58 protein-coding genes (1 of these 58 cut by a window edge) are annotated in these 56,823 nt (G+C 48.4%); 39 read left to right on the top strand and 19 right to left on the bottom strand.

Annotated features, from left to right (window positions below; translation table 11 throughout):
• The first annotated feature begins 63 nt into the window (after positions 1-63).
• From DEU29_RS05755 to DEU29_RS05745, 3 genes are read left to right on the top strand one after another with little or no spacing between them, the layout of a single operon-like run.
• Entirely contained in the window at positions 64-1,302 is a 1,239-nt protein-coding gene (locus tag DEU29_RS05755) for a lipoprotein-releasing ABC transporter permease subunit (RefSeq protein WP_133539302.1), read from the top strand.
• Entirely contained in the window at positions 1,295-1,996 is a 702-nt protein-coding gene (gene lolD / locus DEU29_RS05750) for a lipoprotein-releasing ABC transporter ATP-binding protein LolD (RefSeq protein ID WP_133539301.1), read from the top strand. Before DEU29_RS05755 ends, lolD begins: the two co-directional genes overlap by 8 nt.
• Positions 1,990-3,231: a lipoprotein-releasing ABC transporter permease subunit gene (locus DEU29_RS05745; RefSeq protein ID WP_133539300.1), complete on the top strand. Its 1,242-nt coding sequence runs from the start codon at positions 1,990-1,992 to the stop codon at positions 3,229-3,231. The genes lolD and DEU29_RS05745 overlap by 7 nt, the downstream gene beginning before the upstream one ends.
• Here DEU29_RS05745 and DEU29_RS05740 read toward each other — a convergent pair.
• The gene (locus DEU29_RS05740; RefSeq protein WP_133539299.1) at positions 3,228-3,743 is read right to left on the bottom strand and encodes a DUF2062 domain-containing protein; all 516 of its coding nucleotides are present in this window, start codon (positions 3,741-3,743) and stop codon (positions 3,228-3,230) included. The genes DEU29_RS05745 and DEU29_RS05740 overlap by 4 nt on opposite strands.
• A gap of 83 nt (positions 3,744-3,826) precedes the next feature.
• On the opposite strand from DEU29_RS05740, the gene DEU29_RS05735 reads away from it, so the two are divergent.
• Genes DEU29_RS05735 through kdsB form a run of 5 tightly spaced genes read left to right on the top strand, consistent with a single transcriptional unit; the run spans position 3,827 to position 9,823 of the window.
• Positions 3,827-6,067 carry a DNA internalization-related competence protein ComEC/Rec2 gene (locus tag DEU29_RS05735; protein WP_166635887.1) on the top strand — a complete coding sequence of 747 codons (2,241 nt, stop codon included), beginning with the start codon at positions 3,827-3,829 and terminating at the stop codon, positions 6,065-6,067.
• 58 nt (positions 6,068-6,125) lie between these two features.
• A complete protein-coding gene (msbA, locus tag DEU29_RS05730) occupies positions 6,126-7,871 on the top strand; it encodes a lipid A export permease/ATP-binding protein MsbA (protein ID WP_133539297.1) in 1,746 nt (581 codons plus the stop codon).
• 3 nt (positions 7,872-7,874) lie between these two features.
• On the top strand, positions 7,875-8,852 hold the full coding sequence (gene lpxK / locus DEU29_RS05725) for a tetraacyldisaccharide 4'-kinase (RefSeq protein WP_133539296.1): 978 nt from the start codon (positions 7,875-7,877) through the stop codon (positions 8,850-8,852).
• A gap of 9 nt (positions 8,853-8,861) precedes the next feature.
• On the top strand, positions 8,862-9,059 hold the full coding sequence (locus DEU29_RS05720) for a Trm112 family protein (protein ID WP_133539295.1): 198 nt from the start codon (positions 8,862-8,864) through the stop codon (positions 9,057-9,059).
• A complete protein-coding gene (kdsB, locus tag DEU29_RS05715; protein ID WP_133539294.1) occupies positions 9,056-9,823 on the top strand; it encodes a 3-deoxy-manno-octulosonate cytidylyltransferase in 768 nt (255 codons plus the stop codon). Before DEU29_RS05720 ends, kdsB begins: the two co-directional genes overlap by 4 nt.
• On the opposite strand, the gene DEU29_RS05710 is transcribed toward kdsB, so the two are convergent.
• Together DEU29_RS05710 and gltA are read right to left on the bottom strand one after the other, a co-directional pair.
• Entirely contained in the window at positions 9,820-11,166 is a 1,347-nt protein-coding gene (locus DEU29_RS05710) for a KamA family radical SAM protein (protein ID WP_133539293.1), read from the bottom strand. The two genes, kdsB and DEU29_RS05710, sit on opposite strands and share 4 nt — an antisense overlap.
• 352 nt (positions 11,167-11,518) lie before the next feature.
• Positions 11,519-12,799 carry a citrate synthase gene (gene gltA, locus DEU29_RS05705; RefSeq protein WP_133539292.1) on the bottom strand — a complete coding sequence of 427 codons (1,281 nt, stop codon included), beginning with the start codon at positions 12,797-12,799 and terminating at the stop codon, positions 11,519-11,521.
• A 364-nt stretch (positions 12,800-13,163) separates the two neighbouring features.
• Here gltA and sdhC point away from each other — a divergent pair, with 364 nt between their 5' ends.
• From sdhC to dps, 9 genes are all read left to right on the top strand, one after another.
• On the top strand, positions 13,164-13,538 hold the full coding sequence (gene sdhC, locus DEU29_RS05700) for a succinate dehydrogenase, cytochrome b556 subunit (RefSeq protein WP_133539291.1): 375 nt from the start codon (positions 13,164-13,166) through the stop codon (positions 13,536-13,538).
• The gene (gene sdhD, locus DEU29_RS05695; protein ID WP_133539290.1) at positions 13,532-13,879 is read left to right on the top strand and encodes a succinate dehydrogenase, hydrophobic membrane anchor protein; all 348 of its coding nucleotides are present in this window, start codon (positions 13,532-13,534) and stop codon (positions 13,877-13,879) included. The genes sdhC and sdhD overlap by 7 nt, the downstream gene beginning before the upstream one ends.
• Positions 13,880-15,646, top strand: a complete 1,767-nt coding sequence (gene sdhA / locus DEU29_RS05690) for a succinate dehydrogenase flavoprotein subunit (protein WP_133539289.1) — start codon at positions 13,880-13,882, stop codon at positions 15,644-15,646.
• Positions 15,647-15,655: 9 nt separating this feature from the next.
• Complete coding sequence (locus DEU29_RS05685) at positions 15,656-16,369, top strand: succinate dehydrogenase iron-sulfur subunit (protein WP_133539288.1); 714 nt, start codon at positions 15,656-15,658, stop codon at positions 16,367-16,369.
• A gap of 92 nt (positions 16,370-16,461) precedes the next feature.
• Positions 16,462-19,266, top strand: coding sequence for a 2-oxoglutarate dehydrogenase E1 component (sucA, locus tag DEU29_RS05680; protein WP_133539287.1), 2,805 nt, complete (start codon positions 16,462-16,464; stop codon positions 19,264-19,266).
• Between the two features lie 13 nt (positions 19,267-19,279).
• The gene (gene odhB, locus DEU29_RS05675; RefSeq protein WP_133539286.1) at positions 19,280-20,863 is read left to right on the top strand and encodes a 2-oxoglutarate dehydrogenase complex dihydrolipoyllysine-residue succinyltransferase; all 1,584 of its coding nucleotides are present in this window, start codon (positions 19,280-19,282) and stop codon (positions 20,861-20,863) included.
• Between the two features lie 139 nt (positions 20,864-21,002).
• A complete protein-coding gene (sucC, locus tag DEU29_RS05670) occupies positions 21,003-22,169 on the top strand; it encodes an ADP-forming succinate--CoA ligase subunit beta (protein ID WP_133539285.1) in 1,167 nt (388 codons plus the stop codon).
• On the top strand, positions 22,169-23,041 hold the full coding sequence (gene sucD, locus DEU29_RS05665) for a succinate--CoA ligase subunit alpha (RefSeq protein ID WP_011234743.1): 873 nt from the start codon (positions 22,169-22,171) through the stop codon (positions 23,039-23,041). The genes sucC and sucD overlap by 1 nt, the downstream gene beginning before the upstream one ends.
• 176 nt (positions 23,042-23,217) lie before the next feature.
• Positions 23,218-23,742 carry a DNA starvation/stationary phase protection protein Dps gene (dps, locus tag DEU29_RS05660; RefSeq protein WP_133539284.1) on the top strand — a complete coding sequence of 175 codons (525 nt, stop codon included), beginning with the start codon at positions 23,218-23,220 and terminating at the stop codon, positions 23,740-23,742.
• A 60-nt stretch (positions 23,743-23,802) separates the two neighbouring features.
• Here dps and DEU29_RS05655 read toward each other — a convergent pair whose 3' ends face one another.
• From DEU29_RS05655 to DEU29_RS05645, 3 genes are read right to left on the bottom strand one after another with little or no spacing between them, the layout of a single operon-like run.
• A complete protein-coding gene (locus DEU29_RS05655; RefSeq protein ID WP_133539283.1) occupies positions 23,803-24,819 on the bottom strand; it encodes an alpha/beta hydrolase in 1,017 nt (338 codons plus the stop codon).
• Positions 24,820-24,857: 38 nt separating this feature from the next.
• Positions 24,858-25,514, bottom strand: coding sequence for a hypothetical protein (locus DEU29_RS05650; protein WP_133539282.1), 657 nt, complete (start codon positions 25,512-25,514; stop codon positions 24,858-24,860).
• A gap of 19 nt (positions 25,515-25,533) precedes the next feature.
• Positions 25,534-26,229, bottom strand: coding sequence for a GOLPH3/VPS74 family protein (locus DEU29_RS05645; protein ID WP_133539281.1), 696 nt, complete (start codon positions 26,227-26,229; stop codon positions 25,534-25,536).
• A gap of 118 nt (positions 26,230-26,347) precedes the next feature.
• Here DEU29_RS05645 and DEU29_RS05640 point away from each other — a divergent pair, with 118 nt between their 5' ends.
• The 7 genes from DEU29_RS05640 to DEU29_RS05610 all read left to right on the top strand — a co-directional run bounded on the left by DEU29_RS05640 (position 26,348) and on the right by DEU29_RS05610 (position 34,765).
• Complete coding sequence (locus tag DEU29_RS05640; protein ID WP_133539280.1) at positions 26,348-27,883, top strand: putative bifunctional diguanylate cyclase/phosphodiesterase; 1,536 nt, start codon at positions 26,348-26,350, stop codon at positions 27,881-27,883.
• 29 nt (positions 27,884-27,912) lie between these two features.
• Positions 27,913-28,047 carry an EAL domain-containing protein gene (locus DEU29_RS14175; RefSeq protein WP_133539279.1) on the top strand — a complete coding sequence of 45 codons (135 nt, stop codon included), beginning with the start codon at positions 27,913-27,915 and terminating at the stop codon, positions 28,045-28,047.
• 78 nt (positions 28,048-28,125) lie between these two features.
• Positions 28,126-29,970 (top strand): hypothetical protein, encoded by a 1,845-nt coding sequence (locus DEU29_RS05630; RefSeq protein WP_133539278.1) that lies wholly within the window; start codon positions 28,126-28,128, stop codon positions 29,968-29,970.
• A 173-nt stretch (positions 29,971-30,143) separates the two neighbouring features.
• Positions 30,144-31,376, top strand: coding sequence for a hypothetical protein (locus DEU29_RS05625; RefSeq protein WP_133539277.1), 1,233 nt, complete (start codon positions 30,144-30,146; stop codon positions 31,374-31,376).
• Between the two features lie 283 nt (positions 31,377-31,659).
• Positions 31,660-32,895: an acyl-CoA dehydrogenase family protein gene (locus DEU29_RS05620; protein ID WP_133539276.1), complete on the top strand. Its 1,236-nt coding sequence runs from the start codon at positions 31,660-31,662 to the stop codon at positions 32,893-32,895.
• On the top strand, positions 32,888-33,988 hold the full coding sequence (locus DEU29_RS05615; RefSeq protein ID WP_133539275.1) for a phosphotransferase family protein: 1,101 nt from the start codon (positions 32,888-32,890) through the stop codon (positions 33,986-33,988). The genes DEU29_RS05620 and DEU29_RS05615 overlap by 8 nt, the downstream gene beginning before the upstream one ends.
• Positions 33,989-33,994: 6 nt before the next feature.
• Positions 33,995-34,765 (top strand): SDR family oxidoreductase, encoded by a 771-nt coding sequence (locus DEU29_RS05610; protein WP_133539274.1) that lies wholly within the window; start codon positions 33,995-33,997, stop codon positions 34,763-34,765.
• Between the two features lie 3 nt (positions 34,766-34,768).
• Here the strand turns inward: DEU29_RS05610 and DEU29_RS05605 are convergent, their stop codons facing one another.
• Positions 34,769-35,230 carry a hypothetical protein gene (locus tag DEU29_RS05605; protein WP_133539273.1) on the bottom strand — a complete coding sequence of 154 codons (462 nt, stop codon included), beginning with the start codon at positions 35,228-35,230 and terminating at the stop codon, positions 34,769-34,771.
• A gap of 78 nt (positions 35,231-35,308) precedes the next feature.
• On the opposite strand from DEU29_RS05605, the gene DEU29_RS05600 reads away from it, so the two are divergent.
• The 6 genes from DEU29_RS05600 (at position 35,309) to glnS (ending at position 40,186) form a co-directional block, all read left to right on the top strand.
• Complete coding sequence (locus tag DEU29_RS05600; protein ID WP_133539272.1) at positions 35,309-35,569, top strand: hypothetical protein; 261 nt, start codon at positions 35,309-35,311, stop codon at positions 35,567-35,569.
• Positions 35,570-35,582: 13 nt separating this feature from the next.
• On the top strand, positions 35,583-35,978 hold the full coding sequence (locus DEU29_RS05595) for a hypothetical protein (protein WP_133539271.1): 396 nt from the start codon (positions 35,583-35,585) through the stop codon (positions 35,976-35,978).
• 1 nt (position 35,979) lies between these two features.
• A complete protein-coding gene (locus tag DEU29_RS05590) occupies positions 35,980-36,756 on the top strand; it encodes a 5-oxoprolinase subunit PxpA (protein ID WP_208107609.1) in 777 nt (258 codons plus the stop codon).
• Between the two features lie 43 nt (positions 36,757-36,799).
• The gene (pxpB, locus tag DEU29_RS05585; RefSeq protein WP_133539270.1) at positions 36,800-37,513 is read left to right on the top strand and encodes a 5-oxoprolinase subunit PxpB; all 714 of its coding nucleotides are present in this window, start codon (positions 36,800-36,802) and stop codon (positions 37,511-37,513) included.
• Positions 37,506-38,444, top strand: coding sequence for a biotin-dependent carboxyltransferase family protein (locus DEU29_RS05580; protein ID WP_133539269.1), 939 nt, complete (start codon positions 37,506-37,508; stop codon positions 38,442-38,444). Before pxpB ends, DEU29_RS05580 begins: the two co-directional genes overlap by 8 nt.
• A 62-nt stretch (positions 38,445-38,506) precedes the next feature.
• A complete protein-coding gene (gene glnS / locus DEU29_RS05575) occupies positions 38,507-40,186 on the top strand; it encodes a glutamine--tRNA ligase (protein WP_133539268.1) in 1,680 nt (559 codons plus the stop codon).
• Positions 40,187-40,258: 72 nt separating this feature from the next.
• Here glnS and DEU29_RS05570 read toward each other — a convergent pair whose 3' ends face one another.
• The 6 genes from DEU29_RS05570 to DEU29_RS05545 all read right to left on the bottom strand — a co-directional run bounded on the left by DEU29_RS05570 (position 40,259) and on the right by DEU29_RS05545 (position 43,791).
• Complete coding sequence (locus DEU29_RS05570; RefSeq protein WP_133539267.1) at positions 40,259-41,299, bottom strand: saccharopine dehydrogenase family protein; 1,041 nt, start codon at positions 41,297-41,299, stop codon at positions 40,259-40,261.
• 3 nt (positions 41,300-41,302) lie between these two features.
• The gene (gene fur, locus DEU29_RS05565) at positions 41,303-41,749 is read right to left on the bottom strand and encodes a ferric iron uptake transcriptional regulator (RefSeq protein WP_133539266.1); all 447 of its coding nucleotides are present in this window, start codon (positions 41,747-41,749) and stop codon (positions 41,303-41,305) included.
• 59 nt (positions 41,750-41,808) lie between these two features.
• Entirely contained in the window at positions 41,809-42,339 is a 531-nt protein-coding gene (fldA, locus tag DEU29_RS05560) for a flavodoxin FldA (RefSeq protein ID WP_133539265.1), read from the bottom strand.
• Between the two features lie 3 nt (positions 42,340-42,342).
• The gene (gene ybfE / locus DEU29_RS05555; RefSeq protein ID WP_133539264.1) at positions 42,343-42,666 is read right to left on the bottom strand and encodes a LexA regulated protein; all 324 of its coding nucleotides are present in this window, start codon (positions 42,664-42,666) and stop codon (positions 42,343-42,345) included.
• Between the two features lie 27 nt (positions 42,667-42,693).
• Positions 42,694-42,909, bottom strand: a complete 216-nt coding sequence (locus DEU29_RS05550; RefSeq protein WP_133539263.1) for a DUF2788 domain-containing protein — start codon at positions 42,907-42,909, stop codon at positions 42,694-42,696.
• A gap of 102 nt (positions 42,910-43,011) precedes the next feature.
• Complete coding sequence (locus DEU29_RS05545; protein WP_133539262.1) at positions 43,012-43,791, bottom strand: alpha/beta fold hydrolase; 780 nt, start codon at positions 43,789-43,791, stop codon at positions 43,012-43,014.
• Between the two features lie 113 nt (positions 43,792-43,904).
• On the opposite strand from DEU29_RS05545, the gene DEU29_RS05540 reads away from it, so the two are divergent.
• Together DEU29_RS05540 and pgm are read left to right on the top strand one after the other, a co-directional pair.
• A complete protein-coding gene (locus DEU29_RS05540; RefSeq protein WP_133539261.1) occupies positions 43,905-44,393 on the top strand; it encodes a replication initiation regulator SeqA in 489 nt (162 codons plus the stop codon).
• Complete coding sequence (gene pgm / locus DEU29_RS05535) at positions 44,393-46,033, top strand: phosphoglucomutase (alpha-D-glucose-1,6-bisphosphate-dependent) (RefSeq protein WP_133539260.1); 1,641 nt, start codon at positions 44,393-44,395, stop codon at positions 46,031-46,033. Before DEU29_RS05540 ends, pgm begins: the two co-directional genes overlap by 1 nt.
• A gap of 2 nt (positions 46,034-46,035) precedes the next feature.
• Here pgm and DEU29_RS05530 read toward each other — a convergent pair whose 3' ends face one another.
• A complete protein-coding gene (locus tag DEU29_RS05530) occupies positions 46,036-47,325 on the bottom strand; it encodes an MFS transporter (protein ID WP_133539259.1) in 1,290 nt (429 codons plus the stop codon).
• 161 nt (positions 47,326-47,486) lie between these two features.
• Here DEU29_RS05530 and DEU29_RS05525 point away from each other — a divergent pair, with 161 nt between their 5' ends.
• Positions 47,487-48,566 (top strand): DUF2066 domain-containing protein, encoded by a 1,080-nt coding sequence (locus DEU29_RS05525; RefSeq protein ID WP_133539258.1) that lies wholly within the window; start codon positions 47,487-47,489, stop codon positions 48,564-48,566.
• Positions 48,566-49,306, top strand: a complete 741-nt coding sequence (hda, locus tag DEU29_RS05520) for a DnaA regulatory inactivator Hda (protein WP_133539257.1) — start codon at positions 48,566-48,568, stop codon at positions 49,304-49,306. The genes DEU29_RS05525 and hda overlap by 1 nt, the downstream gene beginning before the upstream one ends.
• Here the strand turns inward: hda and DEU29_RS05515 are convergent.
• The 3 genes from DEU29_RS05515 to arsC are packed head-to-tail and all read right to left on the bottom strand — an operon-like array spanning position 49,303 to position 50,647.
• Positions 49,303-49,707, bottom strand: a complete 405-nt coding sequence (locus DEU29_RS05515; protein ID WP_432206871.1) for a DUF2069 domain-containing protein — start codon at positions 49,705-49,707, stop codon at positions 49,303-49,305. The genes hda and DEU29_RS05515 overlap by 4 nt on opposite strands.
• Positions 49,704-50,303 (bottom strand): NAD(P)H:quinone oxidoreductase, encoded by a 600-nt coding sequence (gene wrbA / locus DEU29_RS05510; protein WP_133539256.1) that lies wholly within the window; start codon positions 50,301-50,303, stop codon positions 49,704-49,706. The genes DEU29_RS05515 and wrbA overlap by 4 nt, the downstream gene beginning before the upstream one ends.
• Positions 50,300-50,647 carry an arsenate reductase (glutaredoxin) gene (gene arsC, locus DEU29_RS05505; RefSeq protein ID WP_133539255.1) on the bottom strand — a complete coding sequence of 116 codons (348 nt, stop codon included), beginning with the start codon at positions 50,645-50,647 and terminating at the stop codon, positions 50,300-50,302. The genes wrbA and arsC overlap by 4 nt, the downstream gene beginning before the upstream one ends.
• 120 nt (positions 50,648-50,767) lie before the next feature.
• Here arsC and DEU29_RS05500 point away from each other — a divergent pair, with 120 nt between their 5' ends.
• A complete protein-coding gene (locus DEU29_RS05500) occupies positions 50,768-51,232 on the top strand; it encodes a TlpA family protein disulfide reductase (RefSeq protein ID WP_133539254.1) in 465 nt (154 codons plus the stop codon).
• Here the strand turns inward: DEU29_RS05500 and DEU29_RS05495 are convergent, their stop codons facing one another.
• Positions 51,233-52,675 carry a M48 family metalloprotease gene (locus DEU29_RS05495; protein WP_133539253.1) on the bottom strand — a complete coding sequence of 481 codons (1,443 nt, stop codon included), beginning with the start codon at positions 52,673-52,675 and terminating at the stop codon, positions 51,233-51,235.
• Positions 52,676-52,810: 135 nt separating this feature from the next.
• On the opposite strand from DEU29_RS05495, the gene DEU29_RS05490 reads away from it, so the two are divergent.
• Entirely contained in the window at positions 52,811-53,893 is a 1,083-nt protein-coding gene (locus DEU29_RS05490) for an AI-2E family transporter (protein WP_133539252.1), read from the top strand.
• Positions 53,894-53,903: 10 nt separating this feature from the next.
• On the opposite strand, the gene bcp is transcribed toward DEU29_RS05490, so the two are convergent.
• A complete protein-coding gene (bcp, locus tag DEU29_RS05485) occupies positions 53,904-54,377 on the bottom strand; it encodes a thioredoxin-dependent thiol peroxidase (RefSeq protein WP_133539251.1) in 474 nt (157 codons plus the stop codon).
• Positions 54,378-54,545: 168 nt separating this feature from the next.
• Here bcp and dapA point away from each other — a divergent pair, with 168 nt between their 5' ends.
• The 3 genes in view from dapA to purC are tightly spaced (at most 19 nt apart) and all read left to right on the top strand, a layout consistent with a single transcriptional unit that may run on beyond the window.
• Positions 54,546-55,436 carry a 4-hydroxy-tetrahydrodipicolinate synthase gene (gene dapA / locus DEU29_RS05480; RefSeq protein WP_133539250.1) on the top strand — a complete coding sequence of 297 codons (891 nt, stop codon included), beginning with the start codon at positions 54,546-54,548 and terminating at the stop codon, positions 55,434-55,436.
• Positions 55,436-56,524 carry an outer membrane protein assembly factor BamC gene (gene bamC, locus DEU29_RS05475; RefSeq protein ID WP_133539249.1) on the top strand — a complete coding sequence of 363 codons (1,089 nt, stop codon included), beginning with the start codon at positions 55,436-55,438 and terminating at the stop codon, positions 56,522-56,524. The genes dapA and bamC overlap by 1 nt, the downstream gene beginning before the upstream one ends.
• 19 nt (positions 56,525-56,543) lie before the next feature.
• A protein-coding gene (gene purC, locus DEU29_RS05470; RefSeq protein ID WP_133539248.1) for a phosphoribosylaminoimidazolesuccinocarboxamide synthase crosses the window boundary here: on the top strand, positions 56,544-56,823 show its start. It continues 434 nt past the right edge of the window; 280 of the gene's 714 nt are visible here — the first part of the coding sequence; its start codon is at positions 56,544-56,546; the stop codon falls past the right edge of the window.

Genomic DNA, 56,823 nt, shown 5'->3' with positions numbered 1-56,823 from the left:
GGCTTATCACAACTCATTATCCTTGCTCGTAATTAATAAGCAACAATAGATTTTGAGAGGCTGATGTTTCGACCGGTTACGCTGTTTCTGGCCTGGCGTTATGGCAGGGCACAAAAGAGCTCGGCTTTTACCCGATTTATTAACCGGTTCGCCCTCGGCGGCATTGCGCTGGGTATCATGGCGTTGGTGGTGGTAATGTCGGTAATGAATGGCTTCGAAAGCGAACTAAAGAACCGTATTCTGGGCGCGGTACCGCAGGTTAGTCTGGTTAAATCACACCCCTTAACAGACTGGCGTCAAGCCCGGCAGGCGCTGCCGGCTCACGCTCACGTGCAACAATCATTGCCACTGGTGCAGACACAAGCGGTATTGCAAGGCCGCACAGATATGGTGGTGGTAGCCGCTCGTGGACGTTTAGCAAGTTCTGAACCATCAGGGGCAGATTCCGGACTACCTGAACGCTTAACGTCATCGTTGCGGGCAGGAGACTGGCAAAGTCTGAAACAGGGCAATTACAATATCGTTTTAGGGCAGGGAGTGGCTAATAAATTAGGCGTCACCCTGGGCGACAGTGTACGCCTTATCACTGCAGAAGGCGCGGTTTACACGCCATTCGGTATGGTCCCTGCGCAACGACAATTCCGCGTCAGCGGTGTTTTTTCATTACAGTCAGAGGTTGATAACGGCCTGGTGGTGACAGCTGCCGGCGATCTCAATCGGCTAATTCGAAGACCGGCAGAATCTGTACAGGGCTTTCAACTGCAGTTAGATGACGCTTTTGCTGCGCCCGGGGTTGCGGCTGACTTTCGTCAGGCAACGGATTATCAGGTAACGGACTGGCGCGAACAGTTTGGTCAGTTATTTGATGCGGTAGCGATGGAAAAACGCATGATGTGGTTAATGTTGGCACTCATTATAGCCGTCGCCGCGTTTAATACGCTGTCTGCATTGGTTATGGTCATCAATGAAAAACGCCAGGATATAGCCATTTTACAAACCTTAGGGCTGTCGCAGGCACAGGTGCGCCGGGTATTCCTGTTACAAGGCAGCTATAACGGCATACTGGGCACACTGGTTGGGGTAAGCGCCGGGCTGGCCGTTAGTTATTATCTTAATAGCATCCTGCTGGCTCTGGGCATAAATCTTATGGCGATTAGCCCCGCCGGACTGCCCGTTGTTATCGAGCCGGTACATGTTATTACCGTCGCGGTGGCGTCATTAATTTTATGTTTGGCGGCTAGTGTTTACCCGGCATTAGTGGCAGCAAAGACTCAACCTTCGGAGGCGTTGCGCTATGACTAAGGTGTTATTGCAGGGGCAACACATTAATAAAGTCTATGATGACGGAAGTGGTCAGGTTCAAGTGTTAAACGACGTGGACTTTACCATTGATGCTGCCGAAATGGTTGCGATTGTTGGTGCGTCGGGGTCGGGCAAAAGTACCTTGATGCACATCTTGGCGGGTTTGGATCGGCCAACCTCAGGCGCGGTGCTATTTGACGGTCAGGACGTGACGCGATGGTCTGCATCGCAACTGGCGAAGTGGCGCAACCAGAACGTCGGTTTTGTTTATCAGTTTCATCATTTATTACCTGAGTTCAATGCGCTGGAAAACGTTGCCATGCCCCTGCTGATACAAGGTCGGCCAACCGCAGAAGCAAAACAACGTGCGACTGAATTGCTCGAGCGGGTGGGTCTGGCACATCGCCTGGAACATCGTCCCGCACAACTATCCGGCGGCGAACGGCAAAGGGTTGCGGTTGCCAGAGCGTTTGCTAACCGACCTAAATTGGTCATTGCTGATGAACCCACGGGCAACCTGGATGGAGAAACCGCAGAGGCCGTTTACCAACTTATGCTGGAATTGAATCGAGAACAGGGTACGGCATTCATTATCGTGACCCACGATGAACATCTGGCCGCTCAATTACAGCGTACTGAACGATTAAGCCGCGGCCACTTGGTGACAGATATACATGAGGATGCGCCGTGTTAAGTTGGATACTGGCGCGTCGTTTTCGGGGCCAAAGTAAACAGACCGGATTTCTTTCGTTTATTTCGGCGTCATCAACGCTGGGAATTGTGTTGGGTTGTGCGGTTTTAATTACTGCGTTATCTATGATGAACGGTTTTCAATCAGCGCTGCAGGACCAACTACTGCGCGTGGTTCCGCATGTTGAGTACCAGCGTGTAGAAGGTGAATTCGATGACTGGCAAGCGATTGCTGATATCATTAGTCGTGACCCTGAGGTTTTAGAGGTAACACCGGTCATTCAGCAAACAGCTATGGTGCAAGTTGGTAACACCTTTAAAGGTGTTGTGTTGCAGGGCATTGCTGAACCTCGTTCAACGCCCGATAAACTAAGCGGCGTTTATGATTTCATTTCCCCACAGGCGCTATCCTCACTCTATGCAACGCCGTCGAGTGTTGTGCTGGGACGTGGACTGGCTGAGGATCTGGGCGTTGAGGTGGGAGACGCGTTGACCATGCTGGTAGCGCAACACCAGGAACAGGCGTTTCAGGCACCCAAGCGACACCGTCTAACCGTGGTGGGGTTATTTGAATTTGGTGGTGAAATAGACCATCAGAATGCTTACACCTCATTAGAAACGGCCAGAACGCTGGCCTCAATACCCAGTGGAGTTAGCGGAATTCGTTTGCGCGTGGCCGATGTATTCAACGCCGACCAAGTAGCTCAGCGGGTGGGTAACCAGTTGCCGGTTTTGGTTTATGTCAGTCACTGGATGCGGACGCATGGGCATTTGTATCGCGATATTGAATTAGTGCGTACTGTTATTTACCTGGTGCTGGTACTGGTCATGGCGGTGGCCTGTTTTAATATCGTTTCGACCCTGGTGCTGACGGTTACTAAAAAACAGTCGCAGATTGCGATGTTAAAAACCATGGGGCTAAGAGACAGCAAAATCATACTTACATTTGTCTGGCAGGGGTTGCAAAACGGGCTTGTTGGTGTGTTCTGGGGTGCTCTGTTGGGTATTGGTTTGGCCTGGAGTTTACCGGATATTATGGCGATATTAGAATCGGTTTTTGCCATGAAAATTCTGGATGATGATGTCTATTTTGTCAGCCGCATACCCTCTGAACTGCAGCTGAAAGATGTTGCCCTGGTAACCGGTGTCGCCTTACTGATGAGCTTGTTGGCAACCTTGTATCCGGCGTGGCGAGCCACCCGTGTACAACCTGCCCGGGCATTACATAGCAGTCACTAACGACGAGCGCCGGGGCGACGGCGCCAGGCTTTGACCACCGATTGCCGCCAGAGCAAACGGATGCCCAAATAACCGCTGACACTGGCAAGCGTTCCTAATACCAAACAGCCGGTAATGAGAGCAGGACCAATAGTGGAGATACTGCCTATCAACCACTCCCAGCTCAATTCAAAGGTAAAAGGATGCGGGGGCGCCGATAATAGCCAGTTACCCAGCCGGTAGCACAAATAAAATAACGGCGGCATGGTAATGGGATTAGAAATCCAGACTAACCCGACTGACAACGGCAAATTGACCCGAAAAATGATTGCCGCGGCGGCGGCCAGCAACATTTGAAAAGGCACCGGAATAAAAGCGGTAAACAAACCAACTGCAAAGGCTCCGGAGGCAGAGCGACGGTTCAAATGCCATAAGTTGCCATCGTGCAACAAACTGCCGAACAGTTTAATTGCTCGCGAGCGTCGGATTTTGTCGTGATCCGGCATCATTTTTTTAATGACCCGTCGAGCCATGCACCTACCTGTTACTAATTGATGACCACTGATCAGGAGCAACGATGGACCGTTGTCTACTCATTTTTATTGCGGGAGTCGCAATGAGTTTATACCTGCCGACTTCCGGAACCGCCACCTGGGCGGTGGTTGCCAGTGTTCTGGCGTTGGCAATAGGTACTATGTTACCGCCTGCACGGTTTGTTGCAACCGCGATTGTGGCGCTATTTTGCGGTATTGGGGTAGTAACTGCAAATTTAAATTCTTATGCTGAACGCAGTGCGCAGCTGACTGATTTGGAAGGGGCACAGCAGGTAACTGTAAGGGTTGTCGAAATTCCCCGACACTACCCGCACTACACACGTTTTGTCGCCGAGTTGATTGATGGCGATGAGGAAAATTCGTTGCCGCACGGTAAGCTTCTGCTCAGCTGGTATGGTGATCGTGCGAAACAGGTTGGCTTAGGGCAAACATGGCGATTTACGGTATCGCTTAAACGCTTTAAAAATTATTGGAATGAGGGCAGTCGCGACTATCTGGCCGCCATGCAGCGCCAGAATATTATCGCACGGGGCTCAGTTAAAACCAGTGAACTGATCGCCAACGCCAGCAATATTCGCGCCCGCCTGGTACGCACCTTTAATGCTCTTGATAGTCCACACGCTGGTGTGCTGGCGGCGCTTGCAATCGGTGTGCGCGAACTGTTGAGCGAGCAGCAGCGCAACCAATGGCAGTCTGCTGGCTTAATGCATGCGCTGGCAATTTCGGGGTTACACCTGAGTTTAGTGGGTTGGGCCGGTCTGATTCTCGGGCGCGTAGGGGTGTCGCGTTTGTTACCGATAATAAGGCCCGGGATGGCGTTGGAACAGCAGTCGGTGCAGGCGTTGAGCTGGCTGTTGGCGTTGTTAATTGCGGCGGCATACGCTTGGTTAGCTGATTTTTCAATTGCTACGGTTAGAGCCTTAATCATGTTTGCCGTCGTTGTTTTACACCGGCTGGTTGCAGTGCACGTCACGCCTGCTCAACTGTTATTACGCACGGTGGCGCTGCTGTTGTTAGTTGATCCACTGGCACTACTGGACGCCGGTTTTTGGCTATCGGTAACGGCGTTGTTTACCATTCTGACCACGCTGTGGCGCTGGCGACACCGCCCTCAATCATCTAAAACCCTGGCTCTGCTGCGACTACAATGTATGTTTTTGTTGGTCATGGCGCCGCTGTCACTGCATTGGTTTGGCGGGGTTTCATTGGTAGCTCCGTTAACTAATTTAATACTGTTACCAGTGATCAGCTTGTGGATGCTGCCATTGACCTTGATTGGGACGGTCGCAGAAATTTCGTTTGCTCATCAGTTTGCTGACAACTTGTGGTATCTGGCTACGCTGCCTTTGTCCCTTGCGGAGCCCCTTTTAAAAGTCATAACGCAGTGGTCGTGGAGTTGGTGGCAGCCGCCAATTGAACTGCCGGTCTACGTGCTGTTTTTGTTACTTGTGCTGGTGTTATTGCCGCTATCGAGTCGGTTATTAAAGCTAGTCCTGCTGACAACGCTACCACTGACGTTACTGGCGTTTTATCAAAGCCGAACACGGGGTGAGTCTTTATTTGTGCATGTGTTGGACGTCGGTCAGGCGCAGGCTGTGGTAGTTGAGCGACAAGGGCGAGCCTGGCTTATTGATACCGGCAATAGCTATGGCAGTGGCTATAGTTTGGCCGCTACAGTCATTGAACCATTTTTGCAGTACCGACAACTGCAACTTGAAGGGATCTGGGTTAGCCATAGTGACCGCGATCACAGTGGTGGGTTAGCGTATTTGAAGCAACATTACAGCCAGGTCAGTCGCTTTGGTGCACTAACCCGACAGCCTTGTGAACAGGGCATGCAGGGCCGCTGGAATGATATCCAGTGGCAGGTATTATGGCCGCGACGGGATCACGCCATTACCAAGTCGAATGACCAATCCTGTGTAATGGTACTGCAGTATAAAAACTTCCGACTATTACTACCCGGCGACATTGAGTTTGCGGCTGAGCGCAAAATTGCTGAGTCCTTAGGTTTTCCCGCCGTCGATGTGTTAGTTGCTGCGCACCACGGCAGCAAAACCTCCAGTGGTTGGCTAATGCTAAAACAAACGCGACCGTCATTGATACTCATGAGTAACGGTGAGCACAAAGGCTTTAATTTTCCGCACCGTTACACCGTAAGCCGTTTTAATCATATGCAAAGGCCATGGTTTAACAGCAAAGATGTAGGCCAAATGACGGTGGTAAGTGATGGCTCCCGCTGGCGGTTAAGGTTGCCTTTTGCGGCAAAACGTCAACGACGCCTGTATCAGACACATGACTAGCCACCAGTACCATAAAACGGGTAGAATGCGGGGGTATTTAGCAACTTATCGAGACTGCATGGACTCTCAGAGTTTAAAAAAGAAAACGTTTAAACGTTTACTGAGTTATATAAAGCCTTACAAACTTACCTTTGCCATTGCGATTTTAGGGATGGTTGGTTTTTCCGCTGTCGATACGTGGTTTTTCTCGCAAATCAAAACACTTATCGATGATGGTTTAGGCCAGGGTAACTCCCGCATCCTGTTTATCGGTGGCTTGATCGTACCGGTATTTTTTATCATTCGTGGCTTGTTTAATGTCGCCAGCAACTACTTTCTCAACTACGTCGGTTTTAAAGTGGTTACGCGTATGCGGCAGCAGTTATTTGACCATTTGCTAAAAGTGCCGGTGTCGTTTCATGACCAGCACTCGACCGGCGAAATGATCTCGAAGATTACTTACGACACCCAGCAGGTGGCAGAAGCGACCAGCCGGGCGGTGTTAGTACTGGTCAAAGATGGCGCGTTTGTGATCGGTTTGCTGGGTTTGATGTTTTATCACAGTTGGCAGTTGTCGCTGGTGTTTTTGGTGGTCGGGCCGTTAATCGCGAAGATTGTCGGAATCGTCTCTAAACGCTTCCGCGTAGTGAGCAGTCGTATTCAAACCGCGATGGGTAACGTTACCACCACCGCAGAACAAATGATTAACGGGCACAAAGTTGTGGTCATGCACGAAGGGCAAAAAGTCGAATCAAAACGTTTTGCCGACATTAATAACAACACCCGCAATCAAAACATGAAGCTGGTGAATACCCGCGCTATCAGCACCTCAATTATTCAGTTTATCGCGTCGCTCAGCCTTGCCATGGTGTTAATTTTGGCAAGCTTCCCGGAAATGCTGGAGAAACTCTCGCCGGGCGCATTTACCACCTTGTTAACCGCGATGATCATGTTGTTGCGACCACTTAAGCAGCTAACCAATATCAACAGTGATTTCCAGCGTGGAATTGCCGCTGCGGCCAGCGTTTTTGATGTGCTGGATACGGCTGTTGAGGTTGATAATGGTACCCGCCAGTTAAACCGGGCGCATGGCAATATCGAATTTAAAAACGTGACCTTTAGTTATAAAGAGGGTGACGAGCCAGCACTACAAGACATTAACTTTAACTTGAACGAGGGCAAAACCATTGCCTTAGTTGGACGCTCCGGTAGCGGTAAGTCGACGATCTCCAGTCTGTTAACCCGCTTTTATGACGTTAACGAAGGCGAGATCCTACTCGATGGGCACAACGTTCAGGACTACAAATTAAAGAGCTTGCGTCGCCAATACGCATTGGTATCGCAACACGTCACTTTATTTAACGATAGCATAGCTAATAATATTGCCTATGGCGCTGCTAAAACGGTATCGCGCGACGATATCATCAACGCCGCTGAGCAGGCTTATGTAACCGAGTTCACTGACAATATGCCACAAGGGCTGGATACCATTGTTGGTGAAAACGGCGTGATGTTATCAGGCGGTCAGCGACAGCGGATTGCGATTGCGCGGGCGTTGCTACAGGATGCGCCAATTTTGATTTTGGATGAGGCGACATCGGCGCTGGATACCGAGTCTGAGCGTCATATCCAACAGGCGCTTGGTGCGCTTCGAAAAGATCGTACCTCGCTGGTTATTGCACACCGGTTATCGACTATTGAAAACGCTGACGAGATACTGGTAATGGATAGTGGGCGTATTATCGAACGCGGTAATCATCAACAATTATTGCAACAAGAAGGCGCTTATTATCAGCTTTACAACTTGCAGTTTAGCGGGGTGTAATTGATGTGGCTTCAGCATCGTTGGTATGACAAGCGGTTACATCCGTTGTTGTATCTTTTAACGCCGCTATCACTGCTGTTTTGGCTGGTTACTAACCTGCGTCGCTCGTTATATCGATTCCGCATTTTAAAGACGCATAAAGCTCCGGTTCCGGTGATCGTGGTCGGCAATATCAGTGTCGGCGGTACTGGTAAAACGCCGTTGACGCTGGCGCTGGTCGAGTACTTGAAGGCGCAGGGCTATCATCCGGGTATTGTCAGCCGTGGCTACGGCGCAAACACGAGTTTTCCCCATACGGTCAGCGCAGGTGACTCTGCGCAGACTGTTGGCGACGAACCCTTAATGATCAAGCGCAAGGCACAATGCCCTGTGGTGATATCACCGGATCGGCCTGCGGCGATCAAAGCCTTATGCAATTCGGACGCGTCGGTGGATGTGATTGTCAGCGATGACGGGCTGCAGCATTATGCTATGCAGCGTGATATCGAATTGATTTTAATTGATGCCGAACGTGGTGTGGGTAACGGTTGGCTATTGCCGTGTGGACCGCTACGTGAGGGGCCATGGCGCCTAAAAGGGGCGGAGTGGGTTATATCATTGTATGCTCAGCACCCCTTCGCGCAATACGTGTGTGAAGTTGAACCAACGGGTTGGAGACGCGTTACAGACGATGCAGAAGCAGAGCCGCCGAGTGAGGATTGCTATGCGTTAGCCGGTATTGGTAATCCGCACCGATTCTTTCATGGACTGAGGCAACAGGGTATTAGCCCGCTGGAGTGTGTCGAGTTTCCTGATCATCACCAGTACCGAGCTGAGGATTTAACCCGTTTTGGTGAAAAACCGGTATTAATGACAGAAAAAGACGCGGCCAAATGCCGTGACTTTGCGCGTGAGAATTGGTTTTATCAGCCTATTGCCGCGAAGCTACCAGACGCTTTGTGCGCTAAACTGGAACAACGCTTACGAAAACTTGCTGCCTGAGGAAATAAGATGACGATTGATGCAAGCTTATTAGAAGTCATTGCCTGCCCTAACTGTAAGGGCAAATTAATTTTTGCAGAACAGAATAATGAATTGGTTTGCCGTGGTGAACGCCTGGCCTATCCGATTGACGAGGGCATACCGGTATTAATTGCCGATCGCGCGCGTACTCTGGATACCGACGAACTGGAGCAGGTGCAAAAATGAGCTTTACCGTAATCGTACCTGCACGTTATCAGTCGTCACGTTTGCCGGGCAAACCATTAGCCGACATCAACGGAAAACCCATGGTCCAGCACGTGGTAGAGCGGGCAGAGCAAAGTGGTGCCGCAGAAGTCATTGTGGCAACTGATGATGTCAGAATTAAAGACGTGGTGGAGAGCTTTGGCGGACGCGCGATGATGACAGGCGCTGATCATCAGTCAGGAACTGAGCGGTTAGCCGAAGTTATTGAGCATTTAGCGCTGGCCGAAGACGAAATCGTGGTGAACGTGCAGGGTGACGAGCCTTTTATACCACCAGAGATTATTCGCCAGGTTGCTGACAACTTAGCTAATCAACGCCAAGCACCAATGGCGACGCTGTCGGTGCCGATTGACGAGAGTAGCGATATTTTTAATCCTAACGTAGTTAAAGTGGTGCGGGATGCGGCAGGCTATGCGTTGTACTTTAGCCGCGCTGCTATTCCGTGGGATCGCGAGCATTTTAATGCTGACCGTACTGCAGAAACATTGCGGCCGGATGTATACCATCGCCACATTGGCATTTATGCGTATAGAGCTGGATTTGTGCGGCGTTATATCGAATGGCCGGCATCGCCGCTTGAGCAGCTCGAGTCATTAGAGCAATTGCGGGTGTTGTGGAATGGTGAACGGATCCATGTTGCTGAAGCGATTAAAACACCGTTAGCCGGCATTGATACGCCGGAAGACCTGGAGGCCGCCCGGCGTTTAAGCAGCGATGGTGCCTAGTCCATCGCTGACATGTTGGCGTATTCGTCTTCAAAGAAGAATTTTTCTTCACCGAAAGCCGGTTTTAAGTGATGTAGCCAGGTCGCATCAGGGTCGTACTTAGCAAAGAATGGACGCTGCACCCAGTCCGGGTTGCGACCCTGAATAAAGCGCAGTGCGAAAACTTTTTCACCGGCGATCTCAGTGACGCCCTGAATCTCCACCTTACCAGGTCCGGCACTCATTGACGGACCCCGCACGGTACGGGCAATACCGGAAACCTGTTGGTACGCCTTCTGGAATATTTCCCAGGTACGCTCTAACGGCACTTCAAAGTAACGCTTCGCACCGGTATCTCGTTCAACAAACATGTAGTAAGGGATCATGCCCAGACTGACTTGTTTTTGCCACATCTCGGCCCATACATCCGGGTCATCGTTAATGTGCTGTAACAAGGGTGCCTGACAACGAATTTGTACGCCAGTACTGCGCAAACGGCGGATCGCTTCCTGACAAACTTCGGTGCGCAATTCGTTGTGGTGGTTTAAGTGCGCCATAATGGAAATATGTTTACCGCCATCAACCAGCTTCTCTAATAGACGCAGTAAGTCGTCAGCATCCGGGTCGGTGATAAAACGATAGGGCCAAAACGTTAGCGCTTTGGTACCTATGCGGATGGTTTTAATATGCTCAAACTCGGGCTTTAGCAGGTCTTCCAGGTAATGTTGAAGCTTGCGCGTGCGCATTACCATGGGATCACCGCCGGTAACCAGTAAGTCGGTTACTTCTTTGTGCTGTGCTAAATAACGGTGTAACTGATCGGCATCATTAGAATTAAAGCGAGTTGCCTTACCGACAAACTGCGCCCAGCGGAAGCAGAACGTACAGTAAGAGTGGCAATACTGGCCCTGTGCGGGAAAGAACAATACCGTTTCGCGGTATTTGTGTTGCATCCCGGGTAACGGCTCTCCGTCAACGTGCGGAACGTTCATCTGCATTTGCCCGGCAGGGTGCGGGTTCATTTCCTGCCGCAGTTGTGTCGCCAGATCAAACACCTCGTTGGTGCTGTGTTTGCCGGACATCAAATCAGCCATGCGCTGGAACGCACTCGGCTCTAACATATCCTTTTGCGGAAAGGTCAGTTGAAACAGCGGATCATTAGGTACATTTTCCCAATCAATGAGCTCGTTGAAAACATATTCATTAACCCGAAAGGGCAGCACATTGGCTACAACTTTCATTTCGAAGCGCATATCTTCAGGCACTTTGTTCAGTGCTTCAATTTTGTCCAACTGACGATGTTGGTAAACTTTGAAGCGACGCGGAGTAATGACGGGTTCCTGTACGTTGACTACTTGCTGCATAAGCCTCTCTGTTTCATTATTCTCTAAAATTGCGCTGTATTATAATTAAATCGAAGCGATATTGCACGAAAACAGTGCGATAGAATAGTTTGATGTCGAATGATTATAAGCCGATGAAGGAGGTCCGGAGGGGGGATGCGGCTGGGGTATTTGAACCCTGTTTGCGAAAGACGCCCGTGAACCCATCCCTGGGGGGCTTGACTGGCGCCATCCATGGCGCCAGACACTTTCTCAAACAGGGCTTCAAATCCCCTTGTCGCCGCATCCACCCCGAACCTCCTTCAGCTTATTTTGCGGCACGCAAACATAAAAAAAGCGCCCGCGTGGGCGCTTTTTAAAAGTAAGGTGAATTTTACTTTTTGATTGGGTCGAATTTGCGTTCGGTGTGGCCTGTGTAAAGCTGACGAGGACGGCCGATCTTCTGGCTCTTCTCGCTCATCATTTCGTGCCAATGAGATACCCAGCCTACTGTGCGAGATAATGCAAAGATTACCGTGAACATGTTAGTTGGGATACCGATCGCTTTTAGTACGATGCCTGAGTAGAAGTCTACGTTCGGGAACAACTTTTTCTCGATAAAGTAGTCGTCTTCCAGAGCAATACGTTCCAGCTCCATTGCAACATCCAATAATGGATCGTCGCGGTTTAGCTCTTTCAGTACTTCGTGGCAAGACTCACGCATTACTGTAGCGCGCGGGTCAGTGTTTTTGTAAACACGGTGACCAAAGCCCATCAGACGGAACGGGTCGTTTTTGTCTTTAGCTTTTTCGATGTACTTAGGAATATTCTCTACCGAACCAATTTCTGCCAGCATGCGCAGGCAAGCTTCGTTAGCACCGCCGTGAGCAGGACCCCACAGAGAAGCAACACCGGCTGCGATACATGCATACGGGTTAGCACCTGATGAACCGGCCAAACGCACAGTTGAGGTTGATGCGTTTTGCTCGTGGTCCGCATGCAGGATAAAGATACGATCCATTGCCTTGGCAACTGCCGGGCTGATTTCGTAATCTTCTGCAGGTACCGAGAACATCATGTTTAAGAAGTTTTCGGCATAGCCTAAATCGTTGCGCGGATAAACGAACGGTTGGCCAATGCTGAACTTATATGCCATTGCCGCAATAGTCGGGATCTTGGCAATCAGGCGATAGGCACTACGTAAACGTTGGTCCGGGTCATGGATGTCCAGATCATCGTGATAAAACGATGATAAAGCGCCGGTTACTGCACAAAGCATCGCCATTGGGTGAGCATCGCGACGGAAGCCGTTAAAGAAGTTATGCAGACCCTGGTGCACCATAGTGTGCTTGGTAATGGTCTTTTTAAATTCTTGATACTGGTCTGAGCTCGGTGCTTCGCCGTGTAATAGCATGTAGCAAACTTCCAGGTAGTCTGCTTGTGTTGCTAGTTCGCCGATAGGGTACCCACGGTGCAACAACATACCTTGTTCGCCGTCGATGTAGGTGATAGCCGACTCGCAAGAGCCCGTTGCCAGAAAGCCTGGATCAAAGGTGAAATAACCATGTTTTCCAAGAGTGCGGACATCGACTACATCCTTGCCTGCGCTGGGTGACAACACCGGCAGTTCGATTGACTGTCCATCAATCTGTAAGGTGGCTTTACGATCAGCCATAAGGAATTCTCCTTGCTTCTACGTTGATATACTTTTAAAAAGTGCGCTAATTTAACTCGAAAATGGTGCCAAATGTCAATTTTTGTAAAGAGGCGCTTGCGTTAACTCAACCTTTTTATACGGTCAATTGGTTAACTAAAGATTACATTGCGCTGAGGAAATTTAACCGCATTAGACTTTAGTCGCATTTGCTATGGTTTTACTTTAATAATCCAAAAATTGTCTATTTACGTTACTAGTTTTGTCATTGTAATTGCTTGGCAGGCTAGATATACTCACTGCCGTCGAGGTAGCATTTGGACTCTATCGATGCGCCGGGCATTCTTTTACATTTCTTTACTGCTTTATTAAAAGGCAATCTATCGTGAAAAAAGAAAGACCTGTAAATTTAGATTTATCAACCATCAAACTTCCTGCCGCTGCCAAAGCATCCATCTTACACCGTGTTTCTGGTGTTGTTATGTTGATTGCACTGGCGTTTCTTACCTGGGCATTCGCGACATCGTTGAGTGGTCCGGAAGGCTTCATGCAAATCGAAAGCTTAATGACTGGCTTTATCGCTAAGTTCATTGGCTGGGGTATTTTGACAGCGTTAGGATTCCATATAATTCTTGGCATTCGTCACTGGGTGATGGACTTAGGCTACTGGGAAGAGCTCGAATCGGGCCGCAGCAGTGCTAACATCGCTATCGTACTGTCGATTGTCTGGGCAGTTTTGGTAGGAGTATGGTTATGGTAAACGCAGCTGGAACATTCGGACGTAGCGGCTCGCATGACTACATCTTATTGCGCGCTTCATCCGTTATCATCTTTTTATTCTCTCTGTTTATGGCAGGTTTCTTCGTATCAACTGCGGATGTCACCTACGCAAACTGGAGCGGATTGTTCTCTAATGTGTGGATGAAAGTGTTCACATTATTAACCCTGACGGCAGTGCTGATCCATGGTTGGATTGGAATTTGGCAGGTACTGACGGACTATGTAAAGGCGTCAGGCGTACGTGCTTTCATTCAATTCGTGTTCAGCGTCGGTTTAATCGTCGTTTGGCTCACTGGCTTGTTTGTACTGTGGGGTGTTTAAGTGAACGTTAAAACTCTAGAATTTGATGCAGTGGTTATCGGTGCCGGCGGTGCTGGCATGCGAGCGGCGCTGCAAATTTCCCAAGAGGGAATGAGCTGTGCGTTGATGTCGAAAGTGTTTCCAACGCGCTCACATACAGTTTCTGCGCAAGGTGGTATTACTGTTGCTTTAGGTAATGCTCACGAGGACGATTGGCAATGGCACATGTTTGATACCGTTAAAGGTTCAGATTACATCGGTGACCAGGATGCAATCGAGTACATGTGTAAGGCGGGTCCTGAAGCCATTTTAGAAATGGAAAACATGGGATTGCCTTTCTCGCGCTTCGAAAACGGTAAAATTTACCAACGCCCGTTTGGTGGTCAGTCGAAAGAATTCGGCGGCGAGCAAGCGGCACGTACTGCGGCAGCAGCTGACCGTACTGGTCACGCACTGTTGCACCTGCTATATCAGCAGAACGTAAAAAATAAGACCACGGTATTTTCTGAGTGGTATGCACTGGATATCGTAAAGAACCAAGACGGTGCCGTTTGTGGTGTAACGACCATGAATATCGAAACCGGTGAGGTTTACTTTGTAAAAGCTAAGGCTGTTGTGTTGGCAACCGGTGGTGCAGGGCGTATTTATGCCTCAACCACAAACGCACACATCAATACCGGTGACGGTGTTGGTATGGCATTGCGTGCGGGTGTACCGGTACAAGACATGGAAATGTGGCAGTTCCACCCAACGGGTATCGCCGGTGCTGGCTCTCTGGTAACCGAAGGTTGCCGTGGTGAAGGTGGCTACCTGTTAAATAAAGACGGTGAGCGCTTTATGGAGCGCTACGCACCTAACGCTAAAGATTTGGCATCACGTGACGTGGTTTCACGTGCGATGATGACCGAAATCCGCGAAGGTCGTGGCTGTGAAGGTCCTTGGGGCACACACATCAAACTGAAACTGGATCACCTGGGTAAAGAAACCCTGGAAAGTCGTTTGCCGGGTGTTTGTGATTTATCACGTACCTTCGCACACGTCGATCCCGTTAAAGAACCGATTCCGGTCATTCCAACCTGTCATTACATGATGGGCGGTATTCCTACCGACGTTAACGGTCAGGTACTGAGCGTTGATGATAATGGTCAAACTGCGCATGTACCGGGCTTGTTTGCTTGTGGCGAAATTGCCTGTGTATCAGTGCATGGGGCTAACCGTCTTGGCGGTAACTCGCTACTTGACTTGGTTGTATTCGGACGCGCTACGGGTATGCACCTGGGCGAACATCTGGCAGCTAACGTCGAGGCTCGTGAAGCATCAAGTGATGATGTGGACCAGGCAATGGCTCGTTATAACCGTTGGGAAAGCACCGACAAAGGCGAAGATCCGGCGCAAATCAAGAAAGACTTGCAGCAGTGCATGCAGATGAACTTCTCGGTATTCCGCGAAGGCGACGCAATGCAGGAAGGTCTAAAAGAGCTTCGCGAAATTCGCGAACGTCTGCGAAGTGCACGTCTTGATGACCGCTCGCAGGAGTTCAACACTCAGCGTGTTGAATGTCTTGAATTAGATAACTTGATGGAAACAGCTTACTCTACGGCAGTTTCGGCATCGTTCCGTACCGAAAGCCGTGGCGCGCACAGCCGTGCTGACTATCCTGACCGTGATGACGAAAACTGGTTGGTTCACACCATTTTCCGTCCAGAGAAAGAAGACATGGTTACGCGTGAAGTCAATATGGCACCTAAGCTGCGTGAAGCTTTCCCTCCGAAAGCTCGTACTTATTAAGGGGGGTTTATGAAAACCTATACGTTCTCAATTTATCGTTATAATCCTGATGTGGACGACAAGCCACACATGAAAGAGTATCAACTGGAAGTTGAAGATAATCAGGATTTAATGGTGCTGGAAGCGCTGATTAAGTTAAAAGAGAAGGACCCAACACTGGCATTCCGTCGTTCGTGTCGTGAAGGTGTTTGTGGTTCTGATGGCATGAATATCAACGGCAAAAACGGCTTGGCATGTATTACTCACTTGTCGTCGTTAAAGTCAGATAAAATCGTTATTCGTCCATTGCCGGGCCTGCCGGTTATTCGCGACTTAATCGTGGATATGAGTCAGTTTTATCAGCAGTACGAAAAGATTAAACCGTATCTGATCAATGACGATAAAACACCACCAGCGCGCGAGCGTCTGCAGTCACCTGAAGACCGTGCTAAGCTTGATGGCCTATACGAATGTATTTTGTGTGCATGTTGCTCAACTTCATGCCCATCATTCTGGTGGAACCCGGATAAGTTCGTTGGTCCTGCTGGCTTGTTGCATGCGTATCGATTCTTAATCGATAGTCGCGATACGGCGACAGAGGAACGCTTGGACGAGCTGGATGATGCCTTCAGTGTATTCCGTTGTCACGGTATCATGAACTGTGTCAACGTCTGTCCTAAAGGCTTAAACCCGACCAAAGCCATTGGCCACATCAAGTCGATGTTGCTAAGCCGGGCGGTGTAACAGGACAAACGGGTGATGTTGTGAATAGCCATTCTGGATTAGGGTGGCTATTCTTTCATAGTTTGAGCAGAATTTAGTGGAAAGGAAACGCAATGCAAGAGGGTGTAATGCGTGAGTGGCTAGAATCTTCGCATCTAGCCGGAGGAAACGTCGCCTATATCGAACAATTGTTCGAGGCGTACCTCGATGATCCAACTGCAGTGAGTGATGAGTGGCGTAATATCTTCGATTCGCTGCCTAAAACTGATAGTGCAGTTGATGTAAAGCTAAGCGATGTTCGTGACGAGTTTAAAACACTCGCTAAGAACAAGCTTAAGCAAGCTGGCACTGGAAGTGCTCCCGCCGACCAAAAGCAAGTTAAAGTCCTGCAGCTGATCAACGCGTACCGTTTTCGCGGTCATCAACACGCAAATTTAGACCCGCTTGGATTGTGGAAGCAGGAGAATGTTCCTGATTTATCGCTCGATTTTCATGGTCTGACCAAAGACGATCTGGAGCGAGAGTTTAATGTGGGTTCGCTTGCCGCCGGCAGCGAAACCATGAAGTTAAAAGATATTCATAGCGCACTGGAGTCGATTTACTGTGGCTCGATCGGTGCGGAATATATGCATATCGTCTCGACTGAAGAAAAACGTTGGATCCAGCAGCGCTTAGAAGGCGTGCTCGGACAACCTAAATTTAGTCAAGAAGAACAAGTCAAGATCTTACGTGAACTGATTTCCGCAGATGGTCTTGAAAAGTATCTGGGCTCGAAGTTCCCGGGTGCTAAGCGGTTCTCGTTAGAGGGTGGCGATAGCCTGGTGCCGCTACTTAAAGCACTGATTACTCGCTCAGGTGAGCAGGGTGCGAAAGAAGTGGTCGTCGGTATGGCTCACCGTGGACGCCTCAACGTATTAGTCAATGTCTTGGGTAAAAAGCCACAAGACTTGTTTGACGAATTTGCTGGTAAACACAGCAACAACAAAGGCTCAGGTGATGTTAAGTATCACATGGGCTTTTCATCAGATTTTGAAACACCGGGTGGCGATGTTCACCTGGCGCTAGCCTTTAACCCGTCGCACCTTGAAATCGTTAATCCGGTAGTGATGGGCTCAGTGCGTGCGCGCATGGATCGCCTCAAAGATCCGGAAGGTAAAAAGGTACTGCCGATTACCATTCATGGCGACTCGGCGATTGCGGGCCAGGGCGTAGTGCAAGAAACCTTCAACATGTCGCAAACTCGCGCCTACCAAGTTGGCGGTTCAATTCGCATTGTTGTTAATAACCAGGTTGGTTTTACCACATCGAAACGCGAAGACGCGCGCTCAACCCAATACTGCACAGATATTGCAAAAATGGTGCAGGCGCCGATTTTCCACGTTAATGCGGATGACCCGGAAGCCGTGGTTTTCGTAACGCAACTGGCGCTGGATTATCGTAATACCTTTAAACGTGACGTTGTTATCGATTTAGTTTGTTATCGCCGTCACGGTCATAACGAAGCCGACGAGCCGAGTGCAACACAGCCACTGATGTATGCCAAAGTTAAAAAGCACCCGGTGGCTCGCGAGCTTTACGCACAAAAGCTAGCCGGTAAAAATACCGTTAGCGAAGACGATGCCAAGCAATGGATTCAGGATTACCGCGATGCGCTGGATAAAGGCGAAGTGGTAGTTGATGAGCATCGTCCAATGCGTCAGCATTCAGTTGACTGGACACCATATATTGGTAACGACTGGGATGTTGAGTACGACTATAAGGTCAGTGCGAAAACGTTAAAACAATTAGGTGAGAAGATTTCATCGTACCCGGAAGAACATAAGCTAAACTCACGAGTGGCTAAGGTCTATCAGGAACGTCAAAAAATGGCCAAAGGCGACAAATCCATGGATTGGGGTTTCGCTGAGAGTCTCGCCTACGCAACCCTGGTTAACGACGATATTCACATTCGTTTGACCGGGCAGGACTCTGGCCGTGGTACCTTCTTCCATCGTCACGCGGTATTGCATAATCAAGACGATGGCAGCGTGTACATGCCATTGAACGATATAAAGGACGAGCAAGGTCAGATCGAAATTTATGACTCAGTGTTGTCCGAAGCGGCAGTCTTGGCGTTTGAATACGGTTATGCGACAGCCGAGCCTAAATCATTGATTATGTGGGAAGCACAATTTGGTGACTTCGCTAATGGTGCTCAGGTTGTCATCGATCAGTTCTTAAGCTCGGGCGAGCAAAAATGGGGACGTTTCTGTGGTCTGACATTGTTGCTGCCGCACGGCTATGAAGGGCAGGGGCCAGAGCACTCCTCGGCGCGTTTAGAACGCTTCCTGCAGTTATCAGCCGACCATAACTGGTCTGTCTGTGTGCCGACTACGCCGGCACAGGTATTCCACATGATTCGTCGTCAACAGTTACGGCCGGTTCGTCGTCCGTTAATTGTAATGACGCCAAAATCGTTATTACGCCATCCATTAGCCGTTTCAGAGATGGATGATCTGGCTAATACCGGCTTCCAGAACGCGATTGCGGAAATCGATGAAATGGATCCGAAGAAGGTCAAACGCGTGGTAATGTGTGCCGGTAAAGTCTACTACGACTTACTGCAGGAACGTCGTAAGCGTGAGCAAGACGATGTTGCCATTATCCGTATCGAGCAATTATATCCGTTCCCGGCCGAAGAAGTGGCCGAGATCATGAAAGACTATCAGCACGTCAAAGATTTTGTCTGGTGTCAGGAAGAACCTCAGAACCAGGGCGCTTGGTATAACAGCCAACACCATTTCTGGGCTGCAATTCCTTCCGGTGCTCAGCTTACCTACGCGGGTCGGGATGCCTCTGCGGCTCCGGCAGTGGGTTATTTAACTGAACACAACAAACAGCAACAAAAACTCGTTGACGAAGCGCTAACCACTAAATAGGTGAAGATGAACCATGGCGATTGATATTAAAGTTCCTCAATTACCCGAATCTGTTGCCGATGCCACCATCGCAACATGGCACGTAAAACCTGGCGATAAAGTGTCGCGTGACCAGAATCTGGTTGACATCGAAACCGACAAGGTAGTGCTGGAAGTCGTCGCAGAAGCGGACGGCGTGCTGGGTGAGATTACTGCCGAAGAAGGCACCACTGTTACTGCTGAAGAAGTCATCGGTAAAATTGAAGAAGGTGACGGTGCAGCGAGCGGTGACTCTGGCAAAGAAGAGAAGTCAGACGACAGCGATAAAAAAGCTGATAAGCAAGACGAGAACAAAGGCGAGAGTAAAGACTCTGGCTCTGCCGATAAGAAAGGCTTAGGCGAGAAAATGAACGTTACCGTTCCGCAATTACCAGAATCAGTATCTGACGCAACTATTTCTGCCTGGCATGTTAAAGAAGGCGACGAAGTTAAGCGTGACCAGAACCTAGTCGATATTGAAACCGACAAAGTAGTGCTTGAAGTTGTAGCACCAGCAGACGGCGTTTTGGTTAAGATTGAACACGACGAAGGTGCAACGGTAGGCGCTGATGACGTTATCGGTGTTGTGGAAGCCGGCGCCTCTTCAGGCGGCAGTGCAAGCAAATCAGGCGACAGCAAGTCAGAGTCTTCTGCTGAAAGTAAAGATGACGGCGGTGACAGCGAAGTCGCTGGCCCTGCGGTGCGTCGTTTATTAGGCGAGCACGGCCTCAAGCCAAGTGATGTTAAAGGCACCGGCAAAGGCGGACGTGTCACCAAGGAAGACGTTGAAAAGCACGTTAAAGACGGTGCATCTAAGTCAGCGTCTAAGTCGTCAGACAGCAGCAAGCAACAATCTGCGCAACCAGCAGCGGCAGGCGATCGTGACCAGAAACGTGTACCAATGACACGTTTGCGTAAGCGTATCGCAGAGCGTTTGTTACAAGCGAAGAACGACACGGCCATGTTGACCACGTTCAACGAAATCAACATGAAACCGATCATGGACTTACGCAAAAAGTACAAAGACGTGTTTGAAGAAACACACGGTACGCGCCTTGGCTTCATGGGCTTTTATATCAAAGCTGTGACTGAAGCACTTAAGCGTTTCCCTGATGTGAACGCGTCAATCGACGGTGATGATATCGTTTACCACAACTATTTTGATGTCAGCATTGCGGTATCAACGCCACGTGGTTTGGTAACACCGGTTCTGCGTGATACCGACAAGATGTCGATCGCGGACATGGAAAAAGGTATCCGTGAACTGGCAATTAAAGGACGTGACGGCAAGCTAACGTTGGATGAGATGCAAGGTGGCAACTTCACCGTTACTAACGGTGGCGTGTTTGGTTCACTGTTATCAACACCTATTCTTAATCCACCGCAAAGTGCGATTCTGGGTATGCATAAAATCCAGGAGCGCCCCATGGTTGTCGACGGTAAGATTGAGATCTTACCAATGATGTATTTGGCTCTGTCTTATGACCACCGCATTATCGATGGTAAAGAATCGGTTGGCTTCCTGGTCACTGTTAAAGAGCTATTAGAAGATCCTCAACGTCTGATCCTGGATATCTAAAGACGCTGAGCCACAGCCGCAACGTCATTTTGACTTGCGGCTGTTATTTTTTGTGCCGTTTTCTGTTAAAATTCGGCGCGGTATTCGGGTAGGCAGCAGGTAAGCTGCTTTTGTTGTTTCAACGAATCGGAAGAGCATCATGAATTTGCATGAGTATCAGGGTAAGCAACTCTTTAAAGAGTTTGGTTTGCCAGTATCTGAAGGTTTTGCCTGTGACACTGCTGATGAAGCAGTCGACGCGGCAAAACGTATTGGCGGTGACACTTGGGTTGTTAAGTGTCAGGTACACGCAGGCGGCCGTGGTAAAGCGGGCGGCGTAAAACTGGTTAAAAGCCTGGATGACGTGCGCGCATTCGCCGAGCAGTGGTTAGGTAAAAACTTAGTAACTTTCCAGACCGACGAAAAAGGTCAGCCGGTTGCTAAGATTTTAGTTGAAAGCTGCACTGACATCGCTGACGAACTGTACCTGGGTGCAGTTGTTGACCGTGGTTCACGTAAAATCGTGTTCATGGCATCAACCGAAGGTGGTGTTGAAATCGAGAAAGTAGCAGAAGAAACACCAGAAAAAATCTTAAAAGCTGAAATCGACCCTACCGTTGGCGCGCAGCCATACCAAGGTCGTGAGTTAGGTTTTAAACTGGGTCTAAACCCGGATCAGGTTAAGCAGTTCACCAAGATCTTCCTGGGTCTTGCTGAAATGTTCGAAAAATACGACCTGGCACTGTTAGAGATTAACCCGTTGGTCATCACTGACGAAGGCAACATGCACTGTCTGGATGCTAAAGTTGGTATCGACAGTAACGCGTTGTATCGTCAGCCGAAGCTGCGTGAAATGCACGATCCGTCACAAGAAGACGAGCGTGAAGCGCAAGCGGCGAAATGGGAACTTAACTACGTAGCGTTAGACGGCAACATCGGTTGTATGGTTAACGGCGCAGGCTTGGCGATGGGTACTATGGACATCGTTAAACTGAGCGGTGGCGAACCTGCTAACTTCCTTGACGTTGGTGGCGGCGCGACTAAAGAGCGTGTTTCTGAAGCGTTCAAAATCATCCTGTCTGACAGCTCTGTTAATGCCGTATTGGTTAACATCTTCGGTGGTATCGTTCGTTGTGACATGATCGCAGAAGGTATCATTGGCGCGGTTGAGGAAGTCGGCGTTAAAGTACCAGTAGTTGTTCGCCTTGAAGGTAACAATGCTGAACTGGGTAGAGATAAACTGAAAGAAAGTGGCCTGAACATTATCGCTGCAGAGAGCTTGTCTGATGCTGCCGATAAAGTGGTTGCTGCGGCAGGAGGTCAATAATGAGCATTTTGATCGATAAAAACACCAAAGTAATCTGCCAGGGCTTTACTGGTGGTCAGGGTACTTTCCACTCTGAGCAGGCAATTGCTTACGGTACGCAAATGGTTGGCGGTGTAACCCCTGGTAAAGGTGGTCAAGAACACTTAGGCCTGCCTGTATTCAATACTGTACGTGAAGCAGTAGAAGCAACTGGCGCGACAGCATCAGTTATCTACGTACCAGCGCCTTTCTGTAAAGACTCAATCATCGAAGCAGCAGACGCTGGTATCGAACTGATTGTTTGTATTACCGAAGGTATCCCGACGCTGGACATGCTTTATGTTAAAGAATACCTGACGCACAAAGGCGTGCGCATGATCGGTCCAAACTGCCCAGGTGTTATCACGCCGGACGAGTGCAAAATCGGTATCATGCCTGGCCACATCCACAAGAAAGGTAAAGTGGGTATCGTATCGCGTTCAGGTACATTGACGTACGAAGCGGTTAAGCAGACTACTGACGCAGGTTTTGGTCAGTCTAGCTGTGTTGGTATCGGTGGCGACCCTATCCCGGGTTCTAACTTCATCGATATTCTGGAACTGTTCGAAAAAGATCCAGAAACCGAAGCTATCGTAATGATCGGTGAAATCGGCGGTACAGCAGAAGAGGAAGCGGCAGAGTACATTAAAAACAATGTATCTAAGCCAGTTGTTTCTTACATTGCTGGTGTTACTGCGCCTCCGGGCAAACGTATGGGCCACGCTGGTGCCATCATTGCCGGTGGTAAAGGTACTGCTGACGAGAAATTCGCTGCACTAGAAGCTGCAGGCGTTAAAACTGTACGCAGCCTGGCCGACATCGGCAAAGCTGTAGCAGAGAAAACAGGCTGGTAATAGCCCGTAGCTTGCGCCTCTGGCGCAAGTACAAAAGCCGACGTTCAAACAAGCCAAACGCTTGCACGAACGTCGGCTTTTTTGTGTTCTATCGTTAATTGCTTTGGCTGAGTTACCGATCTACTCAGTAAATTTGTGCGTAGGTAATAGTACATACATACTGAGTAGGAGGAATAATGAGCTCGAGTAATGCATCAACGAAAGTTGCCGAATTTACGGCTCCGGGTGTTGATAGCCAGTCGGCAAAAGATACTATCGCGCTACTCGATGACCGCTTGGTTGCACTTCTCGATTTACAATTAACCCTTAAGCATGTGCACTGGAATGTTGTCGGCCCGAACTTTATCGGTGTGCACGAAATGCTCGATCCACAGGTTGATGCTGTGCGTGAAATGACCGATACCATAGCCGAGCGTATCGCAACCATGGGCGGCGTACCTGTTGGCACACCGCAATCAATCGTCGACCGTCGTCGCTGGGATGAATACAATATTGGCAGAGGACTTGTTGTAGATCATTTAGGTGCACTCGATAAAGTCTATAATGGCGTTAACGAAGACCATCGTAAGGCAATTGATAAACTCGCCGAGCTTGATCCCGTATCAGAAGACCTGTTAACCGGCCAACTGGGTGATCTTGAGCAATTCCAGTGGTTTGTTCGCGCTCACATTGAGTCAGCAACGGGTGAACTTAACCGTTAATATAACTGCTCTAGACAACGCACCAAACCCAGCAACCCGTTGTGCTGGGTTTTTTGTTGTCTAGAGGTTGTTCAGCCACGGTTTAATACTGTCGTTTAGTTGATTATCAAAAATCATCATCTCAATATGGCCACGATTGTCGAAGTATTTGACTTTGACGGCATCAATGGTGGCAAGCGCTTTAATTTGCTCGGGATCGCTAATCTTGTCTAGCCCTCCGGCTAAAATGAGCGTTGGGGGTAAAGAATCGGTCGTTTGGCGTAATAAAATGCGCGGCGTTGATAACTGGCGTGAATTCGTTTGCCGTTCAGTCAGCACGTTCTCGAAGGTAGTTTGCAGCCACTGGTCAGAAACGAGCTTAGTAAGCAAAGGACTTGAGCTTTTGGCCACTCGCGTGGCTGCGGGCGTAAAATCAGTCATCGGCGCGACAGCAATAAACCCGGAGATACTGCCATACGACGCAATATACTGCGCGGCAATAGATGCACCATAGGATTTTCCATAGAGAATGACCGGTAACTGATACTGTTGTTTAAGCGTCGTGATTAAACGATGTAAACGCTTTAGATCTGCCGCACCAAAGCTCACTGGCTGTTGACCTGCTTGACCATGCCCAAGCAGGTCAAAGCTGGCGGTATGATAACCCTGAAGCTGCAGCGCCACGCTGTCAAAGAAAACCGATTGGGCATTAGTGCTGTAGCTGTGTAGCAGAATTATAATACCTTTGGCAGATGGAAAATCCTTTGGAGGGGACTCAAGTTCTAGTTTGTATTTACGTACTGGTTCGATGCCTTTTGGCGCGTTGGTATAGCGAAAAGTGAAATCCATCTTTGGCGGCATAAAATCAGCCGTTAATGCTTCGGCATCGCCGAAGTAAAAGGGTAAACGTCGTTGGCCGGCAATCTCACGCGCTTGCAGATGATAAATTTCGAGTAGCTCGCGGTCGCTAACACCTTCAACAACCATGCCGCCGTCGCCAGGATAAAGTATTTTTTGCTCGATAAAGTGCGCACAACCCGAGGCCATGCTGAGTAGCAAAGCAATACAAATAGTGCTTAAAGGTTTTCTAAAGCGCATTGACGCGGATTCCTATTAACGGGCTGTGTTTTATGAAGCTATTTAACCTGCAGTGTCATCGCAGCGTCAAAACGCAGTTCACCATTAATGACCTTTGGGTTGGCTTCGAGTGCTCTGATAATGGCATTGCGCTGATTAGTGTCTTTACGCTTAGATAGTTCAATCAAAATCGAATTAGGTGTATTGGCGTTGCGTGCCAGTTTTATGTCTGTGCCGATTTGATTCTCTCGTTGATATAGTGCCCGCAGCGTGTCGACGGGCGTTGATGGATTTGCTGCGAGTCTGTTGTCTAGTTCGTAGCCATAGCCCAATTTGGCATCAGCGAGGGAGGCCAGGCGCTGCGATGGCGTCGATGGATCGGCTGCCGCAATGAGAGCGTTACTTAGCTGCATCGCGCTCACACTCATATAGCCCGCGTAGCCGATAAATAAAAGCGACAATGCACCGCTGACAAAGGATTTAAACCAGTACTTCTGTGCGAGTCCTTGTAGAAAGTAGAACATGGCAAAGGACAAAACTAACCACAGCACCGTGTTTAAGATAAGTGAGTACATGATGACAATGCCACTCTGGGCATCCGGCGCGATCTCGGTGACTCGTGTCTGCAGGTTGAAAGCCGTAAAGCTGACAGCAAAACTGAAAGCGACAGCGATTAATACCGCCTGCCAGAGACGGAGGTTTTTAAGAAGTGTCATGCAAATTCCTTTTAATTGACTAACAGGAACCAGTGCAGGGCGTCGTTGCAGCAGTGATGGCGGGCATCATAACAGCTACCATAACAGCGGCTTCAATCGCTTGAACCGCTTCTTTGGCGGCTTTAGATACCAGTTCGCCATTCTCTAGTTGTTTGATGCGCTGCTTGCGGTCTTTCAGCTCTTGCTTACTAAAAATCTGTGGCAGTAGCTTGGCGCTATTGGCTAATGCAACGGCAATAGCGATGCGAGGCTCAATATCTTCGCTATCACTGAGTACCGCATCACGCATGGCCTGACGCAATTCCTGCTCTGGTTGCGGGTTTACTTCGGGGTAAACCTGGCGCTCGAACAGCCACAACACCTTCTCTTTTTCATGAGACACAATGTCGTCATCAGCTAATGCTTGTGCAACTTTATGTTTCAGGTTTTTAATGCCGCCGATTTTTTGTACCCAGTCTTTGAGTTTACGCGGGCGCTTCGCTTCAGCGATCATCGCTAAGGCTTCATCTAACAACGTATCGCCCGTCGGGCTGTCATTGAGCACCATGACTTTGTTTTTATTTGCTTCATCAGCCTTAATCCGGCCCAACATTAATAACTCAGCAGCTATAGCTCCGGCGGTGGCATACTCCACGTACATGCCATTCATGGTGCCTTTTTCCTCGCACAATGCGAGCAGCATAATGGCTTCGTAGAGCTTTAATTTTTCTGGCATGGTGTTACCTATCGCTTTATACGTGTTGACAGAACATTTTTAACAAATTTATCAATCATCTTCTATACTTATGTTAAGTTCTAATTCTCATTGGTAAATAAAGCAACGGCCAATTTTTATGACGAATGACCGCGACAAGCAAATTAGCGAGGCACGGTTTCATAAGCTCTTCGATGATACGCAAGCTATGTCTATTCAAGGCTATCGTGTGGATGGCTCTGTAGTCTATTGGAATGCGGCTTCAGAAAAAATATACGGCTATTCAGCGAGCGAAGCGATTGGGCGTAGCCTCTTTGACTTAATTATCCCTCAGGATATGCGTGACGAGGTCAAGCAGGCCGTTGCCTGGATGTTTGACAATGAAGAAGGGATTCCGCCAGCTCGTTTGAACCTCAAGCATAAAGACGGCTCCACAGTGCCTGTCTATTCAAGCCATACTGTTGTGTCGCTGCCGAATGACGAGCCTATTATGTTCTGTATGGATGCGGATATGCGTTCATTAGACATCGCCGAGGCGGAAGTGCAGCGACTTTCGTATTATGACTCACTGACAGGTTTGCCAAACCGTCGTTTGCTACTTGAGCGAATAACCAGTGTTATGCGCAGCACCAGCAGTGAAAAATCCGCCGCTGCGTTACTTATTGTCGATATAGACAAGTTTCACAGTATTAACGATAGCCTGGGTTACAGTGTTGGTGATCGGGTGCTGACAAATTGCGCGGAGGCTTTGCAGAAATTCAGTTCATCTCCGGATGACCTTGCTCGTTTGGGTAAAGATGAGTTCGCGCTTCTGTTACCTTGTTCTTCATCTTCACTGGATGCTGTTGCTGCAGAAGCCGAGTTAATGGCAACTCAGATTCTTCAAAAATTAAAAGCGCCATTAATCCTGGAAGGACGCTCGCACCAGCTAACAGCTTGTAGTGGAATCACGCTTTTTCAGTGTCCCGGAACATTATCTGGAGACGAACTTTTGCGCCAGGCGGATATCGCACTTAAAATGGCGAAAAGGTCTAATACCAATGCGATTAGTTTTTTCGACTCACAGATGGAATCATTGGTTAAGAAGCGTTTGGAAATCTCACAAGCGCTTAATCATGCTGTCGAAAATGAAGAGCTGACGTTAGCGTTACAGCCACAGGTCGATCAAAATCAACGTATTATTGGCTTTGAAGCGCTTCTTCGCTGGCAACATCCTAAGTTCAAATCACTCTCACCGAATGACTTTATTCCGATTGCTGAAGCCAACGACAGTATTATCGCCTTGGGCGATTGGGTGTTAGAAAAAAGCTGTAAAAAGCTGGTGAAGTTGGCAGCTCAACATTACAGTAAAAACGTTAAAATCTCAGTGAATGTCAGCGCTGTTCAGTTTCGCCGGGGGGACTTTGTCGCGTGGGTAAAAAATATTCTGCAAAGCACCGGCGCTAACCCCGGAAACTTATGTCTTGAGCTGACAGAGAGCCTTATTGCTGACGACATTAACTTTATTATTGAACAAATGGCTAGTTTGCGTGAACTGGGTGTATCGATTTCGCTTGACGACTTTGGTACTGGTTATGCCTCGTTAGCTTATCTGACAAGGCTACCGCTTGACGAATTAAAAATAGATCGGGCTTTTGTACGTGATTTAGATGCAGTAGCAAAGGTGCATTACTAACCGAGACTATTATTAGCCTGGGTCGCAGTATGAATCTCACTGTCATTGCCGAGGGCGTGGAAACCGAACAGCAATTCAAGCGTCTGCAAAAGATGGGCTGCCAGCATTTTCAAGGTTATTTGTTTGGTAAGCCTGCTGAGAGTATTGAGCGCTATTTTTCGTAAAGATTGCAGGGTTGCAATATTGTTATACGGTAGTAAGTTAGTTAGTAGTATTTTTATCTAACCAAGGAATGGTATGTAATGAAACTCTCCAGCGTTCTATCTACTGTTAACCAGATTGAGAAGTCTAAGTTTATTAATTTTCTGGATCGCATCTGCACGGAGGCGAGCTCACATGATAAGCAGGTCGCTAAGCAATTTAAAAACATTGACGGGGAAATTAAAAACGCGCCTAGTGGCGAAGTTACTCAGTTATTTCGACTGGCTCAGCCGCTTTTCCAACGGGAAGTAAAGTCTCAGCTTGCGCTAAGTGGTGCACAGGCAGCGCTTTTGGTTAATATCCTCAGTCGCGATGGTAATTGCGTAGCGAGGTTGTCGTGGGTCGAGCATCTGTATGAAAAAGAATGGAAACAAATTGACGCGCAGGCGAAAAGTCTGAAATCACTGTTTGAAGCAGCTGAACAAACAGAGGTTTATGACGAACCGAAACGCCTGGGCATTTACTACGCCTGTTTGTACGAAGCACTGCATAATGATGAACGCTCGAACCGCGAAGGTAAAATTACTGATGAAGAGCGTGGAATACTGAATGTGCTCGCGCATAAACTGGATGTAACAGCCGACAACCGTGTTGCCATTGAGCATTTAATCGATCCCATTCCCAAAACGGGCGTTTCTGACTGTCTGAATCAGCTACGTGAAATAGGCATTGCTTTCGTATCTAAGAAGCATCAGACCGTTTATGTGCCCGATGAAATAGTTGCGTTGTTACACCGTATCCAATCTAAAGAGCTTGCAGACAAGCATCTTCTACGAATTTTGCGGACATTCTCTGATGCCGAGCTCTCCAATATTCTGAAAAGCCATGACAAGCGTATTCGCGGTGTCAGCCGTGATGAAAAAATTGATACCGTTTACAAAATGGGTTTATCGGTCAGTCAAATTCTGAGTGATGACATGCACGGCGAACAGTCCGGCGTGACTGAGAAAAAAGAGCGTCTGAAGACACTCATTGAGGACTTGCAGCTCGCACTCGACAAGCTTGGCACTACGCTCGAGGAGCGTTGCAGCCTAATTATTGGGGCGCTGAACTCCTCTACAGAGCATGAATTTAATATTTTATCGGCAACAGGGTACAAGTCGCTGTTTTCAACGCTTAGTCAGCACCTTCCTCAATTGCCGAAAATGTTAAAGGAAGAGTTTGAACTTGAGCCTAATCAGGATATAGACGTTGAGAAGCTTCGTGCTCTTGCAATAACCCCATACGATATACTATTTATGCTGTCGAACGAGCAGGTTAAGAGCCTGAAGTCTGACATGGGCATAACGCGCAGAGGCGACCCGAGACAGGTTATTCTTGAAAGCTTTGCTGATGCGACAGATAAGCTGGTAGAAAATTACGAAGCCCTGGCAAGACGAGACTTAGCCGCTTTAAAGCAGAAGAACATTGAAATAGCCGAGGCTGACATAGGCATTAAGTTTGAAGAGGTCACCAAAGCCATATTCGAAGAGCTTGGCTTAACAGTTGACGAAGACTTACGACGCGACATCAATACCGCCAAAGATAAAGCTGACATTCTTCTGTCGTTGAGTGAAGACGATATTATTATCGGTGAAGCGAAAACCTCAAAGAAAGGGGACTTTGCTAAGTACTCCACGACCTCCCGCCAAGTGAAAGCCTATGTCACACGCTGCGAAGGCGCGGGTAAGCGGGTTGCACAAGTGCTCATTGTTGCCCCCAGCTTTTCTAATGACTTTGTTGAGTCTGCTGAAATGGATACCGAAGTGAACATCTCACTGCTGGAAGCCGCTGGCCTGAAGAAAATACTGGAGGCGTATAAGTCACGCAGGAACCCTAAATTTTCAGCCAAATTGTTTACCAAAGGCGGGCTTTTGAAAGCGGATTTGATTGCTAAGAATATATGAATTTGTTCCTAATTTGGGCACCGGAGTTACTAAATTTTCATCATAACTGGTTTAGTGGCTGAGAGATACTTGAATTGCTGCTTTAGAAAGTAGTCAAAGTGACTAACCGACTAGACTAAATTAACTTAATTCAATTCAATATATGTAAAGTAGCCATTCATGGAGGATAGATCATGAGAACTTTATTTTTTGTCGCCGCTTTGCTTACGGGCTTCACATGCTCTGCTGACGAACAATCTCACGAAGAGTATATAAAAGAAGTCAACAAGGCATTCGATAGAGTTTTCGAGGCCACAAATGGAAAAACGTTGAGCCAGCAGATTAATGCGCTCAAAGAGCTTTCCGTAGAGTTTGCAGATAATGAAGCGGTGTATGACATGCTACTTCAAGAGCGTGGTACCACGTATTCATTTATAGGTCAGCACCAGCAAGCGTTGGCGGCATTTGATAAGCGCGACTCAACACCTAAAAAATTGCATGAAGAGATAAAGGGCTTAAGCATCCCAAATGCAGTGGATGCGATTGTAAAAAAGTCAGCTGAACATCAAATTGTAATGATCAATGAAGCGCATCATATTCCTCAGCACCGTGTATTGACGTATCGATTACTAGAGGGATTGTGGGAACAAGGGTATCGTTATTTAGCGCTAGAAGCTTTATCGGAAAATGCAGAAAATGAAATGGCTAAGGAATATGTATTTGAGAAGGCTGGTTTTTACACGGTAGAACCCGTCTTTGCAAATTTGCTATTGCATGCTCAGCAGTTGGGTTTTCAGTTGGTTTCTTATGACTATGGTTCTGAAATGCAAGGGGGAACGGAAGCAAGAGAAAAAAGTGCGGCCAAGAACCTTCGCGAGAAAATATTCGACAATACTCCAGACGCTAAAGTTATTATCCACGTCGGTTATAATCATATTAACGAAGATGGCTGGCTCGCATATTATTTAAAGGAATCATTAGAGCTGGATCCATTAACGATAAACCAGACCGAGATTGCTGAAAAAAGCGAGAAGAAATTTGAGTCGGAGACTTACACATGGCTTGTGGAGAATCATTCTTTTGATGCACCCGTTTTATTAATGGATAGTGAACAGAGATTTTGGTCACATAATCCTGAAAAATACGACGTTAATGTGATCTGGCCGAGAACAGAGTATAGCTTAAACCGCCCAGACTGGGCTCGTCTGGGTCGGGAGTTGATGCGCGTTGATATGAGTTGGTGTGAAGAAAGCTACCCTTGTACTGTCGAGGTTTACAGAGTCGGTGAAGACGATGAGGTTCCCGCCGATCGCATAGTCATCTCAACGGAGAATGAAGCTTCAGGTATTTTTATTTCGCCGTCCAGTAGTCAAATAAAAGTAACGAATGTTGAAGGCGAGGTGTTACACACAGAGTCACTTGAATAAAAGTCACTGATTGGGGTAAGACCCAAATGACGACATTTGATTTTAGACTTTTCCGGGGGCTAGAACTGGTTACCTAAAAGCTATTATAAGTAAGTTAACTGTAGGGTGTTCGCAACGCAGTTTTCAGCTAAAGAAAAGCCTAGTAAAAGAGATTTAGGTAAATACTCATGGATAAGCTTTCAGCTCCGACAAATTTATGATGAAAGTCTATTCCCAACTCTGGTTGTACCACTCACACTTTCAAGTCTACAATGCTGTTAACGAATAGTTGGGAACGGACATTATGGACTTTTCTTACAGTGCTAAGACTGCGGATTATTTACAGCGCCTCGATACCTTCATGCGTGAATTTATCGAGCCGTACGAGAGCCAGTACCAGAAAGAAAATTTTCGCTTAAATGGTACCCCGAATTGGCGCGAGTGGCAGGTGCCGCCGCGCGTGGCTGAGCTTAAGCAAATGGCGCGTGAGCGGGGCTTATGGAATCTGTTTTTGCCAGATGACAAGCTGGGCGCCGGGTTAAGCACACTAGAATACGCGCCGCTGGCCGAACGCATGGGCAGAAGCTTGTTGGCGCCGGAAATTTTTAACTGCAATGCGCCGGATACCGGCAATATGGAAGTGCTTTATCATTTTGGTGATAAAAGCCAACAGCGCCGTTGGTTACAGCCGTTGCTGGATGGTGAGACCCGGTCAGTTTTTTGTATGACGGAGCCGGATGTGGCGTCATCGGACGCGACTAATATGCAAACCACGATTGTCGCAGATGGTGATGAGTGGGTCATTAACGGACGTAAATGGTGGAGTACGGGTTTGGGCCACCCGCAGGCGGAAATTGCGATTGTGATGGGGCTCACTGATGAAGACGCGGATAAACACCAGCGCCACACGATGATCCTGGTGCCTTTAGACACGCCCGGAGTCAACATTGAACGGATGCTACCGGCACTAGGAGAGTACGACGCACCATACGGTCATGGCGAGGTAATATTTGATCATGTCAGGGTACCGAAAGAAAACATCATAGTTGGCCCGGGAGCAGGCTTTAAGATTGCTCAGGGGCGCTTAGGGCCGGGGCGTATTCATCATTGCATGCGCGCCATTGGTGCGGCGGAGCGTGCATTGGAACTGTTCATTGAGCGCGGTGCGACGCGAATTGCCTTTGGCCAGCCGCTACTCAAACTCGGCGGTAATACCGAACGGTTAGCTGATATGCGTGTTGCCATCGATCAAGCGCGATTAATGACACTCTATGCTGCCTGGCAAATCGATAATATCGGTGCATTAAAGGCCATTAAAGAAATATCTGCGATTAAGTTGGTTGCGCCGAATGTGTTGCAACAGGTTGTGGATGAAACCATGCAGTTATTTGGTGGCGCCTCGATGTGCCATGACACACCGTTGCCGGGATTGCTGGCAGTAGCAAAATCCTTACGCATCGCCGATGGTCCTGATGCGGTGCATCGTGCAACGATTGCAAAAACTGAACTCAAACAATGGCAGGGACGGCGCCATGACTGATGCTGTTTTGGACTCTGTGTTAGACAAGGCAAGCCAAGTGCGTGACGAGGAAGCGTTGCCGGTTGCCGCATTAGACGCTTGGTTGGCTGAGCACATTGCAGATGAACTGCCGCACGAGCGGGGCGAGTTAAAGGTAACCCAATACACCGGCGGCGCCTCTAACTGGACTTATCGGTTGGATTACCACGGTTTAACATTGGTATTGCGACGTCCGCCGGCCGGTACCAAAGCGAAATCTGCGCATGACATGGGACGCGAATATCGGCTGCAGAAGAAACTGCGGCCGGCTTTTCCTTATGTGCCACGCATGTTGGCTCATTGCACCGATGAGTCGGTGATTGGCGCGGAATTTTACGTGATGGAACACGTCACTGGTATTATCCCCAGACGACGCTTCCCCCGCGAACTGGAACTCAGTCCGCAACAGGCAAAGCAGCTTAATACTTATGCACTGGATAAGTTAATTGAACTGCATCACGTTGACCTCGACAGTACCGGTTTGCGCAAAATAGCCAAAGGCGAAGGCTATACAGACCGTCAGGTCAGTGGTTGGTGTGGTCGTTACGAAAAGGCGAAAACCTGGAATGTAGTTGGTGCGGGACCGGTCATGCGTTGGCTAAAGGACAACAAACCCAATAGCGAAACGATTTGCTTAACGCATAATGATTTTCGGCTGGATAACTTAATCTTAAACCCCGACGATCCGACCGATATTATTAGCATTCTGGACTGGGAGCTGGCAACTCTGGGTAATCCGTTAATGGATCTCGGCAATGCTCTGGCGTATTGGATCCAGGCTGACGATGATAAAATTGCGCGGGCAACTAAACGTCAACCCAGTGACTATCCGGGCATGTTAACGCGTCAACAAATCATCGATTATTACTGCGAAAAAACCGGCGTCGATGTCGACGACTTTGTTTTTTACGAGGTGTTCGGTATGTTCCGGCTTGCGGTTATTGCGCAGCAAATTTATTACCGTTATCACCACAAGCAAACCACTAACAAGACCTTTAAAAATTTTTGGTTCTTGGTTAATTACCTCCTGTGGCGCTGCCGCAAACGCATAAAACAACATAAAAAAGCGATGTAATCTGTTATGGCACAACAACGAAATACGATTTTGATCACGGGCGCCAGTTCAGGGCTGGGGCAGGGCATGGCGCGGGAATTTGCAAAGCAAGGCCGAAACCTATGCCTCTGTGCGCGTCGAGTTGACCGGTTGGAAGCACTAAAAGCCGAGTTGGAGCAGCAAAACGCTAACATAAAAGTATCGATTAAAGCACTGGATGTTAATCAACACGATGACGTGTTCAGCGTTTTTAATGAATTTAAGCAGGAATTTGGCAGTATTGATCGCTTTATTATCAATGCCGGGATGGGCAAAGGTGCAGCGTTGGGCACCGGGTACTTTCATGCCAACAAAGCCACCGCTGAAACCAACTTTGTTGCCGCGCTGGCACAATGTGAAGCGGCCATGACCATTTTGCGAGAGCAACAGCAGGGCCACTTAGTTACGATATCGTCAATGAGCGCGTTCCGCGGCATGCCGCGGGCAATGACGGTATACGCGGCAACCAAGGCGGGTTTAGCCTCGTTGACCGAGGGCATTCGTGCTGATTTAATGAAAACTTATGGTAGTAATAGTCCGATAAAGGTATCAACCATTTATCCTGGCTACATTCGCTCGGAAATAAACGAAAAGGTAAAAAATACGCCGTTTATGGTCGATACTGAAACCGGCTGCAGATTACTGGCAGAAGCTATCAATAAAGAGCCGGTGAAAGCCTACGTGCCCCGCTGGCCATGGGCATTGATGGCATTTTTGATGAAGCGCCTGCCACTTAAGTGGGTGCTTAAACTGAGTTAATTCTCAGTTATTTTCACTACAGTTGGCTGTCGGCTTATTGTTAATATCGACGGCCAGCGTCTGACTCTGACCGTTTAAATCCTTATAAATAAAAACCGGCTCAGCCAGATTCATTTCTCCTTTGTCGCCATCGTGGTCAACCAACAGTGTTTGGCGCTCAATCGTCAGCGCCAAGCATTGGGGAGATGTGGTTGTTAGCATCCGCTGCCAGCGATCACTGGCCGGCTCAACTAACCACAGTTCATCTCCTTGCCAATCTTTACCTGCACCGCGTTGGCAATAATAGTGATGAATCTCGGCAGCATTTTCTGAGGTTTGTAATAAGCGCTGCATTTCGCAGTCGGTATCGTTGGGTAACGGAGGCTCCATCGCTGTGTATTGATAAACGATGACACTAACCACAATTAATGCAAAAGTAGCACCAGCGGCCATTAAGATTAAAGCGATTTTTTTTAACAGACTCATGCGTTGTAACTTTTATGGTAACGGAAAAGACGCTAAGGTAATGCTACGACCAAAGAACAATAACAACAAGGAGTCTTTATGTGGCAACGTGTGTTGGCCATTTTGGTCACTATTACGGGATTACTGTTAGCAGTTCTCGGCGTAGTGAGTGACGAGGATACCACGGTACGTGCAGTGGGTGCAGTGATTATGCTGGTGGGCATCATCTGGCTTTATCGCCAGCCGGCACCACGCTCTAAATCGCCCGATGATGTACCACCGTTGCGTTGGTACCAGTCGCCGATTTTATGGGTACCGATTATCGGTATCGTATTGTTTTTAATTAGCTTGGCAATCTAGGATCCAACGCTCAATGAATTTATCTAAACGAATTGTAATTTTAGCCGGCGCGGTCGGCTTATTCTTTTACACCGCAACACAAGATCAACTCGTGGCGTCGATTGCTGACTACCAATTAGGTTGGTACAAACTCGGCGTTCCGATTGCCTGGGGGTTAGTTTTAGGCGGAATCTTTGCCTTGTTAAAACTACGCAAACTGGAATCCTGGCTGGGGCCGGTTACGTTAGTCGCACAGGGCGTAACGACCATGGGTCTTACCGGCTCGGCGGCTATATTCGCAAAACATCAATTACTGGTACTGATGCTACCTTCACTACAAATCGCGACCATTGGTATCGGACTTTACATATTTTGTGTCAGCTTTACGCGTTTATTGGGCGACGTGGAAGCGCGACAAAAGACTGAGTAGTATGACCAACAAAACGATTCATTTAAACGCTGATATTGGCGAAAGCTTTGGCCCCTGGCAGATGGGGGCTGATGAGTTAATTATGCCCCACATCGACTGGGCAAACGTGGCTTGTGGTTTTCATGCATCGGACCCACTGACTATGTCGACAACCGTCAAACTAGCTAAAAAGCATGGGGTTCGTATTGGTGCGCATCCTGCCTACCCGGATTTGGTTGGCTTCGGACGTCGTCATATGGCCTGTAAACCAGAAGAAATTACCGCCCTGGTGCAATACCAGGTAGGCGCACTACAGGCTATTGCGCAGGGTCATGGAGGTAGCGTGCACTACGTTAAACCACACGGTGCGCTATACAACGACATGTTGAGTGATGGCGCAACCTTTGATGCGGTATGTAAGGCGATTAAGGCATTACAGAATAATCGTGCGCACGCATTACCATTGATGATTATGGCGACTCCTGATAATGACGCCTGGCAGTCGCGGGCTGAAGAGTTCGGTGTGCAACTATTATTTGAAGGGTTTGCAGATCGTGCCTACGATGACGATGGCCGCATTCGTTCGCGTCGTTATGATGACGCAGTTTATGGTGCAGATGAGGATATTGTTGAGCAAGCCAGGCGCTTCAGTTGTGGCGATTCAATTATTAGCGTCGGCGGTTTTCCGCTCGACATCAAAATTGACTCCTTATGCGTACATGGCGATAGCCCCAATGCCATTTCGACGATTAAAAAGTTGCGAGAGCTATTAACTGACAGTGGCTGTGCTAACGCTTAAAAATACTAGCGCTTAAAAATACAGAGCAAAGGGTATAAATCCGATGACTGATGAGGGTGAATTTCCACGTTTGTTAAACGCAGGAGCTGATGCATTGATGGTGCAGTTTTCTGATGTCATCAGTTTGCCGGCGAATCAACAGGTTATTGCATTACAACAGCTTCTTCAGCAGTCGGCGTTGCCGATTACGGACTTGGTGCCGGCCTATTCGACGCTACTGATCTATTATGACGTAACGCAGCTGTCCGAAACGGTATTGCGTGAGTCAGTGAATGATTTATTAACAGAACTTATCGTGGATGACACGGACGAACAGGGCCAACTGCATACCGTTGAGGTTTACTATGGTGACGAAGTTGGCGCTGATATTCAGCGTGTTATGCAACAGCATGGATTGAGTAAAAACGACGTTATTGAGCGCCATACGGCCGCGCCGTTTCGCGTTTTTGCACTGGGTTTTGCTCCCGGCTTTGGCTACATGGGAATATTACCAGACGACTTAGTAACACCGCGGCTACAGCGGCCGCGCGAAAAAATTCCTGCTGGTAGTGTCGCTATTGCTGAACAGCAAACGTCAATTTATCCGGTCGACTCCCCCGGTGGCTGGAATATTATCGGGCGTACCGCGACCCCTCTTTACCAACCTGAACAGGGAATATTAAGTGCATTCAACGTGGGTGATCAGGTGCAATTCAAAGCGATTTCCAAAGCGGCTTTTTTAGAGGCCGGTGGAAGCCTGGAGGCGCTAAATGATTAAGGTACTTGAACCCGGATTGTTGATGACGCTGCAAGATTTCGGGCGCTTTGGTTACTTAAGCAAAGGCTTAACACGCGGCGGTCCCGCTGACGAAAACGCGTTTTTGTGGGCTAATAAATTACTGGATAATCGCTTTGACGCTGCACAACTTGAGATTACGCTCGGTGGCGCAACGTTGCAGTTTGAGCAACCCACGCAATTTGCTATTACCGGCGCAGAAGTTCCGTTAACACTGGACGAGCAGCCTCTTGCTGTGTGGCAAAACTATCAGGCCAAGGCGGGACAAGTACTAAAAGTCGGTATGGCGAAGCACGGCTTACGAGCTTATCTGGCTGTTGCCGGTGGCTTTAGCGCAGAGCCGCAGTGGGGCAGTGTTGCGACTGTAATGCGGGAAAAAATTGGTGGTCCTCAGCAAGACGGCAGTCCGGTGCAGGCCGGGCAAACGCTGTCGGCGCCGCGGGCGGGGCGTTTTGTCAGTCGCCGGGTAAGCTGGAAGTACCAACCGGACTACAGTAAGACTCCCACTCTGGGATTGTTGCCGGGCAACCAGTATGACCAGTTCCCGACTTCAGTCAGAGAAAACTTTTGTTTTCATGACTATACCGTCGACAGTAGCAGTAATCGCATGGGGGTGCGCCTAAAAGGGCAGGCACTAAACTATGAGGGCAAAGGTATTGTGTCCGAAGGAATTAATATTGGCTCGGTGCAGGTACCCCCTAATGGCGAACCTATTATCATGATGTGTGATCGGCAAACCCTGGGTGGCTACCCTAAACTTGGCACTATCAGTCCGCTTGATATTAGTCGTTTGGCGCAGTGTCGTCCCGGCGATAAAGTGCGCTTCAGTCGAGTCGAGATTGACCAGGTACAACAGCAATTAGCGCGTTATTACCGTTTTTTTGATGTGCAGCTAGCTTGTCAGAATGACTAGAAACTGCGATCATACGCGCTATTAACTTTCACAATGATGTTGTAGTTGGAGATTTCAGTCAAATGACAGATACCGAGCACCGGCCGAGTAACTTTATTCGTCAAATTATCGATAAAGATTTGGCATCGGGTAAACATACCGCAATAAAAACACGTTTTCCGCCGGAACCGAATGGCTTTTTGCATATCGGCCACGCCAAATCGATTGTGCTTAATTTCGGTATTGCTGAAGATTACCAGGGTACCTGTAATCTGCGTTTTGACGACACCAATCCACTGAAAGAAAAAGTCGATTACGTCGAATCAATCAAAAAAGACGTGGCCTGGCTGGGTTATGACTGGGACGGCGAGCCCAAGTATTCCTCAAACTATTTTGATCAGCTCCACGCCTACGCCGTTGAACTGATAGAAAAAGGTTTGGCTTACGTTGACTTCTCCAGCCAGGAGCAAATGCGCGAAATGCGCGGCACGCTTAAAGAACCTGGTACGAATAGCCCCTATCGTGACACCGCTGTAGAGGAGAACCTCAAGCATTTTGCCGATATGACGGCAGGTAAATACGAAGAGGGCAAAGCCGCTTTGCGCGCGAAAATTGACATGAGCTCACCGTTTATGTGTATGCGCGATCCGGTTATTTATCGCGTCCGCTTTGCTCATCATCATCAGACGGGTGACAAGTGGTGCGTATACCCGATGTATGACTTTACGCACTGTATTTCGGATGCGTTGGAAGGCATAACTCACTCGTTGTGTACGTTGGAATTTCAGGATAATAGACGCCTGTATGACTGGGTGCTGGACAACATCAGTATTGATTGTCACCCACAGCAAATCGAGTTTTCCCGTTTAAACCTGCAATACGCGGTAATGAGTAAGCGCATTATCAACACCTTGGTTGAAGAGGGCAAAGTCACGGGTTGGGATGACCCACGCGTACCCAGTGTTGCCGGCCTGAGACGCCGTGGTTATACACCAGCATCAATTCGCGAGTTTTGCCGTCGTATCGGCGTGACCAAGATGGACAACCAAGTCGAAATGGGCATGCTGGAAGCCTGTATCCGCGATGACCTCAATGAGAATGCACCGCGCGCGATGGCAGTAATGGATCCGATTAAAGTCGTGATCGAGAATTATCCGGAAGAGCAGACCGAAACACTGAACGCGCCAAATCATCCGAACAACCCGGAGATGGGTTCACGCGAAGTGACCTTTAGCAAAACTGTTTACATTGAGCGTGAAGATTTTCGTGAGTCAGCCAATAAGAAATTTAAACGGCTAGTGCTGGACAAAGAAGTACGTTTGCGTAATGCCTACGTTATCCGTGCAGATCGGGTAGAAACGGATGCAGAGGGTAACGTAACAACGGTTTACTGTACCTATGACCCGGATACGTTGGGCAAAGACCCGGCTGATGGACGTAAGGTAAAAGGCGTTATTCACTGGGTTTCTGCCGAAACCGCAAAGTCGGCAGAATTCCGCGTTTACGACCGTCTGTTTCAGGTACCTAATCCAGCGGCGGAAGAGGACTTATTTTCGACATTGAACCCAGAGTCGTTGGTTATTAAAAACGGTTATGTTGAGGCTAACCTTGCTGACGCACAAGTGCAGAAAGCGTATCAGTTTGAACGCTTAGGTTATTATTGCTTAGATCAGGATGCGGAAAAAGAAGGTCGCTTGATTTTTAACCAGACCGTGGGTCTTCGTGATAGCTGGGCAAAAATAGAGCAACAACAAACCGCCTAATAGCTATATTTGCTCCCTAAACCAAAAAAACGGCCGCCAGGCCGTTTTTTTATAAACCGTTTTTTCTAAACCCTAATCAATAAGATACTGATCCAGCAATTTTGCGCCATACAACCGTGAAGGCGTATAGAAGCCGCCTTTATCAGCGTGCTCAAGCGTGTAAATAGCCATTTCCACAGCCCCCTCGGCAGTAACGGAATAACCATTTTTAACTTTTACCCGCATTTCTTTGCGGTCGCCACGGCCATTGCTAACCTCTCCCCAAACATAGGTTGGGTTCTTGTCTCGCTCTTTGTCGTCAGGGCCTTCGCTCTGTGCGTCAATTTTGGCTTTGAGTTTTTTCTGCACCCATTGCCCGTTGAATATAAAGCGTACCCAATTAAGGCGACGTAAACGTTTGACCAAACGAGGACTGGCCGGAATATAAACTTCAATATTGGGGATTTCTGTGGTGTAAAATGCAGTCGATACATCGCCCCAGGGAATTGTCATCGCGACTTTCTTTTTGCCTGAGCCAAAGTCGATTTCACGATCTTTCCATGCCAGTGGCACGGTTTCGATTAAACTATTGATGCGAGCTGCACCACCCTGGCCGAGACGTTCGACGCTGGTTTTTGCTGTACCGCGACTCATGCGCGAGCCGGAGTCAAAGCCCAATGCTAAATGGGTTGCATCCGGCATTTGTGCATTGAGTCGGGCAGCAACGCAGTCAGTGGGGATCACGTCAAAGCCGACACCCGGGCATAACACCACACCGGCTTGCTTGGCTTGTTCATTTAAACTGTGGGCGTATTCAAAAATATCAATTTCGCCGGTTATATCCAGGTAATGCGTTTTACTGGCAATGCACGCGTGCATGAGCGGCGCAGCGGTGCGGCTAAACGGGCCGGCACAGTTAACAACCAAGTCAACGTCGGCTAGTTGGGCTTTGATGCTGTTAACATCGTTAAGGGGGAATTCGTTAAAAGACAACTGCAGGTGTTGAGCAAACTCGGCTAATGCATCACCATTACGACCTGCGAGAATAGGGGAGTATCCGCGTTTTTTGGCTTGTCGGGCAATCAACTTGCCCGAGTAGCCGTAAGCGCCGTAGATCATCCAGCGCAATGCCATAAACTAATCAGCCTCGGCGGCTAGCTTGTATTCACAGCTTTCGCCGCGTTGGCATTCGCCATATAAATACAAGCTGTGGTTGGTTAGCTTAATTTTATTTTGCTCTGCAATGCGCACCTGGCGATCTTCAATAATGTCGTCTTCAAATTCAAAAACATGACCACAAGTCAGGCAGACCAAATGATCATGGTGATCTTTGGCACTCAATTCAAATACTGAGCGGCCGCCTTCAAAGTGGTGACGGGTAATGATACCGGCGTCATCGAATTGGTTCAGAACCCGGTACACTGTCGCCAGGCCGATTTCGTCCTTTTGCTCTAGCAGAATTTTATAGACATCTTCTGCACTAATATGCTGATTTTCCGGCTTTTTAAGGATCTCGAGGATTTTCATCCGCGGTGAAGTCACCTTGAGCCCGGCTTTTTTAAGCTGTTCGTCGTTAGTTGCCATAATCTGAGTCGCCAATCCGTATTTTTGTTAGCTGCTACAAGTCAGCATACCCTGAAGGCCTAGCTGTTTGCTAGTTCCGCCAGACACATTTCTTCGTAAACCTGAGCACACCACTTTTGAACACGCTCTTTGGTTAGTTCGGGCTGACGATCTTCATCAATGCCTAAACCGACAAAATGATTATCGTCTGCCATACCCTTTGATGCTTCAAAGTTATAGCCTTCAGTTGACCAATGACCAACGACTACAGCACCGCGCGCTTCAACGATATCGCGAACCATACCCATGGCATCAAGAAAATACTCAGCGTAATCTTCCTGGTCACCGCAGCCAAAGATGGCCACGAGTTTGTCAGTAAAATCAATTTCTTCCAATTCCGGGAAAAAGTCATCCCAGTCGCACTGAGCCTCGCCGTAATACCACGTCGGAATACCAAAAAGTAGCAGGTCATAATCTGCAATATCTTCTTTACTGGACTTGGCGATATCTTTTACATCAACAAGCTTTTTACCCAGCTCTTTTTGAATCATCTGAGCGACAGCTTCGGTGTTTCCCGTATCACTACCAAAGAAAATGCCAACGGTTGCCATAAATCAATTTTCACCTGAGTTGATAAGGTTAACGACAGCTGGCAATACTTGTTGTGTATCTGCCAGCGCGACTTTCACAATAGCCTCAACGAACTCACCACGACTACAGCCGACGGATTCGGCCAGTTTGGTCAGTTGTTGGTGCAACTGCTGATCGGTTTTTAATTCAATACGTTTTTTGCCCTGCTGGCGGTCGCGTAATAACTGTTTACGCTTATTAATTCGCAACTGTTCACTGCGTGGCAGTGGGTTGGTGCGAGGCCGACCGCGGCGGGGCTGATCGACGAAAAGATCGATCGTTACTTTATCGTTGTTTGCTTTTGCCATGTCTCGTTGATTAGTCGGTTAACTGTATTACAGACCGGACTCCCAAAAAACTTGAATAATGCCCTTGGCAATAAAGCCGAAACAACCTAGGAACAACACCAGCCATACGATAAATCGGCCAAACTTTGGCACCGCAGAGCGCTTCAGAACATCGCGGATGGCAAGGCCAATTAATAAGAATAAAATGGCCAACGTTATGTTGGTCACCAAAATCTCAATTTCTTCGTAATATTCAGCCAACATCGTTAATGTACCACCCAAGGCTGGTTAAAAACGCACATAGTTTAGCATAGCGGGGCGTAGCTGGCGACCCCGCTACGGGCGATTCTGATGCTGGCTGACGGGTTAATCAGCGGCTAAAAAGTCAGCCACCAGGCGATTGAAAATACGAGGTTTCTCGGCATGTAACCAATGCCCGGTACCCTCGATGACTTTGACATCGACGTCACTAAAGCGTTGTGTAATTGCGTCGCGGTGAGCTTCGGTTAAGTAATTTGAATCACCACCCTTAATAAAAAGTACCGGGCCATCGTACTGGCCGTCACTGACATTACCTGCAATACGACTGTATTGGTCAATCAAGCCGTTAATATTTAAGCGCCATTCATAGCCTGCGTCGGTTTTGCGTAGATTTTTTAATAAAAATTGTCGTACGCCTTGCGTCGAAATGGATTTTGCTAATTGTTTATCAGCGTCACTGCGGCTGCTAATCTGTTGCAGATCAACCTGCTGCAGGGCCGTTAAAATATCGTCATGGGTACCATCGTAATCAGCCGGCGCGATATCGGCAAAAACGGCGCGGGTTACGCGGTTCGGGTTATCCATAGCCAGCTGCATGGCAATTTTTCCGCCCATAGAGTGGCCCACTACAGCAAACTGTTGGACATCAAGCGCATCCACCGTCGTCAGAACGTCTGCAGCCATTAGGTTGTAGGTCATTTCAGCACAATGAGGAGAGTCACCATGGTTGCGGGCATCGACCATGATGCAGTAATAATCGTCTTGTAGGTCGCGAGCCAAACTCTTCAGGTTATCTTTATCGCCAAACAAGCCATGAATAAGCACGACTGCGGGTTTCTGAGCGTCGCCCAGGGTTTGATATTCTAGTGTTACTGACTCTGCCATCCGTCTGCCTTTAATGCTAAACTTTGCGGTAATTTTGCGAGTTTATACTGGACTTGCCACTTTATAAAGTAAACAACGGCAAGCGGGACATAGAGTAGAGGGTAGTGCCATTCATGAAACGGATTGAAGTCGAAGACGATTTATACGCGTACATCGCCGGTCATACACAGCAGATTGGCGAGAGCGCCTCCGATATTCTGCGCCGTTTGTTGGGCTTATCGGCTGTTGCAGATGTTCCGGCGCAAAGGTCGCAGACGGTTAACACAGAGAGCGTGTTTGACCGCTTAAATCAGCAGGATGTTAATGTTCAAAAAAGCGTTGTCGCACGATTCTTACATATCCTGAGCATGCTGTATCGTAGTCACCCAAGCCAGTTTGAGCAGGTATTGTCGATTAGAGGTCGGGACCGTCAGTACTTTGGCCGCTCTGAGGACGAACTACTGACGACCGGCAACAGCACTAACCCAAAACCCATACCGGGCTCGCCGTTTTGGGTGGTGACGAATAACAACACCACCAAGAAAAAATCAATGTTAACGCAGGTTGCGGAGCAACTCGGTTATGATGTTAGTGATGCTGAAAAAATAAGGGACTTTTTGTAATGGCTATGCATGAACGCGCCGGTCAGCCGGCAACGGCGGATGATCTAATTAACATTGCACAGTTAACCAGTGCCTATTATGTGTATGAGCCTGATCCGCGTAACCCTGCGCAAAAAGTCAGTTTTGGTACCTCGGGTCATCGTGGCAGCGCACTAAAAAGAAGCTTTAACGAAGCGCATATACTGGCAATTGCGCAAGCGATTTGCGCGTACCGCGAGGAGCAAGGGATAACCGGACCTATTCTGGTGGGTAAAGATACCCATGCGCTGTCAGAGTCTGCTTATCTAAGCGCTTTGGATGTGTTCCTGGGTAATGGCGTAGAAGTTCGCGTACAAACCGATCATGACTACACGCCAACGCCGGCAATATCGCATGCCATTTTGAGCTATAACCGCGAGAACACCGCGCATCAATGCGATGGCGTGGTGATTACGCCATCGCACAACCCGCCGCAAGACGGCGGGTTTAAATACAACCCACCGCATGGTGGACCAGCAGATAGTGAAGTGACTAAGCGTATCGAGAAATATGCCAACGCGTTGTTGTCGTCAGGACTCATGGGTGTTAATACCTGCGAATCGGAGGACGTTTTAGAGCATCCAAAACTCGTTTTTTGTGACTGGCGTGCTGACTATATTGCTAAACTCGATACGGTTATCGACATGCAGGCTATTAAAAACGCCGGCCTGCGGTTGGGGATTGATGCGATGGGTGGCGCCGGGGCTCGTTATTGGCAGCAGATAGCCACACATTATGGTTTAACCATTGATGTACACAATGCCCATGTTGACCCTGCGTTTAGTTTTATGACGCTGGATAAAGACGGCCAAATTCGCATGGATTGTTCATCGCCTTCGGCAATGGCCGGATTACTAAAACACGCCCAACAGTACGATCTTGCCGGCGGTAATGACCCTGATTACGATCGTCATGGTATTGTCACACCGACTCACGGCTTGATGAATCCGAACCATTATTTAGCGGTCGCTATCGATTATTTATGCCAGCATCGTGACTGGGACGCTGACGTTACAATAGGCAAAACCCTGGTATCGAGTGCGATGATTGACCGGGTGGTTAATGCACGTGGCAGACAATTGCTGGAAGTGCCGGTGGGCTTTAAGTGGTTTGCGCCGGGGCTGGCTAACCGCACGATCGGCTTTGCAGGAGAGGAAAGTGCCGGTGCAACCTTGCTGGATCGCCGGGGCGATGTCTGGACTACCGACAAAGACGGCATCGTGATGGTGTTACTGGCGGCCGAGATTTTGGCTAAAACAGGCAAAAACCCGGCACAATATTACGATGAGCTCTGCCAGCAGCACGGTACGTCGTTTTATGGTCGTGTGGATACGCCATCAACTGCCAAGCAAAACAAAGCGTTTGCCGGTATTCGAGCTTACAAAATTAAGCTACCCGAGTTTGCCGGCGAAGTCGTCCAGTCGATAGCAACTAAAGCGGCAGGTAACGATGCGCAATTTGGTGGCATAAAAGTAAACACCGATAATGGTTGGTTTGCTGCACGCCCATCGGGTACCGAGCCCGTGTATAAAATATATGCGGAAAGCTTTGTTAGCGAGGAACACCTAACACAAATTATTGAAGAAGCTCAGCAATGGGTTACCGAGCTTCTTAATAAATAACGTTAACGTTTAAGGACGGCGTTGCCATCAACGTCGTCCGAGTCCTGCTCTTCTTCTTCCGGCATTTCTTCTGCCATCGAAGTTAACAATTCATCCGACGTTTGCGATGGTGCCAATACCGCAAAACTGCTGTGCAACTGGTCTTCGGCTTTGGCTCGGCGAGTAATGCGATAGAGTGAATACAACCCGACAAACGCGGTCAACGCACCCAATAGTAAGAAGAAAAAGTTTATCGCACCGAACTGCATCAAAGCCGCTACGGCAGGCGCACCGATAATCGAACCTGCTCCACCAATTTTGATAATGGCACCAGTGGCGCCAACCATTTGGTCTCTCTCCAGGTAATCATTGGTATGTGCCATACCCAGTGAGTAAAGCGGCAGAATAAAGGCGCCTAATATTCCCACTGCCAGGTAGATAAGCATGGCATTACCCGCTCCTAACTGCGACAGTATGACTGCGCTGATCGCGCCGCCGCCGGCACAAATGGTAATAACGAAACGCCGGTCGATACGATCCGATAATAACCCGAAGGGGGCTTGTGAAAGCAGTCCGCCGACGATAAATGCAGACATGAAAAAGGTGATTTGTACGATACTAAGACCAATATAAGAGGCGTACATGGGTCCAATACCATAAAACATGGCATAGCAGGCTTGCATTATAAACGCATTAACGACACCCAAGGGTACCGTTTTAAACAGCATGCTGATTGGAACTTTTTTGTTTTCATGAGTTGTGGGTTCAACGGTCACACTGACCAAAATAGGTATCAAAGAGAGGTTGATTAATAGTGCGACAATGGCGAACCCAATAAAGCCGGCTGGATCAGCAACCCCCAAAATCAATTGGCCAGCGATAAGTCCGGCATAGATGATAACCAAATAGATCGATAGCAAGGTACCGCGACTGCGGTTATCGGCCATGGTATTGAGCCAACTTTCGGCAATGACAAACACGCCGGAGATGGCAAAACCGGTTATAAAACGCATCACAAACCAAACCACCGGATCCACCCAAATGGCTTGCACTAAAACACTGAAGGCAGCCAGCGCTGCCAGCCCACCAAATGAACGTATATAGCCAACACGGCGAATGTCTTTTGGCGCTCGCGTGGAGCCAAACAAATAACCGATAAAGTATGCCGACATGATAAAGCCGGTAACCAGGGTGCCAAAATCTTCTATTGTGGCGCGCAAACTAAGCAGAGTACTGGTCATACCGACGCAGACACCAATCAAACTGACACTGGTTAGTAAAGAGCTGATCCCTCGAAGTTGCTTTTTAAGCATGGCCGACCCTGGTTAGAGAATTTATCGCTATTCTAGCGACCCTGATCCGGTTTGACTAGCAAGGTTTTACGATTCCCACAGGCTTATCCACAAGTTGTCACTTGCCGTAAGTAATGGGGCTGTTTAAGATGCACACAAAGATGAGTAATTACAGGTAGGGTATGGATCGATTAACTGGCGTGCTGGTAGCGGTGATGATGGCCTTGTTGCTGGCAAGCAGCAATGTGCAGGCTAAGCTTATCGAGAACTTATATTCTGCGACAGTCGATGTCGGCTCGCAAGACTCGCGATTACGTCAGCAAGCGCTTACCGATGCATTCCGCCAGGTTATTATCAAAGTGACCGGCCAACCTGCACTGGTTGATGACCCTGCTATTAATGCAGCCAGTCGCAATGTCAACGACTTGCTGGTGCAATATGGTTATCAGCGCGAGGGTAGTCAGACTCAGTTAACGGCGACCTTTGATGGGCAAAAATTACGTGACTTATTAGCGGCTAACGCAATGCCCTACTGGGGTAGTCGGCGACCACAATTATTACTGTGGATGGCGACTGATACACGCGGTAAGCGCGAGATGATAGGGAGTTCTGACGAATCGGTCTTTACTCAGCAACTACGTTCAAAGGCTAAACAATTAGCGATACCTATTCAGTTGCCAATACTGGATTTAACCGATTCAATGCAAGTTAGTGTAACGGACGTTTGGGGACGCTTTATTGGTCCCATAAAAACCGCGAGTACACGCTATGCAACGGATGGTTTTGCGGTGGTGCGAGTTACTGAAAACCCGCAGGCAGAAGATGCAGATAAGCGCTATCAACTTGACTGGCGTGTTGATGTTGATGACAAACGTTTGCAAGGTATCGTTTATGCGTCCAGCACCGATTGGCTGGCCGAGCCTTTTATTGCTGAGCTGGCGCAAACACTGGCTGCCGAGTACAGCGTGATAAATTCAGATCAGCAATCACTGGTGCAAGTACCGTTATCGATTGCCGGTCTGGAGAACTGGCAACAGGTGTTGGCGGTAGAATCGTTTCTGCAATCGATCCCGTCGGTCGATGCGATAAAGCTGGATCGTTATGCCAGGGAACAAACTGATTTTGTGGTAACAGTTCGTGGTAGCGAGGATAATTTATTGCAGAGTATTCAACTGGATGGACGCCTCAGATCACAAGAGATTAGCCCCTTCGTAAATCCCGAGCTTCGCCAGCAAACGATTTACCAATGGGTGGGAGATTAATGGTGGCAAGAGCGGCCCGACATCATCCGCAACAGCTACCGCTTCAGGTGCAGCTACCTGACGATGAACTGTTCAGTACCTACTTTGCGGGAGCCAATGGCGAAGCGGTTGCCTGGTTAAAGCAGTTAGCCTCGCAAACCAATGAGCCAGACAGTACTGACCGTTTTAGCTGGCTGTCAGGGCCGGTAGCGAGTGGTAAAAGTCACTTATTACATGCAACAGTTGCCGCTGCGTCAGCTGCGGGAACCCGGGTTATGTATCTGCCGGTTGCTGAATTTGCTGATGTGACTGAACCCCGTTCGTTACTAGATGGAGCCAATGACTTTCAGTTACTGCTATTAGACGATATTGATCATGTGCTGACAGCATCTGACTGGTGCTTTGAGCTATTCGCATTGCTTAATAGCGTACTGGATCGCGGCACCACCCGAGTAGTGATGTCTGCTTCTCAGGCGGCTGTGCAAACTGATGTGGAACTGGCTGATCTTAAATCACGTTTGCAATGGTCAACAGCGTATCAATTGCAGCCGCTCAGTGACGATGACAAAGCGCGTGCGCTCATATTGCGGGCGCACTGGCGAGGATTAGATTTACCTATGGATGTTGCGTTATTCATGTTGCACCGGCTGGGCCGGGATATGCGAGCCTTGTTGCGCTCGCTCAATACCCTGGATACCGCTTCGATAGCAGCACAACGGCGCTTAACAATTCCGTTTGTTAAGCAGGCCCTGACTATTTAGTCGTCGCTATTATTTTTCTTTTGCTTCTTTAATCCTAACCCCAGGGCGCGCCCTTGATATCGGGCAAAGCCTGTTGCTCCAATAAACGCACCGGTGGTTAATAGCAGTTCCGTTACGGCATACCAGAATTCATCTGGGTGCGTATAAATGGCAGTTAAACCATGTAAGAAGTAAAACATCAGGATAAAGTTAAACCACGCATGGGTGTAAGGTTTGCCTTTGACCAGTCCGGGTAACGGCAGTAACAGAGGTACGACCCAGAACAGTAATGCCAGTGGTAGTGGCAGCGATACTGAACTATCTGGTGTCAGCATTGTGTGCCATAGGATCACAAATGCCAGCAACGGCCAATAGCAAAGCTGCGTTAGAACACGATAAAAACCGGGTTGTGTAGGCATCATGAGTGACTGTCCTCAAACTGAGTCTGGCGGCAGGCAAGCGCGATTTGAGCTATGCGTTTACCAAGTGCTGTTGCGGTCTTTCGCTCGTTGGGATGTAATTTACCATCTTCGTTAAACAGCGTGGCACCGTATGGCGAACCGCCGGCTTCCCGACCATGAATACTCGGCTCTGAATAAGGCACACCGGTTAACAACATGCCATGGTGCAATAACGGCAGAGCTAACGACAGCAACGTCGACTCCTGCCCACCGTGCAGCGATGACGTTGATGTAAATACGGCGCCGGGCTTGTTGATAAGGACGCCTTTAAGCCATTGATTACTGGTAGACTCCCAAAACTTTTGTAAAGCCGAGGCCATATGACCAAAACGCGTCGGACTACCGAGTATCAGCGCATCGCAAGTAGCCAAGTCGTCGGTCGACACGGTTAAATCTCTGCTACAGGCTGCGTCATTGTCCGTTGCAACCGTTCGCAGTAGCGCTTCAGCTCCGGCTTGTGCGACACCTTCGGCAATTGCGTCAGCAAGTTGTTGGGTGGCGCCGCCACGGCTAAAATAGAGTATTAAGACGTTACAAGGCTCAGTAGTTGTGGTCATATAATATCCAATACGGCTTCCGGAGGACGCCCGATAACGGCTTTATCATTGGCAATAACAATAGGGCGTTCAATCAGCTTCGGGTTATTGACCATGGCGGTAACTAACTTGTTATTGTCATTTTCATCCGCCAGACCTAATTCTTTATAAACGGACTCCTTGGTTCTCATTAACTCGCGCGGTGATTTATTCAGCAGCGTCAGAATACGTTCTATTTCAGCGGCATTAGGGGGCGTCTTTAAATATTCAACGATCTCCGGCTCAATCCCTTTATCTTTAATTATTTCGAGGGTTTGGCGTGACTTGGAACAACGCGGATTATGAAAAATAGTAACGGTGCTCATAGGATTGACTGTTCTCCGTTTTTTAAGGCAAGCTAGCGTAACGATGTTAGTGTACTTACGGTAGATAGTACCGCAAAGCTTTAACTCAAGGCAAAGACTGCACAATACAGGATAATAATAATGAAAAACTGGTTAAAGCCGTTGGCCGGCACAGCAATCGTTTTAACAACATTGTTAGCGGGGTGTTCAAAAGCACCGGATGTCGTTACCACCCATGATCAAGAGTTAGACTGGAATAATTTACAAGGGCCGGTGGTGGTCAATTACTTTGCCGAGTGGTGCGCTCCTTGTTTGCGCGAACTGCCGGAGTTAAATGAGTTTTATCATCAGGACATAGAATCTACATCAAATCTGCAGCTAGTAGGGGTTAGTTTTGATCCGCTGGATAACCAGCAAATTAAAGCGCTGGCGGAACGGCATAGCATCGATTATCCATTGGCATTAGCACAACCTACCGCAAAATTCCCATTTGAACGCCCTAAAATGCTACCTGCGACCTACGTCATTTTTGCCGACGGGAGTGTTAAGGGACCGATGATGGGGGAGCAGACACTAGCCTCGCTGCGTGAAGCAGTAAAACAGTAATTACATCAGGTTTTGTGCTTGCTCGAGTTGCGCCCGTAACTGATCAATGCGGGCATTGAGTCGTTTGTGTGTGATGTCACTGTTAGTGTGGTTATGCGCAGTATGTAATTGGTCAATTGCTAATTTAAAGTTGCCTCTGAGAGCGAGCGCTTCCGCTCGAGTTTCGTACATTGCGGCACGATTTGCGCTGCGCTCGTAAGCGGCAGTCAATAAGTCCAGGGCAAGCACGTGCTCCGGGTTCTCCAGCAAAAAGTGGCGCAACAGATCAATGCTTAGCCCAATTTCACCAGCTTCTATTGCCGCATTAGCGAAATTAAGCGTAATCACCTGCTCATTCGGACTGCGTTGATAAGCCTCTCGCAGTAGTGTTAAGACATCGTCGAAACGCTCTTGCTGCAATAAAATATCGGTTTTTACGTCAAGGTAAAAGCGGTTGCGCGGCGACTCTTGTAGCAATGGTCGCAGGAGTCGTTCAGCCTTTTCAGCTTCGCCGCTGTCCAATGCCCGGATAGCTAACGCATATTGACCGTAGCGCTGCATCATCGGATTATCACTTTGCGCCATGTCGAGTAATTCCGACTGCGTACTTGCGCGCGTGTAGCGGGCATCGACTCGCGCCTTGGCCAGGTGAAAGTCCAGGCTAGGGGCTACGTCAACGCGGCGCATATTCTCAGCCCGGGCACGGGTATCAGCAATACGCGCTTCAGGGAGCGGGTGGGTCATTAACATTTCCGGCGGCTTACTGACATAACGGTACTTTTCTGCCAAACGACCAAAAAAGCTGGGTGCGCCGGCAGGATCAAAACCCGCACTTGCCAACACCGACATACCGATTCGATCAGCTTCCTGCTCGTACAAACGGGTGTAATTAATCTGTGACTGCTGGCTCATGCCCATGGTGGCATACAGTCCTGCTGCGCCTGCATCCGCACTGGCCATGCCCAACAAAATTGAGCCGACCAACCCGGCAATAGTCATTGGCATACTGCGCTGCTGCTCTTGCATGCGCCGCACAATATGGCGTTGGGTTACGTGCGCTATTTCGTGCCCCAGCACCGCCGCGATTTCTGATTCATTGCGCGCTTCCTGAATTAACCCCGTATGGACGCCGACGTAACCGCCCATAAATGCAAACGCATTGATCTCGGCGTTATTAATCCAGAAAAAATTAAAGGGGTAGCGGACGTTATCTGAATTTACCACCAGACTGTTACCGAGGTCAGCCAGATAGCTGTCTAATACCGGGTCACTTATAATAGGTGCCTGCGCCCGAACCTGTCGCATATAATAATCACCAACTACTCGCTCTCGTTCAATAGTCATAAATCCCGCGCCGGTGGTTCCCATTTGGGGTAGGCGTGAGTGGTCCTGCGCTGCGACCGCAGCACTAAACATTAGCAAGGTGCTAAGTAGTGTCGTGAATAGAAGACGAAAGGATGGCATGTACCGCTCTTGTGTAACCAACAATCTGTTGCTATGAGTAAACAAATAAAAAATAGTTCCTTTTTACTCTATGGGGTTATGGAAAGAATGCAAGGGCTGATATGATTTAGTCTTACGTAAAGGAGTCGTGTCACGATGCTGGACTATTTAAAGCAGTGGTATAATCGCAAGTTCTCTGACCCGAATGCGGTTACCTTATTTTTACTGTTAGTATTTGCAGTTGCTACCATTGTTTTCTTTGGCAGCTTGCTCGCACCGGTACTAATTGCGTTGGCTTTGGCTTACCTGTTGGACTGGCCAGTGTCGCGACTAATGAATATGGGGTTATCGCGCCTAACAGCCAGTATCATAACCTTTACGTTGTTTGTCACCATTGCGTTACTGGTAGTGGTCACCCTGGTTCCAGTTATCTGGCAGCAAAGCACCACACTAATTACTGAATTACCTGAGATGCTGACTAATCTGCAGATCTGGTTACACAAGCTACCTGAGTTGTTTCCCGCGTTTGTCGATCAGGCGCAAATTAACGAGCTGGTGGCGGGCATGCGCAGGCGGGCGATTGGTTTGGGTGAACAATTAGTCACCTTGTCGCTGAGTTCACTAAGTAGCGCTATGTCAGTACTGGTTTACCTAATCGTAGTACCGTTACTGGTCTTTTTTATGTTGAAAGATCGAGACGAGTTGATGTCTCATCTTAGCCGCGCCTTGCCTTCTAACCGCCAGCTAATCAGCCAGGTGGGGCAGGAAATGAACCTGCAAATCATGAATTATATTCGTGGTAAAGCGATTGAAGTGGTGGTGGTCGCGATAGTTAGTTTTATTACTTTCTTTAGCTTTGATTTGCGCTATGCAGCCCTGTTGTCAATCATGGTTGGGTTTTCGGTGCTAATTCCATACATTGGTGCCGCACTGGTTACCATTCCTGTTTTGTTGGTGGCGTTTTTTCAGTTTGGGCCCAGCTCTACGTTTACCTGGATTGCGGTGGCTTATTTTATAATACAGGCGCTGGATGGAAACGTGTTGGTTCCGCTACTGTTTTCAGAGGCCGTTAGCCTTAATCCTGTTTACATTATTGCCGCTGTGGTAGTTTTTGGCGGAATTTGGGGATTCTGGGGCGTGTTTTTCGCTATCCCACTGGCCAGCCTGGTTAAAGCGGTATTAACGGCGTGGTCCAGTGGCATAGAAAATACAATATACGAGGCTAAGTCAACAAATTAATGCCGACAAATTAATCGTTGTCGGCTAACGCCTCGAGAACCACGTCGTGGTGATTTTTTGTTTTGAATTTATCAAACACGTGGCTAATTTTACCGTCTTGCTCAATCAAAAAGCTAATGCGGTGAATGCCGTCGTATTCCTTACCCATAAATTTTTTCGGACCCCATACGCCAAACTGATCAGCCACCTTATGATCCTCATCACTTAACAGGGTAAAGTTAAGTTCGTCACGCTCTGTAAACTTAGCCAGTCGTTTAGGAGCATCCGGACTAATACCTACCGAAATAACGTTATGTTTTGCTAATTCCTCTTTAGCATCCCGAAGATTTTGAGCTTGAACCGTGCAGCCAGGGGTCATTGCTTTTGGATAAAAATATACGAGTACCCGGTATTGCTTTAATAAATCAGCCAGAGCGACTTTTTCTTCATTTGCATTCAACAATTCGAATGCCGGTGCTTTATCACCTGATTTTAAACGTTCCATAGACTACTCCTTGGTTGCAATTACATATCCGCCTTTTGTTATAGGATACATTAGCAGGTTTTGGATTAAAAATAGATGGAACCAAAGTGCTTAGCTATGTTCCTAGTCTTGTCTTTATGGTGGTGTACCTTTACCATTAGAAGCCGAAAATTTTTAAACGGAGCAGATATGCTAAAGGGTAGTATCGTCGCGTTGGTCACGCCTTTTACCAAATATGGGAATATCGATTACAGCGAGCTGGAATATTTAGTTAATCGCCATTGTGAGGCAGGCACCGACGCTATCGTAGCGGTAGGGACCACCGGAGAATCGACGACGTTAAGCCATGAAGAGCATATTGATGTTGTCAGCGCAATGGTCGAGCTTGCTGATGGGCGCATTAGCGTCATTGGCGGAAACGGTTCTAACTCGACCAGTGAAGCGGTTCAGTTGACAGAGAAGATGAGTCACCTGGGCGTCGACGGATTTCTAAACGTTACCCCTTATTACAACAAGCCCTCGCTTGCGGGGCTGGTTGCGCATTACAAAGCCTGCGCTGAAGCAAGCGATAAACCGCAAATTTTGTACAATGTGCCGGGTCGTACCGCATTGGATATGACACCCGATATGATTGAAGCGTTGGCAACAATCGACAACATCGTGGGTATCAAAGAGGCCACCGGCGATGTCGCGCGCGTGCAGGAATTAAGACAGCGCTGTGGCGATGAGTTCATATTGCTAAGTGGTGATGACCCAACTGCGCGTGAATTTATGTTAGCCGGTGGTGATGGGGTCATCAGCGTAACCGCCAATGTTGTTCCGGCTAAGATGAAAGCGCTGGTTAGTGCTGCCACTTCGGGAGACCGCAGTGCTGCTGAGCAAATCGATGCTGAGCTGGACGCGTTGCATCAGGTGCTATTTATTGAATCTAACCCGATACCGGTTAAGTGGGCATTGGCGCTAATGGGTTGGTGTAGCGCTAATTACCGACTGCCATTAACACCACCGGAAGCGCATAGCCAAGAAAAAATAGAAGCGGTACTTGCCGACCTCGATTTATTAAATTCTCAGGAGTCATAATGAAATTTACGCGCGTTGCTACTGTTGTAGCCGCAACCATCGCTGTTTCAGCGTGTTCAAGTGGGCCAAAAGAGCAGGCTAGTGGTGACTTTGATTATGTTGAAATCAATCAGTCAGAGTCGTTAACCATTCCCGGACAATTAGAACAGCCAGCTAACCCTGGAGATTATCGCGTAGAAACCGAGAAGCAGTATCCCGGTGCTGTTGGTGGCAACGTCAATGTCATGTCCCCGCGTTTAGTGCGACCGGTAGCCTTGGGTAGTCGCGTGCTGGAGAATGAGCAACAATCTACGGTGTATTTTGATGTCGTCGACGGTATGGGACGTTCAGTTGCTGATTTCGTCTGGCGAGCGGCGGAGCGTGTTTTAGAGCGTCGTGGCATTAGCTGGCAACAGCAAGCGGAACATCGCTGGTTAACTGAACCTGTAAGCCGTGCCGTGGAGATTGATGACGATAGCAGCTTCTGGGACTTTACTGACAGTGAAACGCGTCAGTTACAGCGTTCGTTCCGCTACCAGTTACAACAGCAGCCGGCAGAACATCAACGTACAACTTCACTGACCATTGATCTGGTTGACGCGACAGAGCAACAAGATGGCCAGACGGTGGCAATGTCAGACATTCGCCAAACCAATACCGAAGTCATGCTGCTCAACGCAATCATCTCTGAAGTCAATCGTCTGCAGCAACAAGCGGTGCTTGAACAGGGTAATCAGGTCGTGCCTTTATCGTTGGCTTCTAATAACAATCAGGAACCTGCCTTTATTATCGGCATGAACTTTGAGAATGCCTGGCCGCTTGCCGGACTAGCATTAGAGGCTATCGGCTTGACTGTTGATGACCTTAACCGTGATGCAGGAACGTATTTTGTCGAATACAGTGCACCTGACAGCGGCTTCCTCTTTATGGGCGGCGATGATTACGATGCGCTTGATATTGAAGAAGGCGAATACGAAGTTCGTTTGGTAGAATATAATGATGATACCGCGATGACTGTCGTCAAAGATGGCGAAGTGGTACCAGCAGCCTGGTTACAGGCTATCGAAGACGCTTTTGCAACTGCCTTGCAAGAGCAAAATCAACGTTAATATAAGGGTCTGTCCAGTCATGGAAAAACGCAGTGAGTTGTACCGCGGCAAAGCAAAAACTGTTTACCAAACCGATGATCCCAACCGATTGGTTTTAGAGTTTCGCAACGACACCTCAGCCTTTGATGGCGAGAAGGTCGAGCAACTCGACGACAAGGGCATGGTGAACAACCGCTTTAATCATTTTATTATGACGCGGCTGGAAGAGGCGGGTATTCCGACGCAACTGGACAAACTGTTGAGTGACAATGAGTCACTGGTTAAAAAACTGGAGATGATCCCGGTTGAGTGCGTTGTTC

The organism is Idiomarina aquatica (genome assembly GCF_004362895.1).
Lineage (GTDB): Bacteria > Pseudomonadota > Gammaproteobacteria > Enterobacterales > Alteromonadaceae > Idiomarina.
Note: the sequence above shows the minus strand (reverse complement) of the source record. Positions and strands in the feature narration are given on the sequence as shown.

Bases quoted from the DNA above. Each gene is read 5' to 3' on its own strand.
- DEU29_RS05755 (WP_133539302.1), top strand. From the start codon at position 64: ATGTTTCGACCGGTTACGCTGTTTCTGGCCTGGCGTTATGGCAGGGCA.
- lolD (WP_133539301.1), top strand. From the start codon at position 1,295: ATGACTAAGGTGTTATTGCAGGGGCAACACATTAATAAAGTCTATGAT.
- DEU29_RS05740 (WP_133539299.1), bottom strand. From the start codon at position 3,743: ATGGCTCGACGGGTCATTAAAAAAATGATGCCGGATCACGACAAAATC.
- DEU29_RS05735 (WP_166635887.1), top strand. From the start codon at position 3,827: ATGAGTTTATACCTGCCGACTTCCGGAACCGCCACCTGGGCGGTGGTT.
- msbA (WP_133539297.1), top strand. From the start codon at position 6,126: ATGGACTCTCAGAGTTTAAAAAAGAAAACGTTTAAACGTTTACTGAGT.
- lpxK (WP_133539296.1), top strand. From the start codon at position 7,875: ATGTGGCTTCAGCATCGTTGGTATGACAAGCGGTTACATCCGTTGTTG.
- DEU29_RS05720 (WP_133539295.1), top strand. From the start codon at position 8,862: ATGACGATTGATGCAAGCTTATTAGAAGTCATTGCCTGCCCTAACTGT.
- kdsB (WP_133539294.1), top strand. From the start codon at position 9,056: ATGAGCTTTACCGTAATCGTACCTGCACGTTATCAGTCGTCACGTTTG.
- DEU29_RS05710 (WP_133539293.1), bottom strand. From the start codon at position 11,166: ATGCAGCAAGTAGTCAACGTACAGGAACCCGTCATTACTCCGCGTCGC.
- gltA (WP_133539292.1), bottom strand. From the start codon at position 12,799: ATGGCTGATCGTAAAGCCACCTTACAGATTGATGGACAGTCAATCGAA.
- sdhD (WP_133539290.1), top strand. From the start codon at position 13,532: ATGGTAAACGCAGCTGGAACATTCGGACGTAGCGGCTCGCATGACTAC.
- DEU29_RS05685 (WP_133539288.1), top strand. From the start codon at position 15,656: ATGAAAACCTATACGTTCTCAATTTATCGTTATAATCCTGATGTGGAC.
- sucA (WP_133539287.1), top strand. From the start codon at position 16,462: ATGCAAGAGGGTGTAATGCGTGAGTGGCTAGAATCTTCGCATCTAGCC.
- odhB (WP_133539286.1), top strand. From the start codon at position 19,280: ATGGCGATTGATATTAAAGTTCCTCAATTACCCGAATCTGTTGCCGAT.
- sucC (WP_133539285.1), top strand. From the start codon at position 21,003: ATGAATTTGCATGAGTATCAGGGTAAGCAACTCTTTAAAGAGTTTGGT.
- sucD (WP_011234743.1), top strand. From the start codon at position 22,169: ATGAGCATTTTGATCGATAAAAACACCAAAGTAATCTGCCAGGGCTTT.
- dps (WP_133539284.1), top strand. From the start codon at position 23,218: ATGAGCTCGAGTAATGCATCAACGAAAGTTGCCGAATTTACGGCTCCG.
- DEU29_RS05655 (WP_133539283.1), bottom strand. From the start codon at position 24,819: ATGCGCTTTAGAAAACCTTTAAGCACTATTTGTATTGCTTTGCTACTC.
- DEU29_RS05650 (WP_133539282.1), bottom strand. From the start codon at position 25,514: ATGACACTTCTTAAAAACCTCCGTCTCTGGCAGGCGGTATTAATCGCT.
- DEU29_RS05645 (WP_133539281.1), bottom strand. From the start codon at position 26,229: ATGCCAGAAAAATTAAAGCTCTACGAAGCCATTATGCTGCTCGCATTG.
- DEU29_RS05640 (WP_133539280.1), top strand. From the start codon at position 26,348: ATGACGAATGACCGCGACAAGCAAATTAGCGAGGCACGGTTTCATAAG.
- DEU29_RS14175 (WP_133539279.1), top strand. From the start codon at position 27,913: ATGAATCTCACTGTCATTGCCGAGGGCGTGGAAACCGAACAGCAATTC.
- DEU29_RS05630 (WP_133539278.1), top strand. From the start codon at position 28,126: ATGAAACTCTCCAGCGTTCTATCTACTGTTAACCAGATTGAGAAGTCT.
- DEU29_RS05625 (WP_133539277.1), top strand. From the start codon at position 30,144: ATGAGAACTTTATTTTTTGTCGCCGCTTTGCTTACGGGCTTCACATGC.
- DEU29_RS05620 (WP_133539276.1), top strand. From the start codon at position 31,660: ATGGACTTTTCTTACAGTGCTAAGACTGCGGATTATTTACAGCGCCTC.
- DEU29_RS05615 (WP_133539275.1), top strand. From the start codon at position 32,888: ATGACTGATGCTGTTTTGGACTCTGTGTTAGACAAGGCAAGCCAAGTG.
- DEU29_RS05610 (WP_133539274.1), top strand. From the start codon at position 33,995: ATGGCACAACAACGAAATACGATTTTGATCACGGGCGCCAGTTCAGGG.
- DEU29_RS05605 (WP_133539273.1), bottom strand. From the start codon at position 35,230: ATGAGTCTGTTAAAAAAAATCGCTTTAATCTTAATGGCCGCTGGTGCT.
- DEU29_RS05600 (WP_133539272.1), top strand. From the start codon at position 35,309: ATGTGGCAACGTGTGTTGGCCATTTTGGTCACTATTACGGGATTACTG.
- DEU29_RS05595 (WP_133539271.1), top strand. From the start codon at position 35,583: ATGAATTTATCTAAACGAATTGTAATTTTAGCCGGCGCGGTCGGCTTA.
- DEU29_RS05590 (WP_208107609.1), top strand. From the start codon at position 35,980: ATGACCAACAAAACGATTCATTTAAACGCTGATATTGGCGAAAGCTTT.
- pxpB (WP_133539270.1), top strand. From the start codon at position 36,800: ATGACTGATGAGGGTGAATTTCCACGTTTGTTAAACGCAGGAGCTGAT.
- DEU29_RS05580 (WP_133539269.1), top strand. From the start codon at position 37,506: ATGATTAAGGTACTTGAACCCGGATTGTTGATGACGCTGCAAGATTTC.
- glnS (WP_133539268.1), top strand. From the start codon at position 38,507: ATGACAGATACCGAGCACCGGCCGAGTAACTTTATTCGTCAAATTATC.
- DEU29_RS05570 (WP_133539267.1), bottom strand. From the start codon at position 41,299: ATGGCATTGCGCTGGATGATCTACGGCGCTTACGGCTACTCGGGCAAG.
- fur (WP_133539266.1), bottom strand. From the start codon at position 41,749: ATGGCAACTAACGACGAACAGCTTAAAAAAGCCGGGCTCAAGGTGACT.
- fldA (WP_133539265.1), bottom strand. From the start codon at position 42,339: ATGGCAACCGTTGGCATTTTCTTTGGTAGTGATACGGGAAACACCGAA.
- ybfE (WP_133539264.1), bottom strand. From the start codon at position 42,666: ATGGCAAAAGCAAACAACGATAAAGTAACGATCGATCTTTTCGTCGAT.
- DEU29_RS05550 (WP_133539263.1), bottom strand. From the start codon at position 42,909: ATGTTGGCTGAATATTACGAAGAAATTGAGATTTTGGTGACCAACATA.
- DEU29_RS05545 (WP_133539262.1), bottom strand. From the start codon at position 43,791: ATGGCAGAGTCAGTAACACTAGAATATCAAACCCTGGGCGACGCTCAG.
- DEU29_RS05540 (WP_133539261.1), top strand. From the start codon at position 43,905: ATGAAACGGATTGAAGTCGAAGACGATTTATACGCGTACATCGCCGGT.
- pgm (WP_133539260.1), top strand. From the start codon at position 44,393: ATGGCTATGCATGAACGCGCCGGTCAGCCGGCAACGGCGGATGATCTA.
- DEU29_RS05530 (WP_133539259.1), bottom strand. From the start codon at position 47,325: ATGCTTAAAAAGCAACTTCGAGGGATCAGCTCTTTACTAACCAGTGTC.
- DEU29_RS05525 (WP_133539258.1), top strand. From the start codon at position 47,487: ATGGATCGATTAACTGGCGTGCTGGTAGCGGTGATGATGGCCTTGTTG.
- hda (WP_133539257.1), top strand. From the start codon at position 48,566: ATGGTGGCAAGAGCGGCCCGACATCATCCGCAACAGCTACCGCTTCAG.
- DEU29_RS05515 (WP_432206871.1), bottom strand. From the start codon at position 49,707: ATGATGCCTACACAACCCGGTTTTTATCGTGTTCTAACGCAGCTTTGC.
- wrbA (WP_133539256.1), bottom strand. From the start codon at position 50,303: ATGACCACAACTACTGAGCCTTGTAACGTCTTAATACTCTATTTTAGC.
- arsC (WP_133539255.1), bottom strand. From the start codon at position 50,647: ATGAGCACCGTTACTATTTTTCATAATCCGCGTTGTTCCAAGTCACGC.
- DEU29_RS05500 (WP_133539254.1), top strand. From the start codon at position 50,768: ATGAAAAACTGGTTAAAGCCGTTGGCCGGCACAGCAATCGTTTTAACA.
- DEU29_RS05495 (WP_133539253.1), bottom strand. From the start codon at position 52,675: ATGCCATCCTTTCGTCTTCTATTCACGACACTACTTAGCACCTTGCTA.
- DEU29_RS05490 (WP_133539252.1), top strand. From the start codon at position 52,811: ATGCTGGACTATTTAAAGCAGTGGTATAATCGCAAGTTCTCTGACCCG.
- bcp (WP_133539251.1), bottom strand. From the start codon at position 54,377: ATGGAACGTTTAAAATCAGGTGATAAAGCACCGGCATTCGAATTGTTG.
- dapA (WP_133539250.1), top strand. From the start codon at position 54,546: ATGCTAAAGGGTAGTATCGTCGCGTTGGTCACGCCTTTTACCAAATAT.
- bamC (WP_133539249.1), top strand. From the start codon at position 55,436: ATGAAATTTACGCGCGTTGCTACTGTTGTAGCCGCAACCATCGCTGTT.